The organism is Pseudomonas sp. WS 5410, from assembly GCF_012985645.1.
GTDB lineage: Bacteria > Pseudomonadota > Gammaproteobacteria > Pseudomonadales > Pseudomonadaceae > Aquipseudomonas > Aquipseudomonas shahriarae.
This window is the reverse complement of record NZ_JAAQWS010000031.1, coordinates 1-54,381: the sequence shown is the minus strand read 5'-3', so window position 1 is coordinate 54,381 and position 54,381 is coordinate 1. Positions and strand designations below refer to the sequence as shown.

At 60.8% G+C, this 54,381-nt stretch carries 42 protein-coding genes; 14 read left to right on the top strand and 28 right to left on the bottom strand.

The window, feature by feature from the left end; all coding sequences use genetic code 11:
• Window positions 1-472 precede the first annotated feature (472 nt).
• From HBO24_RS28065 to HBO24_RS28040, 6 genes are all read right to left on the bottom strand, one after another.
• On the bottom strand, window positions 473-1,870 hold the full coding sequence (locus HBO24_RS28065) for a sigma-54 dependent transcriptional regulator (RefSeq protein WP_057958591.1): 1,398 nt from the start codon (window positions 1,868-1,870) through the stop codon (window positions 473-475).
• Complete coding sequence (locus HBO24_RS28060; RefSeq protein ID WP_057438354.1) at window positions 1,860-3,638, bottom strand: HAMP domain-containing sensor histidine kinase; 1,779 nt, start codon at window positions 3,636-3,638, stop codon at window positions 1,860-1,862. The genes HBO24_RS28065 and HBO24_RS28060 overlap by 11 nt, the downstream gene beginning before the upstream one ends.
• Window positions 3,635-4,762 carry a GNAT family N-acetyltransferase gene (locus HBO24_RS28055; protein WP_115128905.1) on the bottom strand — a complete coding sequence of 376 codons (1,128 nt, stop codon included), beginning with the start codon at window positions 4,760-4,762 and terminating at the stop codon, window positions 3,635-3,637. The genes HBO24_RS28060 and HBO24_RS28055 overlap by 4 nt, the downstream gene beginning before the upstream one ends.
• A gap of 84 nt (window positions 4,763-4,846) precedes the next feature.
• Window positions 4,847-5,728: an alpha/beta fold hydrolase gene (locus HBO24_RS28050; protein ID WP_057958588.1), complete on the bottom strand. Its 882-nt coding sequence runs from the start codon at window positions 5,726-5,728 to the stop codon at window positions 4,847-4,849.
• Complete coding sequence (locus HBO24_RS28045) at window positions 5,725-7,119, bottom strand: aminotransferase class III-fold pyridoxal phosphate-dependent enzyme (RefSeq protein WP_057438348.1); 1,395 nt, start codon at window positions 7,117-7,119, stop codon at window positions 5,725-5,727. Before HBO24_RS28045 ends, HBO24_RS28050 begins: the two co-directional genes overlap by 4 nt.
• The gene (locus tag HBO24_RS28040; RefSeq protein WP_120734090.1) at window positions 7,112-7,810 is read right to left on the bottom strand and encodes an MtnX-like HAD-IB family phosphatase; all 699 of its coding nucleotides are present in this window, start codon (window positions 7,808-7,810) and stop codon (window positions 7,112-7,114) included. Before HBO24_RS28040 ends, HBO24_RS28045 begins: the two co-directional genes overlap by 8 nt.
• Before the next feature lie 230 nt (window positions 7,811-8,040).
• Here HBO24_RS28040 and HBO24_RS28035 point away from each other — a divergent pair, with 230 nt between their 5' ends.
• Window positions 8,041-8,805, top strand: a complete 765-nt coding sequence (locus HBO24_RS28035; RefSeq protein WP_170060760.1) for a MipA/OmpV family protein — start codon at window positions 8,041-8,043, stop codon at window positions 8,803-8,805.
• Between the two features lie 114 nt (window positions 8,806-8,919).
• Here the strand turns inward: HBO24_RS28035 and HBO24_RS28030 are convergent, their stop codons facing one another.
• The 5 genes from HBO24_RS28030 to HBO24_RS28010 all read right to left on the bottom strand — a co-directional run bounded on the left by HBO24_RS28030 (window position 8,920) and on the right by HBO24_RS28010 (window position 12,546).
• On the bottom strand, window positions 8,920-9,333 hold the full coding sequence (locus HBO24_RS28030; RefSeq protein ID WP_057438343.1) for an EamA family transporter: 414 nt from the start codon (window positions 9,331-9,333) through the stop codon (window positions 8,920-8,922).
• Window positions 9,330-9,710: a transporter gene (locus tag HBO24_RS28025; protein ID WP_057438341.1), complete on the bottom strand. Its 381-nt coding sequence runs from the start codon at window positions 9,708-9,710 to the stop codon at window positions 9,330-9,332. Before HBO24_RS28025 ends, HBO24_RS28030 begins: the two co-directional genes overlap by 4 nt.
• On the bottom strand, window positions 9,707-10,627 hold the full coding sequence (locus HBO24_RS28020; RefSeq protein WP_170060759.1) for an arginase: 921 nt from the start codon (window positions 10,625-10,627) through the stop codon (window positions 9,707-9,709). The genes HBO24_RS28025 and HBO24_RS28020 overlap by 4 nt, the downstream gene beginning before the upstream one ends.
• Before the next feature lie 184 nt (window positions 10,628-10,811).
• The gene (locus tag HBO24_RS28015; RefSeq protein ID WP_057438339.1) at window positions 10,812-11,465 is read right to left on the bottom strand and encodes a DsbA family oxidoreductase; all 654 of its coding nucleotides are present in this window, start codon (window positions 11,463-11,465) and stop codon (window positions 10,812-10,814) included.
• A gap of 61 nt (window positions 11,466-11,526) precedes the next feature.
• A complete protein-coding gene (locus tag HBO24_RS28010; RefSeq protein WP_057438337.1) occupies window positions 11,527-12,546 on the bottom strand; it encodes an alpha/beta hydrolase in 1,020 nt (339 codons plus the stop codon).
• 182 nt (window positions 12,547-12,728) lie between these two features.
• Between HBO24_RS28010 and metR the strand changes: the two genes are divergently transcribed.
• A complete protein-coding gene (gene metR, locus HBO24_RS28005) occupies window positions 12,729-13,646 on the top strand; it encodes a transcriptional regulator MetR (RefSeq protein ID WP_169959708.1) in 918 nt (305 codons plus the stop codon).
• A gap of 4 nt (window positions 13,647-13,650) precedes the next feature.
• Here metR and HBO24_RS28000 read toward each other — a convergent pair whose 3' ends face one another.
• From HBO24_RS28000 to HBO24_RS27990, 3 genes are all read right to left on the bottom strand, one after another.
• Window positions 13,651-14,289, bottom strand: coding sequence for a LysE family translocator (locus HBO24_RS28000; protein ID WP_057438335.1), 639 nt, complete (start codon window positions 14,287-14,289; stop codon window positions 13,651-13,653).
• Window positions 14,290-14,314: 25 nt separating this feature from the next.
• Window positions 14,315-14,728, bottom strand: coding sequence for an NUDIX domain-containing protein (locus tag HBO24_RS27995; RefSeq protein ID WP_169959709.1), 414 nt, complete (start codon window positions 14,726-14,728; stop codon window positions 14,315-14,317).
• A 266-nt stretch (window positions 14,729-14,994) separates the two neighbouring features.
• Window positions 14,995-16,341 (bottom strand): HD domain-containing phosphohydrolase, encoded by a 1,347-nt coding sequence (locus tag HBO24_RS27990; protein ID WP_057438331.1) that lies wholly within the window; start codon window positions 16,339-16,341, stop codon window positions 14,995-14,997.
• 252 nt (window positions 16,342-16,593) lie between these two features.
• Between HBO24_RS27990 and HBO24_RS27985 the strand changes: the two genes are divergently transcribed.
• The 4 genes from HBO24_RS27985 to HBO24_RS27970 all read left to right on the top strand — a co-directional run bounded on the left by HBO24_RS27985 (window position 16,594) and on the right by HBO24_RS27970 (window position 22,678).
• Window positions 16,594-18,468 (top strand): GGDEF and EAL domain-containing protein, encoded by a 1,875-nt coding sequence (locus tag HBO24_RS27985; RefSeq protein WP_170060758.1) that lies wholly within the window; start codon window positions 16,594-16,596, stop codon window positions 18,466-18,468.
• A 63-nt stretch (window positions 18,469-18,531) separates the two neighbouring features.
• The gene (locus HBO24_RS27980) at window positions 18,532-19,473 is read left to right on the top strand and encodes a cytochrome c peroxidase (protein ID WP_170044124.1); all 942 of its coding nucleotides are present in this window, start codon (window positions 18,532-18,534) and stop codon (window positions 19,471-19,473) included.
• The gene (locus HBO24_RS27975) at window positions 19,470-21,275 is read left to right on the top strand and encodes a DAHL domain-containing protein (RefSeq protein ID WP_115128912.1); all 1,806 of its coding nucleotides are present in this window, start codon (window positions 19,470-19,472) and stop codon (window positions 21,273-21,275) included. The genes HBO24_RS27980 and HBO24_RS27975 overlap by 4 nt, the downstream gene beginning before the upstream one ends.
• Window positions 21,276-21,277: 2 nt before the next feature.
• Entirely contained in the window at window positions 21,278-22,678 is a 1,401-nt protein-coding gene (locus tag HBO24_RS27970) for an ATP-binding protein (protein ID WP_057438327.1), read from the top strand.
• Between the two features lie 12 nt (window positions 22,679-22,690).
• Here the strand turns inward: HBO24_RS27970 and HBO24_RS27965 are convergent, their stop codons facing one another.
• Window positions 22,691-22,963, bottom strand: coding sequence for a type B 50S ribosomal protein L31 (locus HBO24_RS27965; RefSeq protein WP_057958577.1), 273 nt, complete (start codon window positions 22,961-22,963; stop codon window positions 22,691-22,693).
• 233 nt (window positions 22,964-23,196) lie between these two features.
• Here HBO24_RS27965 and HBO24_RS27960 point away from each other — a divergent pair, with 233 nt between their 5' ends.
• The gene (locus tag HBO24_RS27960) at window positions 23,197-24,816 is read left to right on the top strand and encodes an FMN-binding glutamate synthase family protein (RefSeq protein WP_057438323.1); all 1,620 of its coding nucleotides are present in this window, start codon (window positions 23,197-23,199) and stop codon (window positions 24,814-24,816) included.
• A 12-nt stretch (window positions 24,817-24,828) separates the two neighbouring features.
• Window positions 24,829-25,113, top strand: a complete 285-nt coding sequence (locus HBO24_RS27955; protein WP_057438320.1) for a putative quinol monooxygenase — start codon at window positions 24,829-24,831, stop codon at window positions 25,111-25,113.
• Between the two features lie 4 nt (window positions 25,114-25,117).
• On the opposite strand, the gene HBO24_RS27950 is transcribed toward HBO24_RS27955, so the two are convergent.
• Genes HBO24_RS27950 through HBO24_RS27940 form a run of 3 tightly spaced genes read right to left on the bottom strand, consistent with a single transcriptional unit; the run spans window position 25,118 to window position 28,012 of the window.
• On the bottom strand, window positions 25,118-26,707 hold the full coding sequence (locus HBO24_RS27950; protein WP_170060757.1) for a glycosyltransferase family 39 protein: 1,590 nt from the start codon (window positions 26,705-26,707) through the stop codon (window positions 25,118-25,120).
• A complete protein-coding gene (locus tag HBO24_RS27945; protein WP_170044102.1) occupies window positions 26,694-27,641 on the bottom strand; it encodes a glycosyltransferase family 2 protein in 948 nt (315 codons plus the stop codon). The genes HBO24_RS27950 and HBO24_RS27945 overlap by 14 nt, the downstream gene beginning before the upstream one ends.
• A complete protein-coding gene (locus HBO24_RS27940; protein WP_057444425.1) occupies window positions 27,638-28,012 on the bottom strand; it encodes a GtrA family protein in 375 nt (124 codons plus the stop codon). Before HBO24_RS27940 ends, HBO24_RS27945 begins: the two co-directional genes overlap by 4 nt.
• 262 nt (window positions 28,013-28,274) lie before the next feature.
• Between HBO24_RS27940 and HBO24_RS27935 the strand changes: the two genes are divergently transcribed.
• Both HBO24_RS27935 and HBO24_RS27930 read left to right on the top strand, forming a co-directional pair.
• Window positions 28,275-29,411 carry an OpgC domain-containing protein gene (locus tag HBO24_RS27935; RefSeq protein ID WP_115128918.1) on the top strand — a complete coding sequence of 379 codons (1,137 nt, stop codon included), beginning with the start codon at window positions 28,275-28,277 and terminating at the stop codon, window positions 29,409-29,411.
• Window positions 29,412-29,473: 62 nt separating this feature from the next.
• On the top strand, window positions 29,474-35,962 hold the full coding sequence (locus HBO24_RS27930; protein WP_170060756.1) for an NEL-type E3 ubiquitin ligase domain-containing protein: 6,489 nt from the start codon (window positions 29,474-29,476) through the stop codon (window positions 35,960-35,962).
• A 51-nt stretch (window positions 35,963-36,013) separates the two neighbouring features.
• Here HBO24_RS27930 and HBO24_RS27925 read toward each other — a convergent pair whose 3' ends face one another.
• Window positions 36,014-37,432, bottom strand: coding sequence for an amino acid permease (locus HBO24_RS27925; RefSeq protein ID WP_057958570.1), 1,419 nt, complete (start codon window positions 37,430-37,432; stop codon window positions 36,014-36,016).
• Between the two features lie 616 nt (window positions 37,433-38,048).
• Between HBO24_RS27925 and HBO24_RS27920 the strand changes: the two genes are divergently transcribed.
• Entirely contained in the window at window positions 38,049-41,138 is a 3,090-nt protein-coding gene (locus tag HBO24_RS27920) for a transglycosylase domain-containing protein (protein WP_170060755.1), read from the top strand.
• Here the strand turns inward: HBO24_RS27920 and HBO24_RS27915 are convergent.
• The 7 genes from HBO24_RS27915 to HBO24_RS27885 all read right to left on the bottom strand — a co-directional run bounded on the left by HBO24_RS27915 (window position 41,135) and on the right by HBO24_RS27885 (window position 48,856).
• Window positions 41,135-41,875, bottom strand: a complete 741-nt coding sequence (locus HBO24_RS27915; protein WP_057438313.1) for a hypothetical protein — start codon at window positions 41,873-41,875, stop codon at window positions 41,135-41,137. The two genes, HBO24_RS27920 and HBO24_RS27915, sit on opposite strands and share 4 nt — an antisense overlap.
• A gap of 9 nt (window positions 41,876-41,884) precedes the next feature.
• Window positions 41,885-42,355 carry a fimbrial protein gene (locus HBO24_RS27910; protein ID WP_262153042.1) on the bottom strand — a complete coding sequence of 157 codons (471 nt, stop codon included), beginning with the start codon at window positions 42,353-42,355 and terminating at the stop codon, window positions 41,885-41,887.
• Window positions 42,356-42,411: 56 nt separating this feature from the next.
• On the bottom strand, window positions 42,412-43,152 hold the full coding sequence (locus HBO24_RS27905) for a hypothetical protein (RefSeq protein ID WP_057438396.1): 741 nt from the start codon (window positions 43,150-43,152) through the stop codon (window positions 42,412-42,414).
• 15 nt (window positions 43,153-43,167) lie between these two features.
• On the bottom strand, window positions 43,168-44,130 hold the full coding sequence (locus tag HBO24_RS27900; RefSeq protein ID WP_262381568.1) for a hypothetical protein: 963 nt from the start codon (window positions 44,128-44,130) through the stop codon (window positions 43,168-43,170).
• 326 nt (window positions 44,131-44,456) lie between these two features.
• Window positions 44,457-45,716, bottom strand: a complete 1,260-nt coding sequence (locus tag HBO24_RS27895) for a hypothetical protein (protein ID WP_225923819.1) — start codon at window positions 45,714-45,716, stop codon at window positions 44,457-44,459.
• A 5-nt stretch (window positions 45,717-45,721) separates the two neighbouring features.
• Window positions 45,722-48,247, bottom strand: a complete 2,526-nt coding sequence (locus tag HBO24_RS27890; protein WP_170044098.1) for a CS1-pili formation C-terminal domain-containing protein — start codon at window positions 48,245-48,247, stop codon at window positions 45,722-45,724.
• Between the two features lie 117 nt (window positions 48,248-48,364).
• Window positions 48,365-48,856 carry a CS1 type fimbrial major subunit gene (locus tag HBO24_RS27885; protein WP_170044097.1) on the bottom strand — a complete coding sequence of 164 codons (492 nt, stop codon included), beginning with the start codon at window positions 48,854-48,856 and terminating at the stop codon, window positions 48,365-48,367.
• Window positions 48,857-49,346: 490 nt separating this feature from the next.
• On the opposite strand from HBO24_RS27885, the gene HBO24_RS27880 reads away from it, so the two are divergent.
• Both HBO24_RS27880 and HBO24_RS27875 read left to right on the top strand, forming a co-directional pair.
• Window positions 49,347-49,919: a PadR family transcriptional regulator gene (locus HBO24_RS27880; protein WP_169959717.1), complete on the top strand. Its 573-nt coding sequence runs from the start codon at window positions 49,347-49,349 to the stop codon at window positions 49,917-49,919.
• Window positions 49,916-50,683, top strand: a complete 768-nt coding sequence (locus HBO24_RS27875) for a siderophore-interacting protein (RefSeq protein ID WP_169959718.1) — start codon at window positions 49,916-49,918, stop codon at window positions 50,681-50,683. Before HBO24_RS27880 ends, HBO24_RS27875 begins: the two co-directional genes overlap by 4 nt.
• Window positions 50,684-50,789: 106 nt before the next feature.
• On the opposite strand, the gene HBO24_RS27870 is transcribed toward HBO24_RS27875, so the two are convergent.
• Entirely contained in the window at window positions 50,790-51,416 is a 627-nt protein-coding gene (locus HBO24_RS27870) for a Pr6Pr family membrane protein (protein ID WP_170060753.1), read from the bottom strand.
• A 4-nt stretch (window positions 51,417-51,420) separates the two neighbouring features.
• On the bottom strand, window positions 51,421-51,654 hold the full coding sequence (locus tag HBO24_RS27865; RefSeq protein WP_057438302.1) for a VF530 family protein: 234 nt from the start codon (window positions 51,652-51,654) through the stop codon (window positions 51,421-51,423).
• A 177-nt stretch (window positions 51,655-51,831) separates the two neighbouring features.
• Here HBO24_RS27865 and HBO24_RS27860 point away from each other — a divergent pair, with 177 nt between their 5' ends.
• Window positions 51,832-53,850 (top strand): TonB-dependent receptor, encoded by a 2,019-nt coding sequence (locus tag HBO24_RS27860; protein WP_170060752.1) that lies wholly within the window; start codon window positions 51,832-51,834, stop codon window positions 53,848-53,850.
• Window positions 53,851-54,381 lie beyond the last annotated feature (531 nt).

Genomic DNA, 54,381 nt, shown 5'->3' with positions numbered 1-54,381 from the left:
CAGCTGCCTGCATCGCAGCCTCGCTAAAGCTCGACAGCTCCCACATTTGCTTAGTGTGCCTCCCCAATCCCTTGTGGGAGCTGTCGAGCCCCGGCGAGGCTGCGATGGGATCGACTCGGTACACCTGTAAAACCCAGCTGCCTGCATCGCAGCCTCGCTAAAGCTCGACAGCTCCCACATTTGCTTAGTGTGCCTCCCCAATCCCTTGTGGGAGCTGTCGAGCCCCGGCGAGGCTGCGATGGGATCGACTCGGTACACCTGCAAAACCCAGCTGCCTGCATCGCAGCCTCGCTAAAGCTCGACAGCTCCCACATTTGCTTAGTGTGGCTCCCCAATCCCTTGTGGGAGCTGTCGAGCCCCGGCGAGGCTGCGATGGGATCGACTCGGTACACCTGCAAAACCCAGCTGCCCGCATCGCAGCCTCACTAAAGCTCGACAGCTCCCACATTTGCTTATGTGTGGCTCCCAGGGCTCAGCGTACGATTTTGTCGATCTGGATCCCCAGCTTTTTCAAGCGGTACCAAAAGCTGCGTTCGGAGATGCCAATCCGCGACGCCGCAGCCGCCTGTACGCCATTGCTCTCCTGCAAGGCCGCGAGGATGTAGGCCTTTTCCACCTCGGCCAGCGCCGCGTCCAGGTCCTGGGGCACGCCTGGGCCTTCGCTGAGGATTGTCGTCACATCCCGCTCGGTCGGCTGGGACGCGAACAGGTAGGCCGGCAGGTCGATATCTTCAATCACCGGGCTGGAGGCGACGATGGTCGCGCGCTCCACGCAGTTTTGCAGCTCGCGGATGTTCCCCGGCCAGTTGTAGGCGGCCATGGCCTGTAAGGCGTCGGGGCTGAAGCCGGTGATGCGTTTACCGGCGTTGGCACTCAGGCTGCGGGCAAAGTGGCGGGCCAGCGGGGCGATGTCTTCGACGCGCTCGCGCAATGCTGGCAGTGGGATCGGGAACACATTCAGGCGGTAGTAGAGGTCTTCGCGAAACTCCTTGTTCGCCACCGCTTCCAGCAGGTTCTTGTTGGTGGCGGCGATCACCCGCACGTCCACCTTGCGCTCACGCGGGTCGCCGACCGGCTCGATCACCCGTTCCTGCAAGGCGCGCAGGATCTTGGCCTGCAACGCCAGGGGCATATCCCCCACTTCGTCGAGAAACAGCGTGCCCTTGTCGGCCTGCATAAAGCGCCCTACCCGGTCGGCCACGGCGCCGGTAAACGCGCCCTTGCGATGGCCGAACATTTCGCTTTCCAGCAAGCCTTCGGGGATCGCGGCGCAGTTGACCGCCACAAAAGGCTTGTCTGCACGGTTGCCATGCTTGTGAATGGCGCGGGCGACCATTTCTTTGCCGGTGCCGCTTTCGCCGGTCAACAGGATGGTGGCGTTGCTTTCACGCACCGAATCCACCGCCTGCAACACTCGGCGAAACGCCGGGCTTTCCCCGACCAGGCTATCGAACTGGGCATGTTCATCGAGTTCGGCACGCAGCCGTGCGTTGTCGCGCATGATGTCGCGAAACTGCAAGGCCTTGGCCACGGTGATGTCCAGCTCGTCGATATCGAAGGGCTTGGCAATGTAGTCGTAGGCGCCGTTACGCATGGACTGCACGGCATTTTTCACGGTGCTGTAGGCCGTCATCACGATCACCGGCAATTGCGGGTAGCGCACCTTGATCTCAGCCAGCAGTTGCGGGCCGTCCATGCCGGGCATGCGCCAGTCGCTGATCACCAGGTCGATGTCCTCCTGCTCCAGCACCTTGAGCGCATGCAGGCCATTGCCGGCGATAAACACCTGGATATGGTTCTGGCTCAGGGCCGACGACAGCAAATCGCAGAGCTTGGGCTCGTCGTCGACCACCAATATGTTATGTGTCATGACTGTCCTCGTCGTCGCCGTCATCTTCACCGTTGGCCGGAATGTACAGGCTGAAGGTGGCGCCGGCATCTTTCTCGCTGGTGCATTCGATGCTGGCGTCGTGACTCTCCATGATTGAATAGACTTTCGCCAGGCCCAGGCCGGTGCCCGAGGCCTTGGTGGTAACAAAGGGGGTAAAGATCCGCTCGATCATTTCAGGGGGGATGCCCTGGCCGCTATCGCTGATGCTGATCACCGTGTAGTGATCGACACGGCTGATGCTCAAGGTCAGGCGCCCGCCCTGGGGCATGGCGTCGATGGCGTTGAGGATCAGGTTCAGGCACGCCTGCTTGAATTGCTTGGCGTCCACATACAGGGTCGCACCCGGCGCCTGGTCGTCGAGATGGGCGTCGATGGCGTGGCTGGCCAGCTCCGGCGCGCAGAAACCGAGGATTTCTTCCACCAGCGGCCGCGCCGGTTGCTGGCTGCGCAGCGGTTCGCTGGGCTTGGCGAAGTCGAGGAAATCGGTGATCAGGTCATTGATCCGGCTGACTTCGCTGATCACGTATTCCAGGTGGCGCTTGTCGGTCTCCGGCAGGTCCGTGCGACGGTGCAGCAGTTGGGTCGCGGTCTTGATGATGCCCAGCGGGTTGCGGATTTCATGGGCCAGGCCCATCGCCACTTCGCCCAGGGCATGCAGGCGGTCGCGGCGGCGCAGTTGGGCTTCGAGGTGATGCAACTCGCCCAGGCGCTCGGTCATATGGTTGAAGGTACTGCTCAATTGCGCCAGTTCGTCACCGCCGGTGACGGCCACGCGGTGCTGGTAGTTGCCGCTAATCACCGCGCTCACCCCCTGGGACAATTCGCGCAGTGGCCGGGTCAGGTGCCGGGAGACCAGCACACCGGCCCCCAGGGACAAAGCGGAACTGAGCAGGAAGATCAGCACAAACAGATTGCTCTGGTTCACCAGCCCCACCAGGCTGGTGTGGCGCAGCAGGCCGCTGAAGATCACGCCCTGTAACTCGCCGGTGTCATTGAAGATCGGCCAGTACAGGCCACTGTAGTTGCTGGTGAACTGTTCACTGGGCTGCTTGGTGCTGCGCAGGAGGGTTTCCACGGATTTCGGCACGCGGGTCGGGTGGTCTTCAAAACGCTGGGTGGAGAAGATCTCCGAAAAGCCTTCGGTATTGGCCAGGTACAGACGCAAGTCCAGGGAGTGCACCTCGGCGACGCTGGTCAGGAAGCTGCTGTCCAGGTAGGTACCGACCAACAGTTCGTAGTCGACGCCATCCTGGCTGGTCTCGAACGAGGAAATCACGGCCCCGGTGGCCACGCCGCCGACCTGCACGGTTTGCAACACGGCATTGGGAGCGAGGCTGATTTGTTTCACCACATCATCGCCCACGGTGCTGAACATCACCTTGCTGTCACTGCTGCGAATCAGCGTGACCACATCAATATCAGTGGCGCGGGCAATGTCCGCGATCAAACGGTCATGACGCATCGCTTCATGGCTGGAAGGCGGACGCACATACCGCAGGAAGATCTGCGCCACACGGGCGTTGTCGTGCAGGATGTCGCTGACTTCATCCTTGACGATGCGGGTCGACTCTTGCAGCCAGATGCGCACGTTGCTGTCGAAAATCTGCGACAGGGTGGTGGCCGCCAGCTCGGCGGCGATCATGGTCGGGATCACCGTCACCAGCCAGAACGCCAACACCAGCTTGCGCTGCAGGCTCCAGCGGGAAATGGCAAATGGGCGGGCTTTCTGACGGGTTTTGGCGATCATCGGGTTTCGCTTATTGCAGCAGCCATGGCAGGGTCGGATCGGTCCGGGCGAATAAACACTTTTACCAGCTTGAGCAGGGTATCGAGCAGCCGGTTGCGGTGCTGGAAGAACAGCGTATTGCCGGCGAACTCACAGCCCAGGCGTAGCTTACTGGCATACCCGGCCTGCCCGCACTCGTACAACGCAATATTGTGCTCGATGCAGTAGTCGACGTTGGTCAGCCAACTGCGAAAGTACAGGTTATGTTCGCGGCTCTGGGCCAGGTCGTGGGCAAAGAACTTGTCGATCAGCCGGTGCTGGTCCAGCAGCACCAGGTTGAACGCCACCAGTTGCCCATCCACCCAGTAAAGTACACAGCGCGCCCGTTGTTCAAGCTGGGCGAGCACCTGGCTGAAATAACCGGCAGGCAGGCGCTCGAATTGCAGGTCGGCGCGAGCCAGCGTGGCTTCGTAGAGGCGCATGATATCCGGCAACACATCATCGACATTGTCCCGCCACTCCACCTGTGGCCCCGGCGCACGCAGCTTGCGCCGCAAATCCTTGCGCGTGGATTTGCCCAGGGAGCCCAGATAGGCATCCACTGAGCCGTAGGGCAGCGGCAGCAACCCGGTAGGCAAACTCGGCATGCTGTGCAGGCCGGCGGTCTTGCAGCTGTCGGCCCAGTCCTGATCCAGGCTCGGCGCGTCCTTGACCGCCAGCAGGCCGATGCCGAATGCATCGGCATCCCGACGCGCCGCGACCAGTAATTGCTCCAACAGCGCACTGCGGCGCGCAGCGGGCACATGGCTGGCGACACCGGCATGGCATTGCTCGGCCACCGGCGAGCCGATGGCGTACAAGCCCAGGCGCAACGCTCCCGGCCACCAGCGTTCCAGGCGTTGGGTAAAGCGTTTGGCGATGCCCGACACGGTGGTATCGAGGCGATAATGGGTGATGAACGCCGGGGCGACGGCCAGCAGTTGCCCGTCCTCATAGAGGGCCAGGTAGCGCCACTGGAAGTCGTCGATGGCAGCGTTTTCTACGGCGACGTAGTAATCCCAATCCTCCAACGCCTGGGGAAAACAGTCATTCCAGGCACTGCGTTCGATGGCGTGGATGCTCGGGAAGGTGTGTGCGGTGATCACATCGGAATATCCCTGTAAGTGCTCCTGTGGGCGCTGTCTCGCCCCGTGAGGCTGCGATAGCGGTGGCTCAGGCAACATCAATGTTTACTGTGCCGCCGCCAGCGCGGGCTCGCAGAACGAGACATCGCCCATTTTTGAACCGGTGTGTTGCTCGATAAAGTCGGCACTCAACTCGATCACCCGGCGGTATTGCAGGTCGACGGTGATCATGTGATAGCAGTTGTCCAACAGGATCTTGGTCACCGGCCCCCCCAGGTGGCGCTCCACGTAGTCGGCGTTCCAGCGGCTGGTGATGTCGTCCTCGATGGAGTGCAGCACCAGCGCCGGGGTCTTGATCGACGGCATGCGTTTCTTCACCACCGCATTCATCCAGTGCAGCTCGCGCACGGTGACGCCTTCCATGGTCAACAACCCGGCCTCGCTGCTCTCACCCTCTTTCATCTGCCGCTCGACGATGGCCCGCAGGCGTTCGTTCTTGATGCCGTAGGGCGGCTTCTCGGTAAATCGGAACAGGCGCACGCCGAACGGAATACGGATCAGCAACGGCGTGATGAAGGCAAATTTGTTGATGCTCCAGCCGTCGTACTTGAGGGTCGTGGAGTACATCAGCAACCCGGCGACCTGGCCCGGAAACTCCGAGGCCAGGTACATCGACATTACCGCGCCCATGGACAAGCCACCGACGAACACCTGCGCATGGCGCTGCTGCACGCCGACAAAGGTCTTGCGCACACCCTCGTACCAGTCGCGCCAACCGGTGGCCTGCAGGTCTTCGTTGCCCCCGCAGTGCCCGGCCAGGGTCGGCACATACACGGTGCAGTTGCCCTCCTTGGCCAGGCCCTGGGCGACCCGACGCAGCTCGGTCGGGGTGCCGGTCAGGCCGTGGATCAACAAGACCCCGACCGGACCGTTGCCGAGAACGAAGCCGGCGTTGCCTTCGCCGAGATCGATATCGGCCTGGTTCACCGCTTCATCGCTCGGGTCAGCAGTTGCTCCAGCAGCTTCAAGCCCAGGTCGATTTCCGGGTAGCTGATTTCCAGGGACGGCGCCAGGGTGATCACGTTCTTGTAGTAGCCGCCCACATCGAGGATCAGCCCGAGTTTCTGGCCGTCTACCAGCATGTCGCCTTTCATGCCCTCGTCAACCATGTAGTCCAGGGTCGCCTTGTCCGGGGTGAAGCCATCGGGGCCGCAGATTTCACAGCGCAGGGCCAGGCCCAGGCCATCGACGTCGCCGATGATCGGGAAGCGCTTTTGCAACTCTTGCAGGCCTTCAAGGAAGTATTTGCCCTTGGCCATGACCATCGCGCCGTAGTCGACCTCGCTGGTCATCTTGAACATTTCCAGGCCCACCGCCGTACCCAGCGGGTTGGAGGCGAAGGTGGAGTGGGTGGAACCCGGCGGGAAGATTTTCGGGTTGATCAACTCTTCCTTGGCCCAGATGCCGCCCAGGGGGTTGAGGCCGTTGGTCAGGGCCTTACCGAACACGATCACGTCCGGCTGCACATCGAAGTGCTCGATCGACCACAACTTACCGGTGCGCCAGAAGCCCATCTGGATCTCATCGACCACCATCAGGATGCCGTGCTGGTCGAGCACCTGCTTGAGTTCGCTGTAGAAGTTCATCGGCGGGATCACGTAGCCGCCAGTGCCCTGGATCGGCTCGACGTAGAACGCTGCGTACTCGCTCTGGCCGACTTTCGGGTCCCACACACCGTTGTATTCAGTCTCGAACAGACGGGCGAACTGCTGCACGCAGTGGCTGCCGTACTCTTCCTTGGTCATGCCCTTGGGACCACGGAAGTGGTACGGGAACGGGATGAAGTTGGCGCGCTCGCCAAAGTGGCCGTAGCGGCGACGGTAGCGGTAGCTGGAGGTGATGGACGACGCACCGAGGGTGCGCCCGTGGTAACCGCCCTCGAAGGCGAACATCAGGCTCTTGCCGTTGGTGGCGTTACGCACCACCTTCAGCGAGTCCTCGATGGACTGCGAACCGCCGACGTTGAAATGCACCCGACCATCGAGGCCGAATTTTTTCTTGGCATCCACCGCGATCATTTCCGACAGCTCGATCTTGCCCTTGTGCAGGTACTGGCTGGCGATTTGCGGCAGGGTGTCGATCTGCTGTTTCAGCGCATTGTTCAGGCGCGGGTTGGCATAACCGAAGTTGACCGCCGAGTACCACATTTGCAGATCGAGGTAGGCCTGGTCTTCGGTGTCCCACACGTAGGAGCCTTCGCAACGGCTGAAGATACGCGGCGGGTCGATGTAGTGGACGGTGTCGCCGTAGGAGCAGTATTTGGCTTCTTTATCCAGCAGAACCTGGTCTTCGGCGGTAGCGATACGGATATCAGACATGATGAAAGAGTTCCTGATTTTCGGAAGTGAAATGGGTGGCGTTGGCGGCGATGCCCTGGGGCAGCCTGGCCAGCAAGGCCGGCAGTTCGGCAAAGGTGTCGAAGCGCAGATGGGGGATGGCGTGGGCCTGGCAGTACTGGGCCAGGCTGCCCTTGGCGAAAACAAAATCGGCGGTGGTCGAGACGCACATATCGGACTTGCCGTCGCCGATCACCAACACCCGTTTGTTACGCGGGGTGGACTTGCATTTGCAGTTGCCCGAGGCCGCGCGGCAAGCGTCGCTGGCATGGGGGAAGTCGATGCGCCAGCTGTTCTGGTCAATCTGGCGCAGGCGGTTGGCGATGATCGGCAGCAGGGTCACGTAGTTGCGCGAAAGGATCCGCGCGATGCCTTGCTCGATGCCGTCGCTGACCACTTCAAGGGACGCGCCCAGGCCAAGGACATGGTCGACGAAGTCCGGGAAGTCCGGGTCGATCTCGACGGTGTCGAAATACGCCAGCAGTTCGGCCGGTGTCGCCTTGATCAATGCCAGTTGGCGGCTCAGGCATTCGCGGGAACCGATATGGCCATCCAGCCATTGTTGCTCGATGGTTTCCCACTCGGGGCCGGCGAAGCGTTGGAGAACATTGTCGATGACATCGGTGGGTGTGATGGTCCCATCGAAGTCACACACGATATGCCAGTCATTCATCTGCGTTTACCTTGGAGATGACAGCGCGGATGCGCTTGTACCAGGGTTAGAGCAGGGACTGTGCCAAGTGCACAAAACCCAATGGGGCCGGGCTTCTGCCGCATGTCACGGTGAAATACCCAGTGCCCAAGCTACAATTTTTGTAGGTCGCTACAAACAACATGAGTGCTTGCGTGGGGCCCTGCGCCTGCGCGTTCATGCGCGCATATTTTGCAAGAGGAGCAAGCAATATGTTCAGGGTGACTTCGCGGGTATTCGCCGGCGTCCTGGGGCTGTGGATGGGTTCGGCAGCAGCGGCCGACATCAGCGGCGAGGTGGGCCTGGGCCTGAGCTATCAGCCACGGGAGCCCGCCGCCAGCCGCTATCAGACCGTGCCGGTGCCCTACTTCGACCTGGATTGGGGAGATGTCAGCCTCGATACCGATGACGGCCTGACCTGGAGTGCGCTCAACAGCAATGGCTTGAGTGCCGGGCCGTACCTCAATTACCTGGCGGGACGCACGGCCAACGGGCCGCTGAAGGGCCTGCGGGATGTGTCGGACATGGCCGAGGTCGGCGGGTTTATCCAGTACGCGCCAGCGGACTTCTGGCGGGTCTACGCGCAACTGGGGCGGGCCGTGGGCGGTGCCCGCGCGCAAAGCGGCGTGCTCGGCAAGCTCGGCGGGGAGCTGGGTTACCCGTTGGGCGGCGCAGTGATTGGCAGCACGGGGCTAGTCGCGCATTTTGCCGATGGTCGCCAGACCCAGACGTTTTTCGGGGTGGATGAGCAGGAAGCGGCAAGCTCCGGGATTCGCCCGTACAACGCCAGCGGCGGGTTCCAGAACCTGACACTGACCCAGAGCGTGCAGATTCCCCTGGCGCCCAAATGGTCGTTGCTGGCCAGTGCCAGTTGGGTGCATCTGCTGGGATCAGCGGCGGACAGCAGCATCGTGCGCCAGGCCGGCGAGGTGAACCAGGGGCAGGTGCAGACGGCGATCAGCTACACCTTCGATTGATTGTGTGGAAGCGGGCTTGCCCGCGATAGCATCACCGCGGTGTAACTGATACACCACGGCGCCTGCATCGCAGGCAAGCCCGCTCCCACATTTGTCCGTGATTCCAGTCTGGGCTCAGTTTTCTTCGCCCTCGGCCAGCAGTGCAATCCCGCCAATAATCACCACCACGCCCACCCAGTGCAGGAAGCTGATGTGCTCGCCCAGCCCCAACCACGAGCCGAGCAGCACCACCACAAACACCAGCGAACTCAGGGGGAAGGCCAGGGATAGGCTGCTGCGTCGCAGGATCAGCATCCACACAAAGAACGCGCCGATATAGCAGGCGATCGCCGCGAGGATCCCCGGGTTGACTGCCACCGCCGCCAACCATTGCCAATTGAAATCCATCTGGCCAATTTGATCGCCAGCCACCTTGGTAAACAACTGGCCGGCGCTTTCGGTGAGGATCAACAACGCCCATAACACTACGGTGCCCAAGCGCCCATGCAGCCAGCCAACCGGACGGATAGCCATCTCTTGCGAACTCATGATTGTGCTCCTGCTACAGCCACCAACATCACGCCGGCGGTAATCACCATCGTGCCCAGCCAGCGCCGGCGGCTGACGGTTTCGCCCAGTATCACCTTGCCCGCCAACACCACCCCGCAGTAAGCCAGTGCGGCGGCCGGGAACAACAGGCTCAACGGCGCGCGGGACAAGGCTTCAAGCCAGACAAAAAATTCGATGACATAGGCGCCGATGCCCGCCCACAGCAACGGCGCATTAAATACCTGGCCCCAGAAGGCATTCAGGCGAAAGCCGCCTTCGAGTTCGGGCAAGCGGTCCAGGCCCAATTTGAAACACAACTGGCCGATCACATCGAGAACGATGGAAAAGGCCACCAGCAACACGACGGTCAGGGTCACGGGAACAGCTCCTCGAACAGGTTGATCAACGCTTCATTGGTGGTGGCGTTACGCAGCAGGTCATCAGCGCTCCAGCGTGCGGCCGGCGGCTGGTCGGACTTGGCTTCCCAGCGCTTGAAGGCGTTGCTGAACGCAGGCTGGGCAAACTCGCCGCACACGTCGATGCCAAGGATCCGCTTGCTCGCCGCCAACGCACGCAGGGCTTGCAGCAAGTGCGTCAGGCGCATGCCGCCCTGGTCCCAGTTGGTGGCCGCGTCTTCGCTGGCCAGCACGTCCTTGTCGAGGGTGATCCATACCGCCTCGGTGGGCAGACTGGCGATCATTTGCTCAAGGAATGCAGGCCAGTCGAGCTCAGCGAGGTTGCGCCAGTGCAAGTGGTTTTCCTGTTGTGCATGGCCGGCGCCATCCCCTACCCGCCCCCAGACTTTCGACGGCGCGTGCTGCCAGGGAAACAACTGCAAATGCCCGCGCTTCAGGGCGCCGAGGTTACCGCCGCGCAGTTGCGGGTTATGCAGGTCATCGCTGCACGGGCCGAGGGTGACGATGCGCTGGATCGCCGGTATCTTCAGGGCCTGATTGACCCATGAGCCGCAGTGTCGGCGCGGGGCCAGGCGTACCCAGTCGGGGTGGTTGTCGAAGTGGATCAGGCTGATAGGTTCCTGCACTTCGGCGAGAAAAGCCGGGGTCAGGTGGTGATAGTCGCCGGAGCCGACAAAGAAGATTTCCGGGCGTGCCGTGCTTGGCCGGGGCCGTTGGGCCAGGCGCTGGACAAAGCGTTTCCAGGTTTTTTCGGTGGACCACAGGCGCAGTTTCGGGCCCAGGTCGAGCAGGTCCAGGCGCGTCGCTTGACCACTGGCCAGACGCCGGGCGATGGGTGCCTGGGCTGTGAGGCTGTGGTCGAGATCAAGAATATTCAAGGTAATATTTCACCCCCTGGCAGTGCCCAGCCGCTTACCGGCGGGGCTTTAGGGGGGTAATGCAAGGGATGGGCCAGGAACCCATGTGGCTTGCTCGCCAAGGCGGTGGGTCAGTCAAGAGATACTTAGCTGATCTACCGCTTTCGCGAGCAAGCCCGCTCCCACATTTGGTCGGTGGTGTTTGTTAGCTTTTGGCTTCGTTGATGATCTGGCGGATTGCACCGACAAACGCTTCAACCGGCTGCCCACCACTGACCGCGTACTGGTCGTTGAACACGATGGTCGGCACCGAACTCACCCCGCGTGATACCCACAGCTGCTCCTGCTCGCGGACTTCTGCGGCATACTCGTCCGAGGCCAGAACCTCGGCTGCGCGCTTGAGGTCCAGGCCAACGCTCTCGGCAATGATTGCCAACGTGGCGTGGTCGGACGGGTCCTGGCCATCGCTGAAGTAAGCCTTGAACAGCGCTTCCTTGAGGTTGTACTGCAAGCCCTCGAGCCCGGCCCAATGCAGCAGGCGATGGGCGTCGAAGGTGTTGTAGATACGGCTTTGGCCATCGGTACGAAACGCAAAGCCCAGGGCGGCGCCCATGTCGCGGATGCGCGCGCGGTTGGCCTGGGACTCTTCGGCGGTGGAGCCGTATTTCTCGGTGATGTGCTCGGTGATGTTCTGCCCTTCGGCGGGCATGTTCGGGTTCAGCTCGAAGGGCTGGAAGTGGATCTCGGCCTGCACTTCGGCGCCCAGTTGGTCCAGGGCTTCGGTCAGGCCGCGCAGGCCGATGACGCACCAGGGGCAGGACACGTCGCTGACAAAGTCGATTTTCAGGGAAGTACTCATTCAGGCAACCTCGCAGGCATTACACGCCACAAAGTTCGCACCATACACCTCTACGCGGCCGTCATAAAACCTTGGCGGGGGCCAGGGGCTCAACCTGCGCCCAATGCGCCGCCTCTTCGCGGTGGGCTTGCAGGTACGGCAACACCGCCGCCAGCAACGGCGCCTTGAACGCTTCCTGAAAACGATGGGCCAGACCCGGGATCAGCCGCAACTGGCTGCCCTGGATATGCGCCGCCAGGTGCACACCATGCATCACCGGCAACAACGGGTCGGCCGTGCCATGCACCACCAGGGTCGGCACGCGCAGTTGGTTGAGCAATGGCACCCGGCTCGGTTCGGCAAGAATGGCCATGATCTGGCGCTTCACACCCTCGGGATTGAATGCCCGGTCGTAAGACTGCGCCGCCTGCTGCAGCAACGCCTGGCGATCATCCTCGACCTGGGGGCTGCCCAGGGCGGCCAGCAAGTCGGCCTGCTGCTCCAGGGCCACTTCACGGTTGGGCGCACTGCGCCGCGACAGCAGCTGCACCAGCGCGGCATTCGGCGCGGGCAGGCCTTCGGCGCCGGAGCTGGTCATGATCAGGGTCAGGCTTTCTACGCGCTGCGGCGCCATCGCCGCCAGATGCTGGGCGATCATCCCGCCCATGCTCGCGCCCAGTACATGGAACTGGCGCACCTGCAACGCATCCATCAACCCCAGGGCGTCGTCGGCCATATCGGTCAGGGTGTAGGGCGCAGCCACCGGCAGGCCGAGTTTGTAGCGCAGCACTTCAAAGGTCAGGTTGGCGCTGGCCGGGGCCTGGCGCCAGGTGGACAGGCCAACGTCACGGTTGTCGTAGCGGATCACCCGAAAACCTTGTTGGCACAAGGCGACCACCACTTCGTCCGGCCAGTGGATCAACTGCCCGCCCAGGCCCATCACCAGCAGCAACGCTGGGTCGGAAGCACGGCCGATGCTCTGGTACGCCAGGCTCACCTGGTCCAGGTCGACCCGCTCAGTCGGGACATTGACATCACATCGAGAAGCCGCAAAAGACGGCAGGCCGAACAATAAGGCGGCCAGTAAAAGCAACACGCGCATGAAAAACACCGAAACGCAGAACCCCAGTAGAGCGCGAGTCTGATGAAGTTTGTTCAAGCGCGCTGCCACAGTTACGTGACAGTTTGATGAAGAGTGCCCAGCGGTCATGGTCGACAGAATTGGCAACATGAGACAAACTCACGCTATCCGAACTTGTCACAAATTATCTTCATGGAGAGCCCGTGCTCGAAATCCGTCATCTCAAGACCCTGCACGCCTTGCGCGAAGCCGACAGCCTGGTGGAAGCCGCCGAGCGCCTGCACCTGACCCAGTCGGCACTGTCCCACCAGTTCAAAGAGCTGGAAGAGCGCATGGGCATGCCGCTGTTTGTGCGCAAGACCAAACCGGTACGCTTCACCAGCGCCGGCCTGCGCCTGCTGCAACTGGCGGACGCCACCCTGCCGCTGCTGCGCGGTGCCGAACGGGATATCGCACGCCTGGCCGGCGGCACCGCCGGGCGCCTGCATATGGCGATCGAGTGCCACAGCTGCTTCCAGTGGCTGATGCCGACCATCGACCAGTTCCGCGATGCCTGGCCGGAAGTCGAGCTGGACCTGGCTTCCGGCTTTGCCTTCGCCCCGCTGCCAGCCCTGGCCCGTGGCGACCTGGACCTGGTAGTGACCTCCGACCCGCTGGAGCTGGCGGGCATCACCTATGTGCCGTTGTTCACCTACGAAGCGATGCTCGCCGTGGCCAACCAGCATGCCCTGGCCAATAAGCCGTACATCGTGCCCGAGGATCTGCTCAGCGAAACCCTGATCACCTACCCGGTAGAGCGCGACCGCCTGGACATCTTCACCCGTTTCCTGGAGCCGGCCGACGTCGAGCCGGCCCAGGTCCGTACCTCGGAGCTGACGGTGATGATGATGCAGTTGGTGGCCAGCGGACGCGGCGTGTGTGGCATGCCCCACTGGGCGCTGCACGAGTACAGCTCGCGGGGTTATGTGAAGGCCAAGCGGTTGGGCGAGAGGGGTCTGTTTGCCACGCTGTACGCCGGGATCCGCGCGGATATGCTGGATGCGCCGTACATGCGCGACTTTTTGCTGACGGCCAAGGACACCTCGTTTTCGACCCTGGATGGGGTCAGCGCAGTCCGTTGATTGCTCACGCGCTGCGCCGTTGCTCCAGCATCAGGCGCACCGCCAGGGCGGCCAGCACAAACCCCATGAAATAACGCTGCACCGCCAGCCACGTGGGGTTGTGGATAAACCAGGCGGCGATGCTCGCGGCGCACAGCGAGATCAGCAGGTTGACCACAAAGCTGACGCTGATCTGGGTAAAGCCCAGCATCAGGCTCTGGGTGAAGACCGAACCGTGCTCCGGGGTGATGAACTGCGGGAATACCGACAGGTAGAACACCGCGATTTTCGGGTTCAGGGCGCTGGTCAGAAAGCCCATGGTCACCAGCTTGCGCGGCGAGTCGGCGGGCAGTTGCTGGGCCTCGAACGGCGAACGGGCGCCCGGTCTCACTGCTTGCCAGGCCAGCCATAGCAGGTATAGCGCGCCGGCCCATTTCAGCACTTCATAGGCCACCGGCACCGTGAGAAACACTGCGGTCAACCCAGCAGCCGCGGCGAACAGGTGCACAAAAAAACCTGCGACCACCCCCAATAACGACGTGACCCCGGCCCTGCGGCCCTGGCAGATCGAGCGGGAGATCAGGTAGATCATGTTCGGCCCGGGCGTGAGTACCAGCAGCAGCGAGGCGGCGGCAAAAATCAGCAGTTCATTGAGGGGGATCACGGCTCAGTCCTTTGCGCCCGACAGTTCAGGCAGTAGTGGTCAGCGATGCGCGATAAAACGGCAGGATCAAGTCACGTGTCAAGGGCGCCAGCTGCAGGCCGCCGTCGCCGGCCGGGTCGATCCAGCGCACTTCTTCGATCTCGGCAGCGGGCGTTACCGCCACGTCGATACGCACTTCAAAGAGCTCGGCCGCCACGGTAAACCCCGGCTCGTTGGCCGCCGGCGCCGAGAAGTGGCCCAGGTAGTGTGCCTGGGCCGAGTCGATACGCAACCCCAGCTCTTCGTACAGCTCACGCGCCAGGGCCTGCACCGGTTGTTCGCCCGCGTCGATCTTGCCGCCCGGCTGCATGAACGCCTGGGTGCCGCGCTTGCGCACCAGCAGGGTCTGGCCGTCGCTGCCGATCAACAGGGCGGCGGCGATACGGATGGTCTGGGACATGAAATAAACGCCTTGGAGTAAAGGCCGCAAAGGATCACACGACCCTGCGCTGCGCTGCCAGCTTTGTGGCCGTTTTTTTGTGATGACGGGTTTGTTGTGGCGAGCGGGCTTGCCCGCGCTGGGCGGCGAAGCCGCCCCAGACCACCCACCGAGCTCCAACTGAGAAAACACGGTGGCCTGATTAGGGCTGCTTCGCAGCCCAACGCGGGCAAGCCCGCTCGCCACAACAAGGCTGGTCGCCCCCTTGCCACAGGTTGTGTGATTTTTTATTGAGCGGGGAGCGGTTCGTCAGGCTCCTTGATGAACACGCTGTACTTGGCGCCTTCCATGGCTTCAAAGGCGATCAGCTTGTCCACCAGCGGCAGGTTCAGCACCTTGCCGGCGTTGAGCAGCAGCATGCCGTTGTCGGCATTGAGATTGCGCGCCAGGATCATGCCTTCGGCCAATTCCCGCGTGCCAAGCACCTTGACCGTCGGGTCGCCCAGGGTCACGTCGCTGAGGAAGGCCGCACAGGCCTGGACGAAGTCTTCCACCATATCCGGGTCATACAGGCGCCCGGCGTATTTGCGGATGTACAGCAGCGCTTCGTCGCTGTTCATCTGCCGCTCCAGAATCAAGCCGCGCTGCAATTCGATAAAGTCCACCGCCAACTTCAGCAAACGCGAGCCAAACGGAATCCCATCGCCCTTGAGGTGGTCGGGGAAACCACTGCCGTCCCAGCGTTCCTGGTGATGGCGGATGATGCGCGCCGCATCCTTCATCGGCTCCAGGGTCATCAGCAGCGATTCGCTTTGGGTCGGGTAGGTGCGATACAGCTCGCGGTCGGTGCTGTGCAACAGGTCGGCGGGAGCGATCATCATCCTGTCGGTCCAGCTCAACTTGCCGACGTTGTACAGCGCCGCAGCCATGGTCAGGTCGCGCACACTGGACTCATCCATCGACTGGGCTCGGCAGTACACCCGGATCAGCTCGATCAGTGGGCGGTTGGTCTGCTTTTCCTTGGGCAGGCGCAGGTTGGCCAGCAGGGAAAAGACTTCGGTGCCGGTCACGTAGCTGCGTTTGAGCTCATCGTAGGCCAGGTCAAGCATGTCGGCGGTCTGTTGCAGCTCGCTGGTGCGCGAGAGGACGCGCTTTTCCAGGGTGGCATTGAGCGCCTTGAGTTGATCGTTCTGTTCGCGGGTCAGTTGCTCCAGGCGCAGCCTTTCGCGATCGGAAAACTGATGCTCCAGGGACTGGCGCAGGATCAGGAGCAGTTCATCATCGTTCCACGGCTTGCTGATATAGCGGTGGATCTGCCCCTCGTTGATGGCCTTGATGATCATCGTCAGGTCGGCGTAGCCCGTCAGCAGGATGCGCGACGTCGCCGGGTACAGGCGATGGGTTTCGGCCAGCAACGTCGCCCCGTCCATGGCCGGCATCCGGGCGTCGGTCATGACCAGGTCCACGGGTTGGGCCGCCATGATTTCCAGCGCCTGGGCACCGCTGCCGGCCAGCAAGACGTCATAAGGCTGACCGCGCAGCAGGCGGCGCAGGCTGTTGAGGATCGACTCTTCATCATCGACCAGCAAAACCGTGGGCCTGTAGGGAGAAGTTGTAGCGAGTTGCTCATCCATGGCGACACCTACTCAAACTTGAACTAGATTTAACCCTTGCACCTGCCGGTGACTGCGCGGTGCTTGCCCAGGCAATCAGCGCTCTACGTCAAAGGGTGAGCTGCCGTTGATTTGACGCCAACTGGCCGACTAATTCAAGGGAGCCGACTACGCTTGTACATAGAGTCAGCAATTGACTCACTCCTCTCACCCGTTGCGGAAAGGAATCCTTATGCACCCCTCCATGTTGTTGCATGCCGATGGGTCCGGGTCATGAGCCAGCGCCCTAAACATGCAAACCGACGCATTCTGATCGTTGACGATACGGCCTCTATCCATCAGGACTTCCGCAAAATCCTCTGTGCCGAGGCCATCGCTGACCAGACGCTGGAAAGTATCGAGCAAAGCCTGTTCGGTACGGCACCCGCGGTTCACCAGCGCTACACCCTGGACTCCGCCTACCAGGGCCAGGAAGCCCTGGCGTTGGTGAGCCAGGCGCTGGCTGATGGCGCGCCATACGCCCTGGCGTTCATCGACATGCGCATGCCGCCGGGGTGGGATGGCCTGGAGACCATCGAGCAGCTGTGGAACATCGACTCCAACCTGCAAATCGCCCTGTGTACCGCCTATTCCGACTACTCCTTCGAAGCGATTGAAGCGCGCCTGAAGTTCAGCGATCAGTTGCTGATCCTGAAAAAACCCTTCGACCATCTGGAAATCCGTCAGATGGCCAGTGCCCTGACCTGGAAATGGCAGTTGGCACAGGATGCGCTGCTCAAGGTGTCGAACCTGGAGCGCACGGTCGAAGAACGGGTCCAGGAACTGCTCAAGGTCTCGCACCTGCTGCAATACGATGCCCTCACCGGCCTGCCCAACAGCACGTTGCTCGGCGACCGACTGACGCAGGCCATTGCCCTGGGCCGGCGCCACGATACTCAACTGGCCGTGATGTTTATTGGCCTGGACCGCTTCAAGCGTATCAACAACGCCCTGGGCCACCCCGTGGGCGATCAAGTGTTGCAACAGGTCGGCGAGGACCTGGCGGCAACGGTCCGCAAATCCGACTCGGTGTTCCGCTATGGCGCCGACGAGTTCGTGATGATCCTCAACGACATTCATCACCCCCAGCAAACCAAAAGCATTGCCGAGAAGGTCCTCAAGGCTCTGGGCCGCACCCGCCATGTGGCGGGCCATGACCTGCGTGTCACTGCCAGCCTTGGCATCAGCATTTACCCCAATGACAGTTTCAACGCCGTGGAGCTGATCAAGAAGGCGGAAACCGCCATGCGTAACGTCAAGGAACAGGGGCCGGACAACTTCAGCTTTTTTATCGAAGACATGAACCTCATCGCGCGCCAGCAGCAGACCCTGGAGGCCGCTATCCGCCTGGCCCTGGAGCGCGATGAGTTCGTCTTGCACTATCAGCCGAAGCTGGACTTGAAGAGTGGGCGGATTGTCGGCGCCGAAGCGTTGATTCGCTGGTTTCAACCGGCTCATGGCTGGGTCTACCCATCGGACTTCATCCCGATGGCCGAAGACAGCGGCCTGATCGTGCCCTTGAGCCAGTGGGTCTTGCGCCAGGCTTGCGAACAGGCGCAACGCTGGCAAGCCCAGGGCTTGGCGCCCATTTGTGTCTCGGTGAACATCTCGGCTATCGACTTCCGTCAGCGCGACTTTGTCAGCAACCTTGCGACCATACTCGAGCAGACAGGGTTGGCGCCCGCCCTGCTGGAGCTGGAGATTACCGAAAGTGTATTGATGCAAAACGTCGAGGACACTATTGCCATCCTGCACGAGATCAAAAAAATGGGGGTGCGGCTGGCCATTGATGACTTCGGCACCGGCTACTCCAGCCTCAGTTACCTGCGGCGCTTTCCCGTCGATGTGCTAAAAATCGATCAGTCGTTTGTTCGTGGCCTGGGCGAGAACACCCAGGACATGCAATTGATCAGTGCCATTATCAGCCTGGGCAAGAGCCTGGACCTCAATATCATTGCCGAGGGCGTGGAGACCGTCGAACAACTGGAGTTCCTCAAGGCCCGACACTGCGAGGAGGGCCAGGGCTATCTGTTCAGCAAAGCCGTGGCGGCCGAGGATTTTGCCCGGCTGCTGCAAACCGGCCCACATCATCTGATGCCGGATCAATGATTCTCTGCTCACAAGGAATTGAAGTTGAGCAATACATCACCGCGTTACCCGTCGGTATGGGTCATAAGCCTGGTATTCGGCGTATGGCTGGGCGGCTCAACGGCACTCGCAGCGCCACTCGATGAGGCGCTCAAACCGCTGCCTGGAACGCCGGTGCTGGATGCCGCCCGTGTCGAGTTGGGGCGTCGGCTGTTCAATGAAACGCGTCTTTCGATCAATAACACCCTGTCGTGCGCCAGTTGCCATCGCCTGGACAAAGGCGGCGCGGATGACAAACCCTTCTCCCTGGGCTTCGACGGCAAGCCCGTGGCCCTCAACACGCCCACGGTGTTCAACGCCAGCCTGAACTTCAAACAGTTTTGGAACGCCCGGGCAGACACCCTGGAGGCACAGATCGAACAAGTGGTGACCAGCCCCGTGGAAATGGGTAACACCTGGCCAACCGTGGTCGCGACGCTGTCCGCTGCGCCTGAGTATCAACGCGCATTCACCCAGGCGTACCCCGATGGCGTCACGGCCGCCAACGTGCAGAATGCCCTGGCCACGTACGAACGCACCCTGCTCGCGCCCAATTCACGCTTCGACCAGTACCTGCTGGGCAACACCGACATCCTCAGCTATGACGAAAAACAGGGCTACCTGCGCTTCAAGGAGTACGGTTGTATTGCCTGTCATCAAGGGGTCAACATCGGGGGCAACATGTACCAGAAGTTCGGCGTGCTGGGTGACTACTTCAAGGACCGCGGCAACCCGGTGGACGCGGACCTGGGGCGCTACCTGGTCACCCTGGATGAGGAAGACCGCCATGTGTTCAAAGTGCCCAGCCTGCGTAACGTCGCCGTCACCGCCCCGTACTTTCACGACGCCTCGGCCAAGACCCTGGACGAGGCGATCGACGTGATGTTCAAGTACCAGTTGGGACGCACGCCGTCGGCGGATGACAAGGCCCGGATTGCGCTGTTCCTCAAGACACTGACCGGCGAGTGGGAGGGCAAGCCGCTATGAAGCTGACTCGCCGCGCCAGCCTGGCCCTGCTCGGCTTCGTCACTTTAGTGCTGGCCTCAATCCTGGTTTTTTTGTACATCAAGTCTTCCACCGACCAGAGCAGCAACTACACCCCGTCCCGGGACCTGATCCGCCATATCAAGCAATTGAACGCGCAATGGGACAGCGAGGTGCTCAAGGCGCGGATCGCCCTGACCCACAACTACGACCCGCTGGTCGCGCCCCTCAACGAGATGAACAGCCTCTGGGCCGAGCTGGAGGCGCGCGAGCACCTGCACCAGCATGCCGATCCAACCAAATGGCAATGGGAACAGAACAACTATCGAGCGGCGGTCGAGGAAAAAGCGCGGCTGGTGGACCAGTTCAAATCCCATAACGCCTTGCTGCGCAACTCCCTGGCCTTCCTGCCGACCGCCGAGGACGATATCCAGGCGCAGTTCGGACTGCTGGACGACAACAGCCGCCTGCAGTTGCAAGACGTTACCAGCGACACCTACGACTTGTTGCTCAGCAGTCTTGAGTTCGCGCTGGTTGCCAATAATGACAAGGCCGCAGAGATTCTTGTCGGGTTGAACAAACTGGCGATCAACAAAGAACACCTGCCTGGGGATTTCCAGAGCCCTATCGAGCTTCTCAGCAAGCACATTGCCCTGATTCTGCGTGAGCAACCGGTGGTCAACAGTTTGCTTGAGCGCATCGCCGCAATCCCGCTGTCCGAGCACTTGGACGTCATGACCAACCAACTCGACCAGGATCAACGGGTCGCCGAACTGACCGAGCAGAAGTACCACCGTTACCTGCTGGTGTTTTCGACGTTATTGATGCTGGTACTGGTGTACCTGGCTGTTCGCCTGTTACGCAGCTTCGCCGAGATCAACCGGGTCAACCGCGCCCTGCAGGCCGCCAACGAAAGCCTCGAACAACGGGTCGAGGAACGCACCCGGGAACTCAAGGACGCCCAGAGCGAGCTGCTCGACAGCGCCCGCCAGGCCGGCATGGCGGAAATCGCCACGAATGTGCTGCACAACGTCGGCAACGTGCTCAACAGCGTGAATGTGTCCGCCGACCTGGTCACCCGTAAGCTGCGGGCCAGCAAGGCCCTGGGGCTGGGCAAGGCCATGCAGTTGATCAACGAGCATCCCCATGACCTGGGCACCTTCCTGACGGAGGATGACAAGGGCAAAATGTTGCCGGGATACCTCAATCAACTGGTGGACGCGATTGCCATCGAGCAGCAAGGCATGGCCGATGAACTGGTGCAGTTGACCAAGAGCGTCGACCACATCAAGGATATCGTCTCCACCCAGCAGTCCTATGCTGGCGCCTCCAAGCTGCTGGAACCGGTCCATATCAGCGCCCTGGTCGAAGACGCGCTGCGCATGAATTCCGGGGCCTTGAGTCGCCACCATGTCACCGTGGTCAAGGACTATCAGCCGGTCCCCGAGGTCATGGCCGACAAACACCGGTTGCTGTTGATTCTGGTGAACCTGATCAGCAACGCCAAGTACGCCATGTCCAACCTCAGCGACCGGCCACGCCAGATAACCCTGACGGTCCAGGCCGTGGAGGGCGACACCCTGCAGATCAGCGTCAAGGACGAAGGCGAAGGCATCCCCGCAGAGAACATGACGCGGATCTTTACCCATGGTTTTACCACCCGCAAGGAAGGCCACGGCTTCGGCCTGCACAGCTGTGCCCTGGCCGCCATCGAAATGAATGGTCACCTGACCGCACACAGCGATGGGCCCGGCCTGGGGGCCGTGTTTACCCTGCAAATCCCTCTTGAGCGTGCCGAGACCTGACCATGAATCAACCCCCGAACCGGCGCATCCTGCTGATTGACGACACCCCGTCGATCCACGAAGACTTTCGCAAGATCCTCATGCCGCCTATGGAACAGAACGCGGCACTGGACGAAATGGAAAGCGCACTGTTTGGCGAGGCCGCCAAACCCCAGGCCCCACCGTTTGAACTTGACTCGGCCTATGGCGGCCAGGAGGGCCTGCAACTACTGTGTACCGCCATGCAACAAGCACGCCCCTACGCCCTGGCCTTTGTCGACATGCGCATGCCCCAGGGCTGGGACGGCGCACAGACCATGGAAGAACTCTGGAAGGTCGACCCGGACCTGCAAGTGGTGGTGTGTACCGCCTACTCGGATTACTCCTGGGAAGAGTTGCTGTCGCGTCTCAAGGCCCACGACCGGCTGCTGATCCTGAAAAAGCCCTTCGACAATATCGAAGTCCAACAGATGGCCAATACCCTGGCGGCCAAATGGGACATGGCCCGTCGTGCTCGCCTGAAGACCGGGCACCTGGAGCAGTTGGTAGAACAACGCACCGAGGCACTGACCCTCGCCAGCCAGGCCTTGCAGCAGGAAATCGACGAACGCAAGCAGCTACAAAGCCAGTTGATCCAATCGGAGAAACTGGCCTCCCTGGGGCAGATGGCTGCCGGGGTGGCGCACGAAATCAATAACCCCGTGGGCTTCGTCACCTCCAACCTTGGCACGCTGGAGAGTGACTTCAAGCAATTGCAGCGCATGCTCGACGCCTATCAACAGGCTGAGGCGGCCTTGGCGCCCGGTGACTGCCTTGAACAACTGAGCGCCTTGCGCAACGAGTTGGACCTGGACTTCCTCAAGGAGGACATCCCGATCCTGATCCGCGAATCCAAGGACGGCATCGGCCGTGTGACGCAGATCGTCAAAGACCTGAAGAACTTCTCCCGGGTCGATAACGACGAGCAATGGCAATGGGCGAACCTGCAGCAAGGGATCGACTCGACCCTGAACATCGTGGCCAGTGAACTCAAGCACAAGGCGGACGTGATCAAGCACTACCAGCCCCTGCCCGAGATTGAATGCCTGGCCTCACAAATCAACCAGGTGGTGATGAACCTGGTGATCAACGCAGCCCAGGCCATGGGCCCGGAACGCGGCACGATCACCCTCAGCAATGGGGTCGAGGGCGATCGGGTGTGGCTGGAGGTGGCGGATAACGGCTGCGGGATTGCGCCCCATAGCCTGCAGAAAATCTTCGACCCGTTTTTCACCACCAAGCCGGTGGGCGAAGGCACGGGCCTGGGGCTGTCGCTGTCCTATGGCATCGTCAAGAAACACCACGGGGATATCTCGGTGAGCAGTGAAGTCGGCAGGGGCACCACCTTTCGGGTGGTGCTACCGATCCGGCAGACAGCGGCGTGACGCCTCTGCTGTTCAGGCTTCAGCGGGCTTGGGGCTGGAGCCAAACGAGGCAAACCGCTTGTTGAACCCGGCAATCCGCCCTTCGACCTGAGTCTTGCGCTGCTGCCCGGTGTAGATCGGGTGGGACGCGCTGGACACGTCGAGGGCCATGTAAGGGTAAGTGTTGCCATCGGTGTGTTGGTGGGTGCGATCCGTGTCGACCGTGGAGCCGATCAGGAAAAACACATCGGCGGCAGTATCGTGGAACAGCACGGTGCGGTAGTCGGGGTGAATACCAGCTTTCATAGGGCCTCCGGGGCATCTGGGCAGGATTAATACGTTATACAGTAACGTAAATAATGCACCTAAACGAGAACGTATTGCAATACCAAGAGAGGCTTGGGTTCTCTGCGGTTGCCCCGGCAAGGAACTCGACCGTAAGCTGGGCCCCGTGTTGAACCGTGAACCCGCATAAAGAATAGAACCTTGTAGGAGCAGGCTCCTACAGGTCATAGAGCGTCCGAACCCAAGGAAACCGTATGAGCCTGTCGTTGCTTAGCCGTTATGCATTCTTTGCCGTGTGTGTCATTTTCACCCTCGCCAGCCTCCCCTTTATCCAACACGAATGGCTCTGGCCGATGACCCTGGTGACCGGCGTGCTCAGCCTGATCGGCGTGTTCGACCTGCTGCAAAGCCCCCACGCGGTGCGCCGCAACTACCCGATCCTGGGCAATATCCGCTACCTGGTGGAAGGCATTCGCCCGGAAATCCGCCAGTACCTGCTGGAGTCTGACAGCGACGCCCTGCCCTTCTCCCGGGCCCAGCGTTCGCTGGTGTATTCGCGGGCCAAGAATGAAAGCGCCGACAAACCCTTCGGCACCCTGATCGACGTGTACCAGTCCGGTTTCGAATTTATCGGCCACTCCATGCGCCCGGCCCCGTTGAGCGACCCCAGCGCCTTTCGCGTGGTGGTCGGCGGCCCGCAGTGCACCCAGCCGTACTCGGCGTCGGTGTTCAATATCTCGGCCATGAGCTTTGGCTCGTTGAGCGCCAACGCCATCCGCGCCCTCAACCAGGGCGCCAAGCTCGGCAACTTCGCCCACGACACCGGCGAAGGCAGCATCAGCGCCTACCACCGGGAAAACGGCGGCGACCTGACCTGGGAGCTGGGCAGCGGCTACTTCGGCTGCCGCACCAGCGACGGCCGTTTCGACCCCGAACGCTTTGCCGTGCAGGCGCAAAACCCGCAGGTACGGATGATCGAAATCAAGATGAGCCAGGGCGCCAAGCCCGGCCATGGCGGGATTCTGCCCAAGCACAAGGTGACGAAGGAAATCGCCGAGACCCGTGGCATCATGATGGGCGAAGACTGCATCTCGCCGTCACGCCACAGTGCCTTCTCCACGCCGATTGAGCTGATGCACTTTATTGCCCAGTTGCGTGAATTGTCCGGCGGCAAACCCGTGGGCTTCAAATTCTGCCTGGGCCACCCGTGGGAGTTCATGGGCATCGCCAAGGCCATGCTGGAGACCGGGATCCTGCCGGACTTTATCGTGGTCGACGGCAAGGAAGGCGGCACCGGCGCCGCCCCCGTGGAGTTCACCGACCATATCGGCGTGCCCCTGCGTGAAGGTCTGTTGTTTGTGCACAACACCCTGGTGGGCCTGAACCTGCGGGACAAAATCAAACTGGGCGCCAGCGGCAAGATCGTCAGCGCCTTCGATATCGCCAGCGTCCTGGCCATCGGCGCCGACTGGGCCAACTCGGCCCGGGGCTTTATGTTCGCCATCGGCTGCATCCAGTCGCAGAGCTGCCACACCAACAAATGCCCAACCGGCGTGGCCACCCAGGACCCGTTGCGCCAGCGCGCACTGGTGGTACCGGACAAGGCCCAGCGCGTGTTCAACTTCCACCGCAACACCCTCAAGGCCCTCGCGGAAATGCTCGCGGCGGCCGGCCTGGATCACCCTTCGCAGTTGTCGGCCAAACACCTGGTACGGCGCATGTCGGCCACCGAGATCAAGCTGTTCTCGCAGTTGCATGTGTTCCTCAAGCCAGGGGAACTGCTGACCGGTGAAGTGAACGGCGAGTTTTATTCGCGGATGTGGCAAATGGCGCGGGCCGACAGTTTCGAGCCCCATGAAGTAGAAGCGGCTTAAAGGACAAATGTTGTGTTGAAAGTGATCGCCGAAGACTTTATCAAACCCGAACACCTGGAAACCGTGCGCCCCTGGTACGCCGAACTGGTGGAAAAAACCCGCCAGGAACCGCTGTGCATCGCCTACGACTTGTTCGTCGACCAGAAAGACCCGGGGCACTTTGTGTTTATCGAGCAATGGCCCGACCAGGCCGCGCTGGATGCCCACTGCCAGACCGAACACTTCACCCGGCTGGTGCCGCAGATCAACGCGTATCAGGCCAAGCCTTGCCGGGTGTTGTTGATGGATGGGTTTTAATCCCTCATTGAAGAGGCGGTTTCTGGCAGCCACTCGCCAACGGGCAAATAGCCATAAGCTGGGCTTTTTCCTTACCTACCCTATAGGTGCCAAGCAACTGCCAATGGGCAGGAAGCTTTCGCGTGAGGGTGCCACGGTCCTGGGCATCAATCAGCCAAAGTCGGCCTGAGGCTGTTGTGAGCGATTCCAGGTCATCGACATAGATCTGATCGGCCTTGTCTTGAATCAGTGTGGAAATTTGATACCCGTTGGGACGCCCCGATGTGCCATCCGCGTTTATTGGTGTGTACTGCATCGCAGGGCGTTCGCTCTTGAGGTAATAGATCATGGACAAGTGCATGAAAGGCTCCAGCACCAACACCCCGTCTCCCGGCTGCGAAGTGTGGTCAACATAATCGGCCAGCGCGCCCAGCTGATTGTTTTCATAACACCACGTACACGTCTTGTTATACACATGCCACAAACCATTCAACTCAAGCAGAATAACCGCTGAAAAACCGATGACGAACGCCGACTTACTTCGTGTCGACACGCCCTCCAGCGCCATTGCAATGACGAGAGGCAACGCCAGCCCGGCAAATAAAAAATAACGTGGATACAGCAGCGGCCAAAACAATGACACCAGCATGATCGCCGCTATCGGGCACCATACATACACAACAAGAAGTGCATTATTTTTTCGATCACTTGCATCCCACAGACAAATAAATACGGACGCGATCCACACCACCAAGGCCAGGCCATAAAACCCCCAGACAGGCACCTGCTGACCTTCACTGAAATTCAGAAAAAACCAAGTCAGTTCGACCAATTCCTTAATACCCGGCTTGGCGATCCAGTCCAACCTCGAATACGTCAATTGATTTAGCAGGCTGGGCAACCAGGGTAAAAAACAAATCACAATCAAACCATTGGCCAGCCACCAACTACGACTCCACAGATACTTATATTTTATCTGTCGAGACGTTGCCAGAAGCGAAATATAGGCCCAATGGGACAATAGGCATAAAGCCGCAAAATAGTGCGTATAAAGCCCTGCCACCATCAGCAGGATGTACAGGGTGAGCGGAACTTTACTCTGCGGACGGTCAAGCCAGTAGATAAATGCAATCGTCGCGCCCAGCATCAAAGCCCCCAGGAACGAGTACATACGAACTTCCTGGCTGTAGCGAACGGCCGCCGGAAAGATCGCCAATAATATGCTTGCCAGCATTGCCGCACGTCGAGGGAGCAACAGGTGCGACAACCAGATCCCCAGCGCCACCGAAACAACCCCAAAAAACACACTCAGACTGCGGGCGGCAAAAGCGCCATTACCGAACACCTTGATCCACTCATGTAACATCAGATAGTACAGTGGCGGATGAACATCACGGGCCGTATGAAACAGAATTTCAGAAGGCGGCTTCATACTCAGCAGCAGGCTGAAAGCCTCATCAAGCCATATACCTGTTTCAGTCAACTCGGCAAACCGCACCCCCACTGAAACCAACAACACAAAAAAATAGAACGCTATAAGAGCCAGGGAAATATCAATTTTTGTTCGCTTCGAGTTATCAACACCGCCCATAGCCACCCCATCAAATTGACTCATCTGGCGTCCCCTGGTTCTTCACTACATTGGCGACTACATACCGCGGCCTATGCTTGGCTTCCATATAGATCCGCCCCACATACTCCCCCAATATGCCGATCCCGATCAGTTGCACACCGCCTAAAAACAGAATCGCCGTCATCAGCGACGGATACCCCGGCACCTCATTGCCAAACAGTAATTTGGCGATGATTAGATACCCCGCGTACCCCAGCGCCAATAACGAAATACCGGCACCGATGTAACTCCATAACCGCAAGGGCAAGGTGCTGAACGAAGTGATGCCCTCCAGCGCCAGGTTCCACAGTTTCCAGGCATTGAACTTGCTGTGGCCGACCACCCGGCAAACCCGATCATATTCGACGATCGCCACGGTGAACCCGGCCCAGGACAGTACGCCCTTCATGAACAATTGCTGCTCCGGCAACGCCTTGATCACGTCCACCACCTTGCGGTCCATCAGGCGGAAGTCGCCGACGTTTTCTTCGATATGGGTGTAGGCGATGCGATTGAGCAGGTGATAGAACATCGAGGCACTGTGACGTTTGAGGTAGCCATCGCTGGAGCGATCACGACGCTTGGCCAAGACTACATCCGCGCCCTCCTTCCATTTCTCGATCAGGCGCGCGACCACTTCAATCGGGTCTTGCAAGTCGACGTCCATGGGCACCACCGCCTCACCGCTGGCGTACTCCAGGCCGGCAAACAGTGCCGGTTCCTTGCCAAAATTGCGGGAAAAGTTGATCAACACCACATCGCTATCGGCCAACGCGATATCCCTGGCGATATCAGCCGTGCGGTCGGTGCTGCCGTCATTGATAAACACGATCTCGACTTCGTGATCCTGCAACGACGGTTCCTGGCGTACGGCCCGGTAAAACAGGTGTGTCGCCTGCTCCTCATTGAACAACGGCACGATCAGCGAGAGCCTCATGGGGCGGACCTGCGGAACACCCAGTACTTCGATAGCAGGAAACCGCACACCAGGCTGACCAGGGAAAACACCACCACGGTGACCAGCCCGGGCAAGCGCCAGCGATCCGCCAGCCACCCCACCGCCAGGCTCAAACTGCCCAGGCAGAAGATGAACAGCAGGTAGCGGCCCACCGAAGCCGCCATACCAAAGGTGAAAGTGGCATTCACAAAAAACGAAAAGGTCGCCGCCACGCAAAAGGCCAGGAAATTGCTGAAGGCCTGGCTCAGATCAAAGGCGGCCCGGAGCACGAAAAACAGCTGCCAGTGGATCACCGTATTGGCGATGCCGATCACCGTGTAGGTGGAGAACCCCATCCATAGTCTGCCCATGCCACCATCGCGCCTCGTTGCCCATCGCCGTCGATGGGCAAGCAAGCCATGCCGAAAAAACCTCGTCTACTGTCAGAAATAACAGGTGGGGACGGTTAGACGACCGACGGTATAATCCCATCCCGAAATTGAGACATTCAGTAATACCCATCCTTTGCAATTGCTTACAAATACCGCCAACCTGCGCCCGCCCGATGCGCGGCAGGACCATTGCCGATACTCACGGGTCACTATTTAACCCACTGTTCAAGAGCCCGCAGCCATGCTTAACGGACGCGACCCGCGCATCGACTTTTTTCGAGGCCTGGCGTTGATTTTCATTTTTTGGGATCACGTGCCTCACAACCCCCTTGGTCAGATCACCCTGCGTAACTTCGGCTTCAGCGATGCCGCCGAAGTCTTCGTGTTCCTCGCTGGCTACGCCTCGATACTGGCCTACAGCAAAGTGTTGCAGCGCGAAGGTTTTTGGATGGTCAGCCTGAAAATCCTGCGCCGTACCTGGGTGTTGTATGTGGTGCATATTTTCTTGCTGGCGATGCTGATGGGCATCGTCTTCTTCGCCAACAGCAAGGTAGAGACCCGCGACCTGGTCCAGGAAATGGGCCTCACGCACTTCATCACCAACCCGCAGCAAGCCCTGACCGATGAATTGCTGCTGCGCTTCAAGCCCAACCTGATGGACCCGCTGCCGCTGTACATCGTGTTGCTGCTCGGTTTGCCGCTGGTGCTGCCGGTACTGGTGCGCGCGCCCCTGGCGGTGGTGGCGGTGTCGCTGGTGGTGTACCTGCTGGCGCCCAAGTTGGGCTGGAACCTGGCGGCGATTGCCGATGGCGTGTGGTACTTCAACCCGGTGACCTGGCAGTTGTTGTTCGTGCTCGGCGGCGCGGCGGCAATCCGCGCCGGGCAGCCCCATGCACCTGAGACCCGGCCGTTGCAGCGACAACCGCTGTTTCTTGCCGCCGCCACCTACACACTGCTGGCCGGCGTGATTACCGTGTCCTGGCGCTGGCCCGAGATCCACGATGAGCTGATGCCCGCCGCCTTGAGTAACCTGCTGTACCCGATCAGCAAGACCGATCTGTCGCCGGTGCGCCTGCTGCACTTCCTCGCCCTGGCCTATGTCACCGCCAAGCTGCTGCCCGGCCGCGCCTGGACACAAAACTGGCTGGCGCAACAAAGCTGCCGCATGGGTCGCTATTCCCTGGAAGTGTTCTGCCTGGGGGTCTTACTGGCGCCGCTGGCGGATATGCTCAACGCCCAGGTCGACGACGCCTGGCCTATGCAGATATTCAGTGCACTGCTGGGCCTGGCGTTGATGGCTGGGCTGGCGGCATGGCTGGAGTTCAACAAGCAACTGGACCAGGCCCGGCGCAGTGATGAGCGCCCCTTAAATAGTTAGCCCCCGAGCCTGGGTGCGGGCTGATTCCATCTACCTTCCACTTATCGTGAAAGGTAGAGCACATGCCGACTCATCAATTACTCAACGGCCTGTCTGGCAATCTGCAATCGAGTACCGCCTGGGCCCAACAACAGGCGCTGGAGCTGATCCAGCGCAACGTTCTCCAGGCCCTCGATGGCCTGGACACCCAGGAAAAACAACGCTTTCTGCAGCTGCAACGCGACGCTCTCGCAGCCCTGGCGGCGGTTGAAACCGAGAAAGAGCGAGTGGTCCGGGCCTTCAAGACAGACGGCCTGATGCAGTTGCGCAACCGGATCGGCGGACGCGACCCGCAGTTATACCGCTTCGAGACCACCTACCTGGAAAAGGTCGAGCAAGCCTTGCCCTGGGATCGTCAGCCGGGCAGCCACATCCGCGTGCCCCGCCGCTCCGATAGCAATCTGCGCGAAATCGAACACGTCAAGAGCATGACCTTGTGGGAAGCCGCCTGCGTGAATTTCGGCTTTACCTCCGCCATTCGCCAGGACTCCGGCTACAGCCTGGTGGACGCCAGCCGCGTGGTAGGCCCCGATGGCGATCGCAGCCTCAGCGCCCGGGCGTTCATCACCATCGCCCGCGAGCTGGACCTGGGCCACCAGTTGCAAGTAAAGATCAAGGCCACACTCGGCGAGAGCGGCACGCTGCGCCGGTTGATGAGCGAGGCGGCGCTGGCACTCTTGCGGTTCGATGCGCTGGACGCCTGGCGCAACCGTGCCCACAACGGCATGACCCAGGCGGTATACGACAGCCTCACGGCGTTGATCGAGGGCAACGGGCCGCCCCTGGCCGTCGAGAGCCTGAGCCTGACCTCCGGCGTCACCCCCGTGATTGCCGTGCCCTTTGTGCCCTGGCAGAGTGCGATTCCCGTTCCGTTGCTGCTGATCAGAGTGGCCAGCCTCGCGGTGCTGTCCTATTTCCCCTTTCGCCCCGGCGGCGCGTTCCGCTACCACCGCGACGCGCGCTCGGCCGAGGCTGATTTTCGCCAGCAGTTGCTCGACAGTCACCAGCAAGGCGACCTCGGCTGGTTTTCCCGCCAATTACCGCTGGTAGGCCTGTCGTTGTTCCGGCCGTTGCTGACCCAGGAACCACGCCCCGAGGGCATGAGCTGGCTGGCCGGGCTTCTGTATGACGGCTTTCACAAAGCCTTCCCGGAACAGACGCTCAACGACATTCATTTCGCCACCGACCCTGCCACCGGCCCCACCGAAACCCTGCTGCAAGCCCTGACTTATCGCCAGATCCAGCGCTGCCAGGCCGATATCGACACCCTCGCCAACACCCGCTCCGAAGCCGACTGGCAAGCGCTCAAGGACGCCACCGCCGCTATCGCCAACGAAGTCCTGCAACTGTTGCTCACCCCCCTGCCCGGTGGGGTCACGGGGATGAATCGGGTCATGCAACTGGCGGTGCTCGGCAGCATGACCTACAGCGTCAGCGCAGGCCTGGATGAAGCCATCAAGGGCGACGCCAGCGGCTTCGCTTCGACCCTGACCGATGTCGCCGATCTGGCCGTCAGCGGGCGCTTGATCAGCGTTGCCGGCAAAGCCCATCGCCAGCGTATGCTCCACTACCTGCAACAGCTGGGTAACCCGCGCAAGGTCACGCGCCCCGACGGCGTGGATGAATTGTGGAAACCCGACGCCCGCCACTACGCCCATGACCAGCAATACCTGCTCGAAGGTAAAAGTGCCGATGCCCTGTGCGTGTTCACCGTACAAGGCAGGCAGTACGTCAAACTGCAGCACGAGCGCCAGACCCTGGTGGCCGAGGTAATCCACGACCAGCACAATCAGCGCTACGTGCTCAAGAACAGCCGCAGCGCCTACAAGCCTGCGATTGTGTTTGCCCCGCAGCTGCAAGCCTGGACCTTCGACTTGCACCACACCCGAGACCTGTCGGATACGCAGTTGCTGCAACAGATGCTGCACAATGGTTCGTCGATCATCTCCCCGGTCGACCTGGAACGGATGCTGCGCAGCACCGCCACCTCCCGCGCCATCCTGGAAAATGTCTGGCGCGGCGCACCGCCCCCCCTGAACCTGATCGAAGGCGTGCGGCGCCTGCAGGCCGATCAGGTGATCCAGCAGATTATCGAACACTTCCACGAAGCCGGTTATTTGCCCCCCTATGGCGATAGCGTGGTGCTGTGCCTGCTGACCCAACTGCCCGAGTGGCCCGCCGCAGTCCTGTTGAGCATCAGCGACCCACAACGCTCAGTGATCGAAACCTTTGGCAAGACTGAACAGCGGGTGCCTGGGTTGACGACCCTGACAATCGTGCGCAACGAAGACGGCAGTTACCAGGCCGAACGTTATCGCGGTCAGCCGCGCTACCGCGCCGAACCCCTGCTGGACCTGGTCATCAGCCTGCAGCCCGACACCTCGCAACTGGGCCTGACGGAGCAAGCCGATGCCACGCCCGCCCAGCGGATCATGACAGTGCGCCGTGCCGTTGTAGACCTGGCACGGCGCGAACGCACGGCCTTGTTCGCGGCCCTGGTGAACTACGCCAGTTATGAAAAAAGCGAGCAACTGCCGCCCCCCACTGTCCGGCGTTTCTTGCCGGTCAAGGCAGCAGAGCCCCTGGTGGCCGTCACCCCGCTGCTGAAAAAAATGCGCGACCTCAACAGCCCATTGTCACCGGCACTGCTCCAACGGCTGTTGGAACAGCATCCACTCAGCCCAAGCCAACAACAGGCCTACCTGCGTGGCGGGCTTTTGCCAACGGCCTTTTATGAGCTGTTGGACACTCACCGCACCGCCCTGCGCATCGACGCTGCCATCGACGCGCTGTATCACCCCCGTCAGTTCAACAACGACGCCGATCAATGGGCCAGGGAGTTCGCTTCCGCCTTGATACAGCAACGTCTCAAACGCAGATTCGTCATCACCGAAGTGATCGCTGACACCATCGCCAGCCCTTATGTCTCCAGCGGCCCCGACGACCTCACCGTGGAACTGCGCCACTTCGGCGAAGGCGTCTACGAGGCCTATGACATGCGCAATGCCGGCACGATTGCCGTGTCACCGGCGGTGGACAGCTTCTACCTGGCCATTGGCTCAGTGCTGCAACCCCATGAACGGCAGCTACTCAGCATGAGCAGCGAAACCGATGCCCTGGGCCTGCGCGCTACCCTGGGCGACTACATGAGCAACCAGCGCGGCCCTTCAGGCTTTGTCAGGCTGGCCAACGGTTCGCTGGCGCAGTACGAACACACCCTGTCCTTGCCACACAAACTGCAGCTCGATGCCCTGGGCCTGCTTCCCCTCAGCGGTGACCATTACCTGCCCCTGTTTGGCTCCTGGTATCGGATCATCTATGACAGACGGGTATTCAAGTGGCGGCTCATGCACCCGCAAAAGGTCGGCGTCGACACCCCGACCCTGGAGCACAACGGTGAAGGTGCCTGGCGCCTGTCCAGCGAGAACCCGATGAGCTGGGATGACCACAGCCTGCTCTATCGCCTCGGCAGCGACCACTACGCATTCCCCAAGGATATGGCCACGTCCATTCTCGCCCTGACCGACACCCCGCCCCATGTATTGCGCCAGATACACCGTGGCAATCGGGCATCGCCGCCGCTGCTGGCCGATACGTGCAAGCGCTTGCGCATCGACCAGGAAATCAACCGGTTCATCGAGGCGATGTATGCCCTGCCCAGCAACCCTTTCGCCCGTCCGGACCTGCAATTGCTGGTGATTTCCAGCCTACCCGGATGGCCCGACACCCACGTGTTGCAGATTGTCGACCGCGATAATCGCGTCACCCACCAATACCCCGAGCACCAGCGGCCCGACAACCAGGTGGTGACGGTCACCGATGCGCAGTTCAAAAGTGCCCGGCTGCTCGAGGCCATCGTGCCCCACGATGACGTTATCGAGGGCCTCCTGGGGCAGGTCCCCAAGACCACCGAGCAGCGTCTGGTCCAACTGGTCACCCGGATCGTCGAATACACCGAACGGGAGCGGGCGCAACTCCTCAAGTCTTTGTACCGACGCAGCGAGTCCGGCGGCAGCGAGCAAGAGCGGCGTTTCAAGGCCAAGCACCCGGACCTGCCCACCAGCACGGTCAAGGCGATCCTGGGCCAGGCCTCGTCACGGGAGCTCAGACAACTGCATAAGCACAACCAATTGAGCCTGCGCCTGGCGGAACAGGCGCGCACAAGTGCCCACGACTTGCGCCTGAACCGTGCGTACGAAGGCCTGTATGTGGATGCCTGCGCCAATGCCGACAGCGACCGGATCACCCTGTACCTGCTGCGACTCCTGCCCGCCTGGCCGAAAACCCTGCGTATTGATATTCGCGAATGGGACAACCAGGGACGCTTGCTGGAAACGGCAGGGCATCTGGTGGGGACATCACGCAAGACGATCGCCAGGACCAACCGGGGTTATCAGGCCTATGACCAACAGGGCGAACCGCTGGGCCAGCCATCGAACAGATTGCTGCGGGTCATTCTCAGTACCTTGTCTGCTGCCGAGCAGAGCTTGATTCAGGTTGACACCCAAAGCGGTATCGCCGAGCTGCAGTACCAGCTTGCCGAACTGGCCTTCGCCCGCCGTATTGAAATCAAGGGCCTGCTGGATATCCCACACCTGCAACCCTGGATGCAACCGGCGATGGGTGTTGACCGTTCGTTCCTGGTGTATCCGTTATGGCAACGAATCTGGCCTTTTCGCGGCCCCCGGCCACCGGACCTGGTGGCCAAGGTCCAAGAGCTGTACCCCCATTTCAACAATGACGATGCACGGCGACTGCTGCAGTTATTGAACATGAGCGACCCAGAAAAACTGCTCGAGCTGGAACGCCGCCAGGCGGAGTATCAGGCCATGGATGTGGAGCTGTCGCGCTGGAGTGAAACCCCGTTGCCGACCGACAACGAGCTCAACGATCCCCTGGGCATGAACCGCGGAAGGCGACGCCATATTGCCTACCAACTGCGCAGCGCATGGCGTCAGGAAAACGCTACGTTTTACATCGCCGGGCTATTCAACGTGCCCTCGCTGGAGTTGCAACTGGACGACGAAGGCCTGCCTCCTGCGTCATTCCTGACAGGCACCACCGGCTTCAATCACATTGAATACCTGCGGATTTCCGGCAATGCGTTCCCTGCGACAGGGTCGGAGTTTCTTGGCAAGTTCACCCAGCTCAAGGCATTGCGCATTGATTGTCGCCTGACTGAACTGCCCCAGGCGATCACCGACATGACCACACTTACCCACCTTGACCTGAACGACAACGACCTGCACTTGACCCAAGAGTCTGTGCAACGCCTGGCAAGCATGGTCAACCTGCAGAAACTCGATCTGAACGATAATCCGGACCTGACCCTCGTACCGGATGTCAGCCGGATGCTGCAGATGAATACCTTGCACCTGGCCAATACAGGCATCACTCAGTGGCCCATCGGCGCCAGCGCCCTGCCAAGCCTGACAGAACTGCACTTGCAGGCAAACGGGATCACCACCATCCCTGAAGAGGTTTTCACCAACCCATGGCTGCAAACTGCCAATCGCAACACCCTGCTCCATGAAAACCCGTTGTCCGCCGAGACCCTGGCGCGCATCGACACATACCGCCTGGATACCGGCATCCGCCTGGGCGGGCAACTTCGCACACCGGCCCATGCTCCCGTAGCGGCAAACGACCTCGACACCTGGCTGACAGGCGTCGCGGCACAAGACGTGCCCGCCCGCCGAGAGCTGTGGGAACAGTTGAAAGCGAATGAAACCGCCAGGGCCGATGATGTGTTCCGGGTGCTGCGTGACCTGAAGCGGACCCACGCCTATCGCCACACGGCATCGAGGGCGCGCCTGACCGAGCGGGTCTGGACCTTGCTGATCGCCATGGGCGAGTCGACGCAACTGCGCAACGCGGTGTGCCTCAATACCTATGGCTCAGGCAATTGCGGCGACAGCGTCCTGTTGGCATTTACCAACATGGAGCTGCATCACCGGATCCATCAGGCCAAGCAGCAGCCAAGGAGTTACCTGGCCGACAGGGCATTGCTGGAGCTGGCCAAGAGCTGCTTTTACCTGAACCAGCTGGATCACTTTTGCGACCGGTTTATTCTTGAGCGCGAGCAGGCCGGGCTTGAAGTCGACCCCGCCGAGGTCACCGTTTACCTGCGGGACAAACTGGCCCGTGAATTCAACCTACCGTTTTATCCACTGGCGTTGCTGTACACCGTGGATGATTACGTCACCGACGAGGTGGTCAATGAAGCGCGCAGGAGTCTGCGGGCACTCGGCCAGTCACCGGCGTTGCAGGAAGCAATCTTGATGACCGACTTCTGGATCGAGTATCTGGCCAGCAGCGAGCCGGAAGCGTTTTTCACCGTCAAGGGCACCATCGCTTACAAAGTCGGCGCGCTGAATCAGGAGTTTCCGACCAAGGACTCGGATGAGTATTGGACACGCCACCAGCAACTGCTCGACGAGGAAACGGCCGAACAGAACCGCCTTGTGCGTCAGTTGACCGAGGGCACGCAACGGACGTTGATGCACGTCTGAAGCGCGACTGGCCTGCCTGTGAAGCAAACAGGCAGGCCAGGGGTCAGGGGATTACGCCGAACGTTGCGCGCCAAGACCGTCCTGGGTCGGCTGCAGCTTGAACACGTAGAACAGCACGGTCAGGAATACCAGGAACACCGGGCCCACATACAGCGCCACGCGGGTATCCGGGAAGTAAGCCATCAGGCCCACCACCAGTACCAGGAACGCCAGGGCCAGGTACGAACTGACCGGGTACAGCCACATGCGGTACTTCAGGGCCTTCTGTTCGGCCGGGCTCAGGCTCTTACGGAACTTGAGCTGGGCCAGCAGGATCATCACCCAGGTCCAGATCGCACCGAAGGTGGCGATGGAGGTGACCCATACGAAGACCTTGTCCGGTACCAGGTAGTTGGCCAACACCCCCAGCAGCAGGGCGAAGATCGACAACAGCAGGGCCTTGCGCGGCACGCCGTTGCTGGAGGTGGTACCGAAGGTCGCCGGGGCCTGGCCGTTCTGCGCCAGGCTGTAGAGCATGCGCCCGGTGCTGAAAATCCCGCCGTTGCAGGACGACAGCGCGGCGGTGATCACCACGAAGTTGATGATGCCGGCAGCCGTCTTGATGCCAAGACGCTCGAAGGTCATCACAAACGGGCTGCCCTGGGTGCCGATTTCATTCCACGGGTAGATCGACAGGATCACGAACAACGCACCGACGTAGAACAACAGAATGCGCCAGAACACCGAGCCGATGGCATTGGGGATGGTCTTCTGCGGGTTCTTCGCTTCACCGGCGGTCAGGCCGATCATTTCCACGCCGAGGTAGGCGAACATCACCATCTGCAGGGACATCAACACGCCCTGCACGCCATTGGGCATAAAGCCGCCGTGGGCCCACAGGTTGGAAATCCCCAGCGCCACGCCGTCGTTGCCGAAACCAAAGGCAATGATGCCGACACCGCCGATAACCATGGCAATGATGGTGACGATCTTGATCAGGGCGAACCAGAACTCGAACTCACCGAAGGCTTTTACTGCGATCAGGTTGATCGTGCCCATGCTGATCAGAGCCGCCAGGGCCCAGATCCAGCGCGGCGTATCGGGGAACCACACGCCCATATACACGGCAACGGCGGTGATTTCCGCAACGCAGGTCACCAGCCAGAGGAACCAGTAGTTCCAGCCGGTAAGAAAGCCCGCCAACGGGCCGAGGTAATCCTGGGCATAACGGCTGAAGGAACCGGCCACCGGGTTATGTACGGCCATCTCACCGAGGGCGCGCATGATCACCAGGATCGCCAGGCCACCAATGATGTAGGACAGCATGATTGCCGGGCCGGCCATCTCGATGGCCTTGGCCGAACCGAGGAACAGACCGACACCGATACAGGCGCCGAGCGCCATCAAGCGAATATGCCGTTCGCCGAGTTCGCGTTTGAGCGGACCGCCTTGAGCGGTCTCGCCATGGGGCAGATGGTTGCCAACAGGCATAGGGGTACAACCTCATTTTGTTATTGGATATGAACCACCGAGTGTCCGGCATCACGGCGGATCGCCACGACGCCCTCCTGCCAGGCTGCCTTTTGGGCAAACCTGCCTGGCCCTAGAATCCGGGCCCGCTCAGCGGGGGTGCAGTATAAAAAGCCATGAGCAGGGCTTTTCACTCAATAAACAGCAAGATTCAGCGAGAACTCTCGGTAAAAGCGCCTTTTACGGAGGAGCATCACCTGGGCAATGTAGGAATTGCCTTCATTAAACGGCGGCGAGTATTGCACAAGGATGGTGCACAGTCATGCCCCTACCTTTGGCGGATTTACCTGTGGGGATGGCTCTAGGACGGGCCTCCCCTGCGGTGTGCTGGCGCGGGGGCTTGTCCCCTTGCCTGACCACCGCTCGCGGTGTTTGCAGACATTCAGAGGGCTGGCTGTAAACAACGGATATGCACACCTACCCAAACACCAGCACACGAGAGATAGGTAGATCCCCCCGTACCCCGCCACGTGCATTCGGCAAAAATCCCACACTCCACACAAATCCTTCCCACACGCCAACCAGCGTCTAAGCTTCAGACAAGTCCGATCAATCTGCGTGAATGGATCAATCGACTATGGGTGCTTTGTGGCAAACCAATTCGACCAAGGCTGCGGTGCCAACCGACAGCCCGGATGAACAGCCACCGCCCCAAAAGCCCCGCAAACGACGCTATGCCTGGCGTATGTTGTGGTTGTTGCTGGTAATGGGCCTGATCGCGCTGGGGTTTGCCGCTTCCCGGGAAGTGCGCACATCCAAGTGGCAGGCGCGGGAGTTCAGTCGCCTGGCGGCAACCCTGACCTATAGCGTGCAGCCTGGCCCCAGCGATGCCATCGTCTACCCCGGTGCCGGCCCGTTCGATCAGCGCCTGGGCTACAGCGCCCTGGGTGACTTCTTACCCAGGCTGCTCAAGCGCGATTACCTGATCCAGTCCCAGGCGCGCTTCTCCGACGCGCTGATGAACTACACCCGCCACGGCCTGTTCGTGCCCTATGCCGAGAAAGTCCAGGCGGGCTTGTCGATCACCGATTGCCGTGGCACCGCGCTGTACCAGTTCAGCTACCCGCAGCAGCTCTACCCTTCCTTTGCCGACATCCCGCCACTGGTGGTCAACAGCCTGCTGTTTATCGAAAACCGCGAGTTGCTCAACCCCGCCCAGCCCCAGGCCAACCCCGCCGTGGACTGGCCGCGCTTTGCCAAGGCGGCCTGGTCCCAGGTCGCCAAAGTGTTGCACTTGCCCGGCCAGACGGCGGGCGGCAGTACCCTCGCTACGCAATTGGAAAAGTACCGCCACTCCCCCGACGGGCTGACCCTGTCCGGCGGCGAAAAAATTCGTCAGATGATTTCCGCCAGTGTGCGCACTTATCAGAATGGTCCGCAGACGCTGAAGGCGCGGCAAAACCTCGTGCGCGATTACCTCAACAGCGTGCCGTTGTCGGCAGTGCCGGGGCATGGCGAAGTGCATGGCATGGCCGAGGGCCTGCGGGTGTGGTACGGCGCGGACTTCAACCAGACCAACGCCCTGCTCGCCGGCAGCGACCCGCAAACCCTGGCGCAAAAAGGCCTGGCCCTGCGTGAAGTGCTGTCGCTGATGATTGCCCAGCGCCGCCCGTCCCATTACCTGACCAAGGGCCGCGATGAGCTGGCGCAGCTCACCGACAGCCATATCCGCCTGCTGGCCCAGAACGGCGTGATCGAACCGGCACTGTCCACGGCGGCCCTGGCCAGTCAGGTCAACTACCGGGACTGGCAGCAGCAACCCACCCTCCGGCCAATCGAAACCAACAAAGGCATCAGCGTCGCCCGTAGCCGCCTGGCCGCCCTGCTCAACCGTCCGCTGTACGACCTGGACCGCCTCGACCTGGCCGCCACCAGTACCCTGCAAAGCGATCTGCAAACCCAGGCCACCGAGTACCTCAAGCGCCTGGCAGACCCGAGCGTCGCCGGCCAACTCGGTCTGCTCGGCCCGCGCCTGCTGACCGCGGCCAGCACCGCTCAGGTGCGCTACAGCTTCAACCTCTACGAAATGACACCCGACGGCGCCCGGGTGCGGGTGCAAACCGACAACACCGACCAACCCTTCGATATCAACGAGAGCAGCAAGTTGGAACTGGGCTCCACCGCCAAGCTGCGGGTGCTCACCACCTACCTGCAAATCATCGGCGAACTGCACGAGCGCTATGCCGGGCAGACGCCCGCCGCGCTGAAAAAAGTCGTGTTCGACGAGCAGGACCGCCTGTCCCGCTGGGCCGTGGATTACCTGGTGCAAAACAGCGACCGGAGCCTGGCGAACATGCTCGACGCGGCCCTCGACCGGCAGTACTCCGCCAGCCCCGGCGAACGTTTTTTTACCGGCGGCGGCCTGCATCACTTCAATAACTTTCGCAACGAAGACAATGGCCGCAACCCGACCCTGCGTGATGCCCTGCGCGAATCCATCAACCTGCCGTTTATCCGGCTGATGCGTGACCTGGTGCGCTACAGCACCTACCAGGCACCGGGCAACAGCGCCCAGTTGCTCAAGGACGACAACGACCCGCGCCGCCAGGAATACCTGGCCCAGTTTGCCGACCGCGAGGGCAAGACCTTTTTGCTGCGGTTCTGGAAAAAGTACCGCAACAAGGACACCCAGGCCCGGCTAGCGACTTTTCTCGACAGCATTCACCCCACCGCCATTCGCCTGGCCGCCGTGCACCGGTACCTCTTGCCCCAGGCCAGCCAGCAGAGCTTCAACAGCTTTGTGCGCTCCCATCTGACCGGCACCAAGGCCGCGGAAAAACTCACCGATGCGCGCCTGGAAAAGCTCTATCAAGAGTACGGCCCCGGCGCCTATGACCTGCCGGACCAAGGCTATATCGCCAAGGTCCACCCACTGGACTTGTGGCTGCTCGGCTACCTGCTGAACACCCCCGACGCCACCTTCACCCAGGCCGTCGCCGCCAGCCAGTACGAGCGCCAGGAAGTCTATGGCTGGCTGTTCAAGAGCCGCCACAAAAGCGCCCGGGACAGCCGTATCCGCACCATGCTGGAGATTGAGGCGTTCCTCGATATTCATCAGCGCTGGCAGGCGGTTGGCTATCCCTTCGACCACCTGGTGCCGTCCCTGGCCACCGCCATCGGCAGCTCCGGTGACCGCCCGGCAGCCTTGGCGGAACTGGTGGGGACGATCCTGAACGATGGGGTACGTGAACCGACGCTGCGGATCGACAGCCTGCACTTCGCCCCGGGCACGCCCTATGAAACCCGGCTGGTGAACCACCCCGATAAAGGCAAGCGGGTGATGCCCAGCGAAGTCGCCACAGCTCTACGAAGTGCGCTGTCCCAGGTGGTGGACGCGGGCACCGCAAAAAGGCTGTCGGGCAGCTTCAAGTTGGCCGACGGCACGCCACTGGCCATGGGCGGCAAGACCGGCACCGGGGATAATCGCATCGAAGCCATTGGCGCCGGCGGGCGCGTCCTCAGTTCCAAGGCAATCAACCGCACGGCGACGTTTGTGTTCTATATCGGCGACCGGCATTTCGGTACCTTGACCGCCTTTGTCCCCGGCAACGGTGCGCAGAATTTCACGTTTACCTCGGCGCTGCCGGTACAGGTGCTCAAGGGCATGGCGCCGGTGCTGACGCCCTATTTGCAGCCCGCTGGCCACACCTTGTGCCGCGCGCCCTAGCCGTTGATCTCGACGACTCTCTCGGAGCTGCCTTCCACCAGGAAAAACCGGTAGGTCCGCCCGGCCTGTTTTTCAAAGCTGAATACCCGCCCCGGGAAGATATGGTTCTTGGTCACGGGGGCGCAGTCCGTACGATCCGCTACCGAACAGTCCTTGAACTCATCCACCACCACGACGGTGTTGCCGGCGTTGCGCAGGGTGTAGGTGCGGCCACCGTTTTCGGTGCGGGTATCGAAACGGCTGTGCTCGGGCCGCACAAAGAACACCGTGCCGTACCCCGACATCACCCGCACACCTGCCGTCAATGACGCCTCATACGCCGCGCGGTCCTCGTCGTTGACGCCAAAGTCATCGTCCTTTTCCGGCGCCACGGGCAAGTAGCGCACCCGGAAGTAACGCTCCCGGTCCCGCTCGCCCATAAACAGGAAGCGCGTGCTTTGCATCGCATTGGCCGGCACGATCAAGCGTGCCGGGCTGGCCATCAGGCCATCGCGCACCATGCCGTCGCCTTGGCTTTTGAGCGGTACTTCGTCGTAGCTGCCATCGGGTTTGTAGAGCATTTCGGTGACATTGATCTTGACGAACGCGGTGCTGGTGCCGCCATTGAACACGCGCTTGAGATAAGTGTTTTTGTCGCCATTCAAGTAATCGTAAAAATCCCCGACATTGATGGCCGGCCCGGCATAGGCATTGAAGGACCACAGCCACGCGCCCAGTACTGCATAAACGTATTTCATAACCACCTCTTACGGTCGCAACGCGTCGAATATCAGGTTAACGCTGCCAAAATAGTCGCCCGGCACGTAGCCGTCCTCCGGCTCGACGGCAGCAATGTCCAACAGCACTCGCTTGCCGACCCGCGCTTGATCGGCGGGCACCACCAGGGTGTCCGTCAGGTCCAGCGCCTGGCCGTTGAAGGTCACGTTCAACAGGATCAGGCGCCGGCCGTTGGACAGCACCGGCAGATCGCCCAGGCGCGCGACAATCCCGCCGGCGCTGTTTTTCACGTCGAAGTGTTCGCGCAACGGCTTGAGCGTGCGGGTCACCAGGTTCCACGCCATTTCTTGCTCACGCTCCAAAAACACCGGGTTGATCGGCAGCACATAAAAGTCGGCGGTGGGAATGGTGACGGAGACCTCGAACACCTGCTCTTCACGGATCGCGTGGGCCTGGGTACTGAGCAACGTGACAACCACCAGCAACAGTGCTGCCAACACGACTTTGCAGCCTCTGCATGGGCGGTGCCCGTGCCTATGTGCTCTTTCAATGACCATTAGCCTTTGACCTCATATGGTTTTTTCTCGCTGCCCTCAACCAGAGTGAAGCGATACGTACGCCCTGCCTGCTTGGGGAAGCTGAAGGCACGGCCCGGCAGGATGTGGTTCTTGGTGACGGGCAAACATTCCTGGGCACCGTCGCTGGCGCAGTCCTTGAACTGGTCGACCACCACCACGCTGTTGCCATCGTTATGCATCCCGTACTCAGTGGGCTGATCGTCGATACGGGTGGCAAAGCGCGTGACCTTGGGCCGCACGAAAAACACTGTGCCAAACCCCGCCAGTACCGTGACGCCGGCCGAGAGGTTGGTTTTATAGGCCTCGCGCTCGTCGCTGGAGACGGCAAAATCGTCCTCCGGCTCCGGCATCACCGGCACAAAACGCACGCGGAAATAGCGCTCTTTGTCGCGCTCGCCCAGGTACAGCAAACGTGTGCCTTGCATGCCATCGGCAGGGACGATCAGGCGTGCCGGGGTGGCCATCAAGCCGTCGCGGGCGGTGTTCTCGAGGTTGCTCTTGAGCTCCACTTCCTCGGAGGTGCCGTCGGCGTTGTAGAGGATCTCCATCACCGAGACTTTGATAAATGCCGTGCTGTCACCGCCGTTGAAAACCCGTTTGAGGTAGGTACTTTTATCGCCGTCCAGGTAGTCATAGAACACCCCGACATTGATGTTGGGAGCGGCCGGTGCCGAGATCGGCAACCAGCACAGCGCACACAGCGCCAACAGATGTTTCATCTTCATCAGTCTCATTTAAAGTTCCGAGTCCCAGACCACCGTGACCTGGCCCGAGTAAGTGCTGCCACCGCGCTCGAGCATCTGGTAGGCGTGGTCTTTCTTGACCTCGAAGTGCAACGTGCCGGGCCGCCTGTTGACGTAGAAGCCCGGATTGAACTGCTCGGTACCGGCGCCGCTGAGCAGCAGCGGCTGGCGAATCACGGCGCTGCCGTCGGCCCGGTTCAGGCCATGGGGCAGGCTCACGCTGACGTCCAGCGGCACCTCGTGGCCGTCGGTGGTGTTCTTCAAGGCACAGGTGTCGCCGATAGACCGCTCACAGCTCATCTGCATCTTGAAACGCGACGAGGCAGAAATGCTGAAGGTCTGGTCGCGAAACAGACGCGCAGGTTTGCGGCCCTGATTCAGCCAGGCTTGCCAGCCGCCTTGGGGTACCAGCTCGATACGGTTGCCGTTGGGGGGAACTTCGACTTTGAGGTCATGTTGCACCGCCAGGGTGAAATTCAGAGTCAGCGTAGGGCTGCTGGGCATCATCACGTCGCCCAAATCGAAGTCCTTGCCGGGCCCTACGGTGTATTGATGACTACCGATGTACTCCCCTGAAGACATGCCCAATGGGTTGGGCGTGATGAGTTCATAGGCAAACTCCAGGCTGTTTAAGCGCATGGTGGGAATGTCGAACCTGGCCTGTCTGGCACATAGAGAGCCGACGGGTGTTCGCCAGAAAAACCCATAGGTTATCGTCCCATAAAGGCTCACCCCGGTGCCCAGGCAGGTACGCGGCGGGTACACCCAACTGGAGCCGGTCCACATTCTCTGATGAGCCTGCAAAGGGGTCACGCCCCCTCCGACCAGGCTAATCAGGTTGGGAATGGAATATGTCGAACCGACCCCCATGATCCGTACCTTTAACGTCTCGGTCTCCTGAGTCTGCCGATGCACCACGGTCAGATCCTGCCACTCCGTTGGGACCTTAAACATTGCGCCTTGCCGTTGATCCGTATGAAACGCAGAGATTTGCGTCACGGACTCAGCCGAAATAGCAGCCCTGAGGCTGAATATGTTCAAGGACTTACACTGGGCAGGGAATGACACACAGTAACCAACACTGGGCGTTTTGTTCTCGAACTTGTTCAAGTGCGGCTGTGCAGGGTCCGGCCGAAACTCAGCATGAATGCTCATCTCCACAGCGATTGCAGGCATTGCCAGCGACGCCAGTAACACGCTGGCCGCCACCTGCGAGCCACGCCCTAGCCACTTCGCTACATTCATGCCGCTACCACTGACGGCCTCTATCTGACGGCAGCTCATATTTGTGAATCCCAGACCACTGAGACCTGGCCCGTGTAGGTGCTACCGCCTCGACTGAGCATCTGCTCGGCGTAATCTTTCTTGACCTCGAAGTGCAGGGTGCCGGGCCGCCTGTTGACGTAGAAGCCCGGATTGAACTGCTCGGTGCCGGCGCCGCTGAGCAGCAGCGGCTGGCGATTCACCGCGCTGCCGTCTTCACGGTTCAGGCCATGGGGCAGGCTGACGCTGACGTCCAGCGGCACTTCATGACCGTCCGTGGTGTTTTTCAAGGCGCAGGTGTCCCCTACGACCTGATCGCAGGCCATCTGCATCTTGAAGCGCGACGAGGCGGAAATATTGAACGTCTGGTCACGGAACAACCGTGCCGGCTTGCGCCCCTGGTTCACCCAGCCTTGCCAGCCGCCCTGGGGCACCAGTTCGACACGGTTACCGCCCGGGGGGACGTCCACCTGGAGCTGGTGTTGCACTTCCAGGGCGAAATTGAAGGTCAGTTGGTTGTCCGACGGAATCAGCACATCGCCGAAGTCATAATCTCCCCCAGGCCCCATGGTGTAGGTGAGGCTGCCAGAGTATTCACCGCTGGACATGCCTAGCGGATTGGGGGTTTTAAGCTCATAGGCATACTCGAGTTGGAACAGGCGCAACCTGGGAATATCCAGCGAGGGCTTGCGACCACAGGCGCCTGCTCCTTCAGGGACCAACCAGAAATACGTGGCAGAGGCATTGGTAAACTTAAGGTGACCAGTACTTCGGCACGGGCTCGGAGCGTTTTGCCATTGCGCATGCCATGCACGTCCAGGTTGCGCCCAAGCCGCCACCCCCGGCGGATTGGCCGCAGTCCAGACGCCACCTAGCCCGGCAATACGCATCTTTACGGTCTCGACTTCCCCGGTTCTGTTATGCGTCACCAGCACATCTCGCCACTCGGATGGCACTTTTACGTAATAGCCCTGGCGGTCATTCTCATGGTTGGCCAGGATCGGCCCGTTGGATAACGCCTCAAAGTTCCACTCCCGCAGGCTGAAGATATTCAACGCCTTGCACTGGTTTGGAATGTGAGACTCGCAAATAGAACTGATAGGCGTTGTATTACGAAACTGGTTCACAAACGGATTGCCGGGGTCCGGCGTAAACACGGCCGTGATGTCCTGGGTCAGCGCCACCGCCGTCGAACTGAACAACAACGTAGCGCCTACTCCTCCCAACTGGCAGATCAAAGTTCTGATGCGTTTCATGGTGGTCGGTAATCTCGTCATGCCACTCAACCTGCGGTCTGCTGGGTAAAGGTGGAGTCGGCCAGGGTGTCCGGCGTGCAGCGCAAATCCCCAATCATCAGCACGTCGTTTTCACTGTGCGCATTGGCGGTATCCAGGCGGAACTGGCACAGCAGCTGGTTGTTACGCCGCACCTCGAGGGTCGGCGAGCTGGCGTTCATTTCCAGGGAGAAAAACCCATCGACCTCGCTCACCCCACGGCTGGCGTGGTTGAGAATGTGGTGGCCCTTGAGCGGTTTGCCCTGAGGGTCCACCAGGCGCCCGAGCACGGTGACGGTGCGCATCACGCTGATCTTGCGATAATCCACGCCGCCCTTGTTCAGGTGGTAGGCCGTGCGCGGTGGCTGGATATTGGCCGCAGGTGCGTGGTTGCCGTCGAAGTCGAAGCTGACCGAGCTGCCCTTGTAGGCGGCGATTGGGATGAAGTTGCGCCCAGGTCGCAAGATGGTGCTGCCGCCACTCAAGTCATCGGCCCGCAGGACGATGTCGTCCACATCGCTTTCAACGTCGACAATCATCCCCGAACCGCTGCCGGCATACTGGCTGGTGAGCACCATCCGCTGCCCGCCGACGGCAAAGGTGCTGTCCAGGTTGAGGCCACCGGTCAGGTCGTTATTGAACGATGAGCGCTGCACAAAACCGTCACCATTGACCGCATCGGTCTGGAAGCTGGCCATGCCGGACAGCCCGACGCCGTAGGTGTCAACCAGGGCGGTGGCCGAAACACTTTGCAGAACATGATCCTGCAGGTCGCGGCGATAGCTCAGCGAGCCGTTGTTGTCGCGGCCACCGTCACGGGAGGTGCGTGTACCGATGCTGGCCGACCATTGTTCGCCCGGGCTGCCAAGGGCCAGGCTGACGCTCAGGTCGACCCCGCGATTGCGCTTGTCGCCGGTGCTGGAGCTGGCAGGACGGTCGAACAGCGACAGTCGCCAGTTGGCGTCATTGCCAAACAGGTGAGCCCGTTCGGTCCAGCCCAGGTCCAGCCCCAGACCTTGAACGTTGCCTTCGCTATAAGCCAACCGGGCGTTGATGGAACGCAGGTTACTCAGGCGATGGTTCACTGACAGCGACGACTGGCTGGTCTGGCCGACAAAGATATCGCGCTGGCGAATGCGGGTGCCGTCGGGCAGGGTTTCGTAGGTGTTGCGGTTATCCAGCCAACTGCGGGTGTGGTTGAGCACCACACTGCCCAGCCCGTAGTTGTAGAGGCTGTTGAAGTCGACGCCGGTGCCGTAACTATCGGTCTGGTAGATGTTGGCGTAGAGACTGGCGTTATTGGCCAGGGACCAGTCGACGGACGTGCCGTACTGCATGTTGTCCTTGACCTGGCGCCCGGACAACCCCAGTACCACTCGAGGGTGAGCCAGATAGTTGAGGGAGGCACCGGCGGTCAGGTCGCCACTGGGTTGCTCGTCCCAGTTGCTGAGCAGTTTGCTTTCTTGCCCGGCAAAGACGTTGTAGCGCCAGCGGTTGTCGAGGTTGCGCCAGTTATTGGGCTTGTACACCAACTCCTGGGTGGTGCTGGTGATCTGCCCGTCTTCCACCAGGCGCACTTCCACCTCGTAGATGCCGCCGGGCAAGGGCCGTGTGTCCAGGCTCTGCAAGCCCGTGGTAACGGCCTGGGTGTTGATCAACAGCCCGTTGCGGTAAATCTCGACCGAGGCCTGGCGATTGGCCGTGACGTAAATGGGGTAGATGCTCGGCTTGGGATTGCTGATCATCAGGCTGTCGGAGCTGCCGTACATCACGCCCACGGCGGTGTCGGGGCTCGCGCCGAATGTACGCAGTTGCCGGGTCAGGCCTTCGGCGTTAGGCGTGAAATAGCCCAGGCGCAGGAACTCACCGTGCAGTTCACGCTGGGAGTACAACGAGTACACGGCGTGGTTGAGGGCATCGTCATCCGGGCCGCCCAAGCGCGAGAACTGCATGTTCAGCACCTGGTTCCAATTGCCCAGGCTGCCGCTGGCATCCAGCCCCAGGCGTCCACCCAGGTCCTGGCCCTGGCCGCCACTGATATTCAGCTGGTTACGCACGATCAGGCCCGTGCTGCCGCCCGTGGGCAGGGAGTAGTACTTCGATTCTTGCCCTTCACGCTCGGCATTCTCGGTGAGCAATGTGAGCAGGGACTTTTCCAGGTTGTAGTGCACCGCCAGCAACTGATCCGGGCAGCCACTTTCGCAGGTCCCCAACGGCACACCCTGTTTGAGGTAGTCACCCCAGCGGTCGCGCTCGATATCCTTGATCACACTGCCTTCATGGTCAGTGAAATCCAGCAGGGTCAGGCGGTCGTCGCGGGTGAGGACAATCATCGCCTCAGAGACGAACTCCTCATCCAGTTCGACCCGTACCGCCAACGGCACATCAAAAAAATGCTCCTCGAAGTCAGCCGGTAAACCCTTGGCCTGGGACAGCAAACTTCTTGGGGTTGTGCCAGTTGCCGCGTCAGCTGCAAACGCCCCCGTACAAAACAACAAGGCGAGCGCTGCCGCGATGAAAATCATCGGGAACATGAACGGATACTCTGATTACGCACAGGGAATACTTGAATACCGATCAACCGACAGCGACTGCCTGTCGATCGGTAGGGCTAAGCAATAAGCCGATGCTTACTGATCAACAGGTCGCCTTTACGGCGCAACGCGTGGCTCGTGATCGAACACCACGGTGTAGTTGGTGGTGAACAGGCCTGCGTCGGTGTCGGCTGGCTTGGCGGCCACAACCACCATATCGGCCTGGGTGCCCGGGGTGGAGCTGGCGTCATCCACGACTTCCAGTGGCGAACCGGTCAGGGTCACGCCGTTGAAGGAAGTGGTCAGGGGGATGGAGGACGTGCCGTTGCTCAGGGATGCCGGGCCGCCTTCGATGTAGGCCTTGATCGAACCGTCAGTATTTTTTACCGCGTAGGTGGCACGGATCTGGCTCAATTGGCCAGTGACGGTGTTGTAGGACATGGTTTCATCCTTACCGAAATCCGGATCCACCGGCTGGGCGTGGAACTGTTTGGTAGGAATGGTTGCCTTGATGTTGATGACACTGGTGGCTTCACCGGCAGCAAACACGCTGGAAGAGCCGATAGCCAACAAGACCAGTGGCAGGACGAAAGCAGTTTTTTTCAGCATCGTTAAATACCTGTTGTCACTTTAAGTAAGTTAAAGATTCGACTCGATCGAAACTTCATGACGCGCCACAAGCCCAACTCCAAGTTGAGTCCTAAGACGCAAGTAAATTATCTGCCGATTCCAACTTCAGGTAAGCCAGCCATTTCCGTGTAGCGCGTAGTTATCAAACCCTCTATGCAGGCAGAAAAAATCCTGAAAACTCAATAAGTCACGTATTACCTGTCATCCCGGTAATACATGCAACATTAGTTCGGCTTACCTATATAAGACATCGTTCCGTAAGAAATGGAGTACACGAATAGCTATAGCTAAGCAGAACTTACTTTAGAGCAAAAACTCCACAACTCTATTTAAACCGACCATTTATAAATCAGCCTGTGGTGCCGGTGATAGCACCCGGGGTTGGCGCCCTACCGTTCGTCAGAAGGCATTGCTCGATCCATAAGATATATCTTACGTTATGTCTTAGACACCCACAGAGAGCATGACAATGAGAGACCATCATTCCCACCGTGAACCCGGTGACGGCCGCGACGGCTTCGAGAAACGCCCAGGCCGCGAGCGCGGTGGCCGGGGGCCCCGGGTCTTTGCCCCGGGCGATCTGAAAATCCTTCTGCCGGCGCTGATCGCCGAACAGCCGTGCCATGGCTACGACCTGATCCGCCAGATCGAAGGGTTGTTCGACGGCGCCTATAGCCCCAGCCCCGGGGTGATCTACCCCACCCTGACCTTCCTCGAAGAAAGCGAGTTGATCAGTGGCGACGCCGAGGGCGGGAAAAAACGCTACACAATCACCGACGCCGGACGTCTCTTCTTGAGTGAACAGAAAATTGCCCTGGACGGTGTGCGCATGCGCATCGACGTGAGCAAGCGTTCGCTACGCGGCCACGACCGGCCACCCGAGGTCCACGAGGCGGTGCACAACCTGCGCCATGCCTTGCAACTGCACCACGGGCGCTGGAGCCCGGAAGAAATCACGCGTGTTGCGGGGCTGCTCAACAGCACCGCCCAAGCCATTGTGGATGGCCCGGCCGTCCAACCTGTACAGGGGAAAAGTGAATGAACAAGCCCGTCATCCACCGCGTCACCCACGAGATCAAACGCCGCTGCCTGCAGGTATTGCGGGTGGTCGATATCACCCCGCGCATGCGCCGCATCACCCTGGGTGGCGAGCAACTGGCCGGGTTTATCAGCCTGGGCAGCGATGACCATATCAAGCTGCTGTTTCCGCAGAACGCCGCCGAACTGGCCGCGCTGCAAAGCCCGACCTTCACCATCAAGGGCGAGGGCCCACAACCGGCGATGCGCGACTACACGCCACGGCGTTTCGACCTGGCCATCGGGGAGTTGGATATCGACTTTGTGCTGCACGGCGACGGCCCGGCGTCGACCTGGGCCGAGCAGGCTGCCGTCGGCCAACATCTGTACATCGGTGGGCCACGGGGCTCGATGATCGTGCCGGATATCTTCGACAGCTACCTGCTGATCGGCGACGAAACCGCAATCCCGGCCATTGCCCGGCGCCTGGAAGAACTGCCGGCGGGGCGCAAGGTGCTGGCAGTGATTGAAATTGCCGATGAGCACGAAAAGCAGACGCTCGACAGTGCGGCGGATGTGGAAGTGATCTGGGTGATGCGCGGGGTCGATGACCTGCTGGCCACGGTGGAGCACCTGCAGCCACCGGCCGGGGCGCTGTATGCCTGGGTGGCTACCGAGACCAAGCTGTCACGCCAGGTTCGGCGGGTGCTGCTGGATAAGCACCAGCTCAACGACGAGTTCGTCAAGGCCGTGGGCTACTGGCGTGCCCAGGGCAGCGACGAAGAATAGGGCTCACTCGGTCAAAATGTGGGAGCGGGCTTGCCCGCGATTGCGCTGTATCAGTCGGCACATTTGCTACTGATCCACTGCAATCGCGGGCAAGCCCGCTCCCACATTAGTCCTTCGTTACCTTGGGAATCTTGTCCAACCCCACTATCGCCAACGCCACCGCCACAAACCCCAGCAATATCCCCCCCGCATTCATAAACACCTGTGGATATCCCAAGGTGTCGACATCAATAAACGGGTATTGATACTGCCCCAGCATATGCCCGCGCAGCAGCACGTAAACGAAGTACAGCAACGGGTAGATCGCCCAATAGCCGATGTGCCTGAGGCGCAACGTCCCCTTGGGCACACACCGCCACCAATACCCCAGGAACAGCAGCGGCATCACATCGTGGAGCAATTCGTCGGCGATAAACTGCCAGCCCTCGGGGCTCCACAAATGCCGCAGCAGCAGGCTATACGCCAGGCCCACCACGACGATACTCACCGCTATCCCGCTGCTGACCGCAGGCTGCAGGAAAAAGCGGCGCCCGGCTGAAGGGCGATTCACCAGTGCATAACTGAGCACCACCGCCGCCAGGGTATTGGTCAGCACCGTGAAGAAGCTGAAGAAACTCACCAACCCACCCAACAGGCTGGCATCGGCCATCCAGCGTGAGTAGAGGACCAGGTACTGCTGGATCGCCAGGCCCGCCCAGCCGGCCACCGCCGCTGACGCGATAAAGCGCTTCATGGGATCAGTCCAGCGGGCGTTTGGTGCGCATCAGCTTGACGTACAGGCCTTCGACTTTCTCCCGCGCCCACGGGGTCTTGCGCAAAAAGGTGAGGCTGGACTTGATGCTCGGGTCGTTCTTGAAGCAGCGAATATCAATGCGCTCGGCCAGGCCTTCCCATTCGTAATGCGCCACCAGTGCAGTGAGCACCTGTTCCAGGGTAACGCCGTGCAGGGGGTTGTTATTCGATGCGGTCATGCCGGGCCTTTGCCAAGTAAATAAAGAGGAAGCCGCGCACCTTAGCCGAGAGGCCAGGCAGGCGGAAGCACCGTGTTCACTATAGCCGTTGAAAAAGTTCCGCTTCCCGGACGAAAAAGAGATGTTATATTGTAACCATTCATATCAAACCTTCTCTGCTTTGCCAAGGAACCCCCGATGTCCCTCTCCCCTCTCTGGCGCCTGACGCCGCTGGCCGCCGCCCTGCTGATCGGCACCCAGGCCCACGCCCTGGAACTGCAACCCCAAGTCATCACCGGCAACCCGCTGGGCAGCCAACAACTGGCCTCGCCCACCACGGTGCTGGAAGGCGATGACCTGATCCTGCAACAAAAAGGCAGCCTTGGCGAAACCCTGAACAAGCAGCCGGGGGTGTCGTCGTCGTACTTTGGCCCTGGCGCCAGCCGCCCGATCATCCGTGGCCAGGATGGCGACCGCATCCGCATCCTGCGCAACGGCGTCGGCGCGCTGGATGCCTCGTCGTTGTCTTATGACCATGCGGTGCCGCTGGACCCGGTCAATGTCGAGCGCATTGAGATCGTCCGTGGCCCGGCCGCCCTGCTCTACGGCGGCAGCGCCATCGGCGGCGTGGTCAATACTTTCGACAACCGCATCCCCACCGAAGCCATCGAAGGCATCCATGGCGCGGGCGAGTTGCGCTACGGCGGCGCCGACACCACCCGCAGCAGCGCCGGTAAGCTGGAAGCCGGCAACGGCAGCTTCGCCCTGCACCTGGATGCCAGCGCACGGCAATTCAACGACCTGAAAATCCCCGGTTACGCCCGCAGCCGCCATGCCCCGCAAAGTGAAAACGGCCCCGGCAAAAACGGCCGCCTGGGCAACAGCGATGGGCGTCAGGACAGTGGCGCAGTGGGCGGTTCCTACACTTGGGACGACGGTTACGCCGGGCTGTCCTACAGCAACTCCGACAGCAACTACGGCTCGCCCGCCGAACAGGATGTGCGCATCCGCATGCAGCAAGAGCATTACGCCTTTGCGTCCGAAATCCGCAACCTGCAAGGGCCGTTTACCTCGGTCAAACTCGACGCTGGCTACACCGATTACGAACACCGGGAAATCGAAGGCGGCGAAACCGGTACCACCTTTAAGAACAAGGGCTATGAGGCGCGCATCGAAGCACGGCACCAGCCGATGGGGCCTTTCGACGGCATCGTCGGTGCCCAGGTCAGCCGTAGCGAATTTTCCGCCCTGGGCGAGGAAGCCTTCGTACCGCAGACCGAGACCAATGCCGGCGCGCTGTTTATCCTCGAAGAAATGCAGGCCACCGAGCGCCTGAAACTGAGCCTGGGTGGGCGCCTGGAACACACCACTGTCGACCCGGACGGCAAGGGCAGCGAGCGCTTTGCCAATGCCAACACCTCCAGCAGCTTCACCGCTGGCAGCCTGTCATCGGGCGCGGTGTATACCCTCACGCCCATCTGGTCGCTGGCCGCGACCCTGGGCTACACCGAGCGCGCGCCGACCTTCTACGAGCTGTACGCCAACGGCGCCCACGTCGCCACCGGCACTTATGAAGTGGGCGACGCCAAGTTGTCCAAGGAAAAAGCCGTGGCCAGCGACCTGGCCCTGCGCTTTGACAATGGCACGCACAAGGGCAGTTTTGGCGTGTTCTACAGCCACTTCTCCAACTACATCGGCCTGCTGAACAGCGGTCGCACCTTGAATGGCGAAGGCGAAGAAGACGCCGACGGCATCCCGGAATACACCTACTCCGGCGTACGCGCACGTTTCGTTGGCTTCGAAGCCCAGGATCACTGGAAACTTGGCGAAAGCGCCTACGGCAAATTTGCCCTGGAACTGTCGGGCGACTACACCCGCGCCACCAACCTGGAGACCGGCGAAGCCCTGCCCCGTATTGCGCCGCTGCGCCTGAACAGTGGCCTGCTGTGGGAACTGGATCGCTGGCAGGCGCGCATTGATGTCGAGCATGCTGCTGGCCAGGGTCGGGTGCCGAACAACGAAAGCGGGACCGATGGCTACACCACATTGGGCGCCAGCGCCGGCTATCGCTTCAACCTGGGTGGCAGCCAGTGGCTGGCATTTGTTGACGGCGAGAACCTGACCAACCAGACCGTGCGCTATGCCAGCTCGATCCTGCGCGATATCGCACCGGCACCGGGGCGCAGCGTGCAGGTGGGCCTGCGCACGACCTTCTGACAGACAGGGATGTTCAACCTGTGGGAGCTATGTGTTGTCTAGCCAAACTCGTGCTGCAGACAAGCCCCCTTGTGGGAGCTGGCTTGCCCACGATGGCGGTGGGTCAGCCAGCCTATCCGGTGCTGACCCAACGCTATCGCAGGCAAGCCAGCTCCCACATTAAATTGTGTTGTCTAGCCAAACCCGTACTGCAAACGAGCCCCCTGTGAGAGCGGGCTTGCCCGCGATAGCGGTGGGTCAGCCAGCCTATCCGGTGCTGACCCAACGCTATCGCAGGCAAGCCAGCTCCCACATCAAATTGTGTTGTCTAGCCAACCCCGTACTGCAAACGAGCCCCCCCCCTGTGGGAGCGGGCTTGCCCGCGATGGCGGTGGGTCAGCCAGCCTTTCCGGTACTGACCCAACGCTATCGCAGGCAAGCCAGCTTGTATGGTTAGACTTGTAGGGGTGGTGGGACTAAAAGCCAGCATCTGACTCTAGCCAGTACAGACCGTGGGAGACTTCGCCCCACCCCTTCACCAAAGCGCCGATA

Excerpts from the sequence above, each read along its gene's own strand:
- HBO24_RS28060 (WP_057438354.1), bottom strand. The coding sequence starts at position 3,638 with ATGATCGCCAAAACCCGTCAGAAAGCCCGCCCATTTGCCATTTCCCGC.
- HBO24_RS27940 (WP_057444425.1), bottom strand. The coding sequence starts at position 28,012 with ATGGGCAGACTATGGATGGGGTTCTCCACCTACACGGTGATCGGCATC.
- HBO24_RS28010 (WP_057438337.1), bottom strand. The coding sequence starts at position 12,546 with ATGCGCGTGTTGCTTTTACTGGCCGCCTTATTGTTCGGCCTGCCGTCT.
- HBO24_RS27995 (WP_169959709.1), bottom strand. The coding sequence starts at position 14,728 with ATGTCCCAGACCATCCGTATCGCCGCCGCCCTGTTGATCGGCAGCGAC.
- HBO24_RS27880 (WP_169959717.1), top strand. The coding sequence starts at position 49,347 with ATGAGAGACCATCATTCCCACCGTGAACCCGGTGACGGCCGCGACGGC.
- HBO24_RS27890 (WP_170044098.1), bottom strand. The coding sequence starts at position 48,247 with ATGTTCCCGATGATTTTCATCGCGGCAGCGCTCGCCTTGTTGTTTTGT.
- HBO24_RS27990 (WP_057438331.1), bottom strand. The coding sequence starts at position 16,341 with ATGGATGAGCAACTCGCTACAACTTCTCCCTACAGGCCCACGGTTTTG.
- HBO24_RS27975 (WP_115128912.1), top strand. The coding sequence starts at position 19,470 with ATGAAGCTGACTCGCCGCGCCAGCCTGGCCCTGCTCGGCTTCGTCACT.
- HBO24_RS27945 (WP_170044102.1), bottom strand. The coding sequence starts at position 27,641 with ATGAGGCTCTCGCTGATCGTGCCGTTGTTCAATGAGGAGCAGGCGACA.
- HBO24_RS28030 (WP_057438343.1), bottom strand. The coding sequence starts at position 9,333 with ATGAGTTCGCAAGAGATGGCTATCCGTCCGGTTGGCTGGCTGCATGGG.
- HBO24_RS27875 (WP_169959718.1), top strand. The coding sequence starts at position 49,916 with ATGAACAAGCCCGTCATCCACCGCGTCACCCACGAGATCAAACGCCGC.
- HBO24_RS27935 (WP_115128918.1), top strand. The coding sequence starts at position 28,275 with ATGCTTAACGGACGCGACCCGCGCATCGACTTTTTTCGAGGCCTGGCG.
- HBO24_RS27985 (WP_170060758.1), top strand. The coding sequence starts at position 16,594 with ATGAGCCAGCGCCCTAAACATGCAAACCGACGCATTCTGATCGTTGAC.
- HBO24_RS28035 (WP_170060760.1), top strand. The coding sequence starts at position 8,041 with ATGTTCAGGGTGACTTCGCGGGTATTCGCCGGCGTCCTGGGGCTGTGG.
- HBO24_RS27895 (WP_225923819.1), bottom strand. The coding sequence starts at position 45,716 with ATGACGAGATTACCGACCACCATGAAACGCATCAGAACTTTGATCTGC.
- HBO24_RS27920 (WP_170060755.1), top strand. The coding sequence starts at position 38,049 with ATGGGTGCTTTGTGGCAAACCAATTCGACCAAGGCTGCGGTGCCAACC.
- HBO24_RS28015 (WP_057438339.1), bottom strand. The coding sequence starts at position 11,465 with ATGAGTACTTCCCTGAAAATCGACTTTGTCAGCGACGTGTCCTGCCCC.
- HBO24_RS27950 (WP_170060757.1), bottom strand. The coding sequence starts at position 26,707 with ATGAGTCAATTTGATGGGGTGGCTATGGGCGGTGTTGATAACTCGAAG.
- HBO24_RS27905 (WP_057438396.1), bottom strand. The coding sequence starts at position 43,152 with ATGAAACATCTGTTGGCGCTGTGTGCGCTGTGCTGGTTGCCGATCTCG.
- HBO24_RS28045 (WP_057438348.1), bottom strand. The coding sequence starts at position 7,119 with ATGTCTGATATCCGTATCGCTACCGCCGAAGACCAGGTTCTGCTGGAT.
- HBO24_RS27860 (WP_170060752.1), top strand. The coding sequence starts at position 51,832 with ATGTCCCTCTCCCCTCTCTGGCGCCTGACGCCGCTGGCCGCCGCCCTG.
- HBO24_RS27925 (WP_057958570.1), bottom strand. The coding sequence starts at position 37,432 with ATGCCTGTTGGCAACCATCTGCCCCATGGCGAGACCGCTCAAGGCGGT.
- HBO24_RS27915 (WP_057438313.1), bottom strand. The coding sequence starts at position 41,875 with ATGAAATACGTTTATGCAGTACTGGGCGCGTGGCTGTGGTCCTTCAAT.
- HBO24_RS27885 (WP_170044097.1), bottom strand. The coding sequence starts at position 48,856 with ATGCTGAAAAAAACTGCTTTCGTCCTGCCACTGGTCTTGTTGGCTATC.
- HBO24_RS27970 (WP_057438327.1), top strand. The coding sequence starts at position 21,278 with ATGAATCAACCCCCGAACCGGCGCATCCTGCTGATTGACGACACCCCG.
- HBO24_RS27965 (WP_057958577.1), bottom strand. The coding sequence starts at position 22,963 with ATGAAAGCTGGTATTCACCCCGACTACCGCACCGTGCTGTTCCACGAT.
- HBO24_RS28040 (WP_120734090.1), bottom strand. The coding sequence starts at position 7,810 with ATGAATGACTGGCATATCGTGTGTGACTTCGATGGGACCATCACACCC.
- HBO24_RS28065 (WP_057958591.1), bottom strand. The coding sequence starts at position 1,870 with ATGACACATAACATATTGGTGGTCGACGACGAGCCCAAGCTCTGCGAT.
- HBO24_RS27900 (WP_262381568.1), bottom strand. The coding sequence starts at position 44,130 with ATGTTTAAGGTCCCAACGGAGTGGCAGGATCTGACCGTGGTGCATCGG.
- HBO24_RS27870 (WP_170060753.1), bottom strand. The coding sequence starts at position 51,416 with ATGAAGCGCTTTATCGCGTCAGCGGCGGTGGCCGGCTGGGCGGGCCTG.
- HBO24_RS27960 (WP_057438323.1), top strand. The coding sequence starts at position 23,197 with ATGAGCCTGTCGTTGCTTAGCCGTTATGCATTCTTTGCCGTGTGTGTC.
- HBO24_RS27865 (WP_057438302.1), bottom strand. The coding sequence starts at position 51,654 with ATGACCGCATCGAATAACAACCCCCTGCACGGCGTTACCCTGGAACAG.
- HBO24_RS27930 (WP_170060756.1), top strand. The coding sequence starts at position 29,474 with ATGCCGACTCATCAATTACTCAACGGCCTGTCTGGCAATCTGCAATCG.